The 57054-nt window shown below is 71.4% G+C and carries 48 protein-coding genes and 1 tRNA gene; 27 read left to right on the top strand and 22 right to left on the bottom strand.

Going from position 1 to position 57054, the window contains the following annotated elements; translation table 11 throughout:
* Positions 1-35: 35 nt before the first annotated feature.
* On the bottom strand, positions 36-1241 hold the full coding sequence (locus AC21LY_RS08500; RefSeq protein ID WP_489046438.1) for an IS30 family transposase: 1206 nt from the start codon (positions 1239-1241) through the stop codon (positions 36-38).
* A gap of 428 nt (positions 1242-1669) precedes the next feature.
* Between AC21LY_RS08500 and AC21LY_RS08505 the strand changes: the two genes are divergently transcribed.
* The 3 genes from AC21LY_RS08505 to AC21LY_RS08515 all read left to right on the top strand — a co-directional run bounded on the left by AC21LY_RS08505 (position 1670) and on the right by AC21LY_RS08515 (position 4848).
* The gene (locus AC21LY_RS08505; RefSeq protein WP_489045994.1) at positions 1670-2053 is read left to right on the top strand and encodes a hypothetical protein; all 384 of its coding nucleotides are present in this window, start codon (positions 1670-1672) and stop codon (positions 2051-2053) included.
* A gap of 190 nt (positions 2054-2243) precedes the next feature.
* The gene (locus AC21LY_RS08510; protein ID WP_489045995.1) at positions 2244-4604 is read left to right on the top strand and encodes a sulfatase-like hydrolase/transferase; all 2361 of its coding nucleotides are present in this window, start codon (positions 2244-2246) and stop codon (positions 4602-4604) included.
* 171 nt (positions 4605-4775) lie between these two features.
* Positions 4776-4848: transfer RNA gene (locus tag AC21LY_RS08515), tRNA-Glu, on the top strand.
* Positions 4849-4899: 51 nt separating this feature from the next.
* On the opposite strand, the gene AC21LY_RS08520 is transcribed toward AC21LY_RS08515, so the two are convergent.
* The 3 genes from AC21LY_RS08520 to AC21LY_RS08530 are packed head-to-tail and all read right to left on the bottom strand — an operon-like array spanning position 4900 to position 7800.
* Positions 4900-5322 (bottom strand): phage holin, encoded by a 423-nt coding sequence (locus AC21LY_RS08520; protein ID WP_489045996.1) that lies wholly within the window; start codon positions 5320-5322, stop codon positions 4900-4902.
* A gap of 28 nt (positions 5323-5350) precedes the next feature.
* Positions 5351-7003, bottom strand: a complete 1653-nt coding sequence (locus AC21LY_RS08525; protein ID WP_489045997.1) for an N-acetylmuramoyl-L-alanine amidase — start codon at positions 7001-7003, stop codon at positions 5351-5353.
* Positions 7000-7800, bottom strand: a complete 801-nt coding sequence (locus tag AC21LY_RS08530; RefSeq protein WP_489045998.1) for a hypothetical protein — start codon at positions 7798-7800, stop codon at positions 7000-7002. Before AC21LY_RS08530 ends, AC21LY_RS08525 begins: the two co-directional genes overlap by 4 nt.
* Before the next feature lie 280 nt (positions 7801-8080).
* On the opposite strand from AC21LY_RS08530, the gene AC21LY_RS08535 reads away from it, so the two are divergent.
* A complete protein-coding gene (locus AC21LY_RS08535; RefSeq protein ID WP_489045999.1) occupies positions 8081-10705 on the top strand; it encodes a helix-turn-helix transcriptional regulator in 2625 nt (874 codons plus the stop codon).
* A gap of 45 nt (positions 10706-10750) precedes the next feature.
* The gene (locus tag AC21LY_RS08540; protein WP_489046000.1) at positions 10751-12106 is read left to right on the top strand and encodes a T6SS phospholipase effector Tle1-like catalytic domain-containing protein; all 1356 of its coding nucleotides are present in this window, start codon (positions 10751-10753) and stop codon (positions 12104-12106) included.
* 19 nt (positions 12107-12125) lie between these two features.
* On the opposite strand, the gene AC21LY_RS08545 is transcribed toward AC21LY_RS08540, so the two are convergent.
* On the bottom strand, positions 12126-12848 hold the full coding sequence (locus tag AC21LY_RS08545) for an IclR family transcriptional regulator (RefSeq protein WP_489046001.1): 723 nt from the start codon (positions 12846-12848) through the stop codon (positions 12126-12128).
* Between the two features lie 88 nt (positions 12849-12936).
* Here AC21LY_RS08545 and leuC point away from each other — a divergent pair, with 88 nt between their 5' ends.
* The 3 genes from leuC to AC21LY_RS08560 all read left to right on the top strand — a co-directional run bounded on the left by leuC (position 12937) and on the right by AC21LY_RS08560 (position 15840).
* The gene (gene leuC / locus AC21LY_RS08550; protein ID WP_489046002.1) at positions 12937-14370 is read left to right on the top strand and encodes a 3-isopropylmalate dehydratase large subunit; all 1434 of its coding nucleotides are present in this window, start codon (positions 12937-12939) and stop codon (positions 14368-14370) included.
* A 30-nt stretch (positions 14371-14400) separates the two neighbouring features.
* Entirely contained in the window at positions 14401-14988 is a 588-nt protein-coding gene (gene leuD, locus AC21LY_RS08555) for a 3-isopropylmalate dehydratase small subunit (protein WP_489046003.1), read from the top strand.
* Positions 14989-15156: 168 nt separating this feature from the next.
* Positions 15157-15840, top strand: a complete 684-nt coding sequence (locus AC21LY_RS08560; RefSeq protein WP_489046004.1) for an HU family DNA-binding protein — start codon at positions 15157-15159, stop codon at positions 15838-15840.
* A 36-nt stretch (positions 15841-15876) separates the two neighbouring features.
* On the opposite strand, the gene AC21LY_RS08565 is transcribed toward AC21LY_RS08560, so the two are convergent.
* Entirely contained in the window at positions 15877-16545 is a 669-nt protein-coding gene (locus AC21LY_RS08565; RefSeq protein ID WP_489046005.1) for a hemerythrin domain-containing protein, read from the bottom strand.
* A gap of 142 nt (positions 16546-16687) precedes the next feature.
* Here AC21LY_RS08565 and AC21LY_RS08570 point away from each other — a divergent pair, with 142 nt between their 5' ends.
* Complete coding sequence (locus tag AC21LY_RS08570; protein WP_489046006.1) at positions 16688-19993, top strand: ATP-binding protein; 3306 nt, start codon at positions 16688-16690, stop codon at positions 19991-19993.
* 40 nt (positions 19994-20033) lie between these two features.
* Here AC21LY_RS08570 and AC21LY_RS08575 read toward each other — a convergent pair whose 3' ends face one another.
* The 3 genes from AC21LY_RS08575 to cofC all read right to left on the bottom strand — a co-directional run bounded on the left by AC21LY_RS08575 (position 20034) and on the right by cofC (position 23877).
* Complete coding sequence (locus AC21LY_RS08575; protein ID WP_489046007.1) at positions 20034-20987, bottom strand: NUDIX hydrolase; 954 nt, start codon at positions 20985-20987, stop codon at positions 20034-20036.
* A complete protein-coding gene (locus tag AC21LY_RS08580; protein WP_489046439.1) occupies positions 20984-23104 on the bottom strand; it encodes an RNA degradosome polyphosphate kinase in 2121 nt (706 codons plus the stop codon). Before AC21LY_RS08580 ends, AC21LY_RS08575 begins: the two co-directional genes overlap by 4 nt.
* Positions 23105-23172: 68 nt before the next feature.
* On the bottom strand, positions 23173-23877 hold the full coding sequence (gene cofC / locus AC21LY_RS08585; protein WP_489046008.1) for a 2-phospho-L-lactate guanylyltransferase: 705 nt from the start codon (positions 23875-23877) through the stop codon (positions 23173-23175).
* 110 nt (positions 23878-23987) lie between these two features.
* On the opposite strand from cofC, the gene AC21LY_RS08590 reads away from it, so the two are divergent.
* Together AC21LY_RS08590 and AC21LY_RS08595 are read left to right on the top strand one after the other, a co-directional pair.
* The gene (locus tag AC21LY_RS08590) at positions 23988-25019 is read left to right on the top strand and encodes an NAD(P)H-dependent glycerol-3-phosphate dehydrogenase (RefSeq protein WP_489046009.1); all 1032 of its coding nucleotides are present in this window, start codon (positions 23988-23990) and stop codon (positions 25017-25019) included.
* 42 nt (positions 25020-25061) lie between these two features.
* Positions 25062-26147 (top strand): D-alanine--D-alanine ligase family protein, encoded by a 1086-nt coding sequence (locus tag AC21LY_RS08595; protein WP_489046010.1) that lies wholly within the window; start codon positions 25062-25064, stop codon positions 26145-26147.
* 22 nt (positions 26148-26169) lie between these two features.
* On the opposite strand, the gene AC21LY_RS08600 is transcribed toward AC21LY_RS08595, so the two are convergent.
* Positions 26170-26754: a DUF3515 domain-containing protein gene (locus AC21LY_RS08600; RefSeq protein WP_489046011.1), complete on the bottom strand. Its 585-nt coding sequence runs from the start codon at positions 26752-26754 to the stop codon at positions 26170-26172.
* 19 nt (positions 26755-26773) lie between these two features.
* Between AC21LY_RS08600 and AC21LY_RS08605 the strand changes: the two genes are divergently transcribed.
* Positions 26774-27793: a thiamine-phosphate kinase gene (locus AC21LY_RS08605; protein ID WP_489046012.1), complete on the top strand. Its 1020-nt coding sequence runs from the start codon at positions 26774-26776 to the stop codon at positions 27791-27793.
* Positions 27790-28485, top strand: coding sequence for a uracil-DNA glycosylase (locus AC21LY_RS08610; RefSeq protein ID WP_489046014.1), 696 nt, complete (start codon positions 27790-27792; stop codon positions 28483-28485). Before AC21LY_RS08605 ends, AC21LY_RS08610 begins: the two co-directional genes overlap by 4 nt.
* A gap of 99 nt (positions 28486-28584) precedes the next feature.
* On the opposite strand, the gene rpmB is transcribed toward AC21LY_RS08610, so the two are convergent.
* A complete protein-coding gene (gene rpmB / locus AC21LY_RS08615; protein ID WP_068521417.1) occupies positions 28585-28776 on the bottom strand; it encodes a 50S ribosomal protein L28 in 192 nt (63 codons plus the stop codon).
* Between the two features lie 171 nt (positions 28777-28947).
* Here rpmB and AC21LY_RS08620 point away from each other — a divergent pair, with 171 nt between their 5' ends.
* Together AC21LY_RS08620 and AC21LY_RS08625 are read left to right on the top strand one after the other, a co-directional pair.
* Entirely contained in the window at positions 28948-30618 is a 1671-nt protein-coding gene (locus tag AC21LY_RS08620) for a DAK2 domain-containing protein (RefSeq protein WP_489046015.1), read from the top strand.
* On the top strand, positions 30615-32972 hold the full coding sequence (locus AC21LY_RS08625; RefSeq protein WP_489046016.1) for an ATP-dependent DNA helicase RecG: 2358 nt from the start codon (positions 30615-30617) through the stop codon (positions 32970-32972). The genes AC21LY_RS08620 and AC21LY_RS08625 overlap by 4 nt, the downstream gene beginning before the upstream one ends.
* Positions 32973-32986: 14 nt before the next feature.
* Here AC21LY_RS08625 and AC21LY_RS08630 read toward each other — a convergent pair whose 3' ends face one another.
* From AC21LY_RS08630 to AC21LY_RS08675, 10 genes are all read right to left on the bottom strand, one after another.
* Positions 32987-33601, bottom strand: coding sequence for a TetR/AcrR family transcriptional regulator (locus tag AC21LY_RS08630; protein WP_489046017.1), 615 nt, complete (start codon positions 33599-33601; stop codon positions 32987-32989).
* Positions 33602-33611: 10 nt separating this feature from the next.
* Entirely contained in the window at positions 33612-34397 is a 786-nt protein-coding gene (locus tag AC21LY_RS08635; protein WP_489046018.1) for an enoyl-CoA hydratase family protein, read from the bottom strand.
* Positions 34398-34405: 8 nt separating this feature from the next.
* The gene (locus AC21LY_RS08640) at positions 34406-35581 is read right to left on the bottom strand and encodes an acyl-CoA dehydrogenase family protein (RefSeq protein WP_489046019.1); all 1176 of its coding nucleotides are present in this window, start codon (positions 35579-35581) and stop codon (positions 34406-34408) included.
* A gap of 6 nt (positions 35582-35587) precedes the next feature.
* The gene (locus tag AC21LY_RS08645) at positions 35588-37543 is read right to left on the bottom strand and encodes an acetyl/propionyl/methylcrotonyl-CoA carboxylase subunit alpha (RefSeq protein WP_489046020.1); all 1956 of its coding nucleotides are present in this window, start codon (positions 37541-37543) and stop codon (positions 35588-35590) included.
* 7 nt (positions 37544-37550) lie between these two features.
* Complete coding sequence (locus AC21LY_RS08650) at positions 37551-39140, bottom strand: acyl-CoA carboxylase subunit beta (RefSeq protein WP_489046021.1); 1590 nt, start codon at positions 39138-39140, stop codon at positions 37551-37553.
* Positions 39141-39158: 18 nt separating this feature from the next.
* Complete coding sequence (locus AC21LY_RS08655; RefSeq protein WP_489046022.1) at positions 39159-40331, bottom strand: acyl-CoA dehydrogenase family protein; 1173 nt, start codon at positions 40329-40331, stop codon at positions 39159-39161.
* The gene (locus AC21LY_RS08660) at positions 40328-42070 is read right to left on the bottom strand and encodes an acyclic terpene utilization AtuA family protein (RefSeq protein WP_489046023.1); all 1743 of its coding nucleotides are present in this window, start codon (positions 42068-42070) and stop codon (positions 40328-40330) included. Before AC21LY_RS08660 ends, AC21LY_RS08655 begins: the two co-directional genes overlap by 4 nt.
* Positions 42067-42849 (bottom strand): TIGR03084 family metal-binding protein, encoded by a 783-nt coding sequence (locus AC21LY_RS08665; RefSeq protein ID WP_489046024.1) that lies wholly within the window; start codon positions 42847-42849, stop codon positions 42067-42069. Before AC21LY_RS08665 ends, AC21LY_RS08660 begins: the two co-directional genes overlap by 4 nt.
* Positions 42850-42950: 101 nt before the next feature.
* A complete protein-coding gene (locus AC21LY_RS08670) occupies positions 42951-44411 on the bottom strand; it encodes a hypothetical protein (protein ID WP_489046025.1) in 1461 nt (486 codons plus the stop codon).
* Positions 44404-45144, bottom strand: coding sequence for an HNH endonuclease family protein (locus AC21LY_RS08675; protein WP_489046026.1), 741 nt, complete (start codon positions 45142-45144; stop codon positions 44404-44406). Before AC21LY_RS08675 ends, AC21LY_RS08670 begins: the two co-directional genes overlap by 8 nt.
* A gap of 55 nt (positions 45145-45199) precedes the next feature.
* On the opposite strand from AC21LY_RS08675, the gene AC21LY_RS08680 reads away from it, so the two are divergent.
* From AC21LY_RS08680 to holA, 12 genes are all read left to right on the top strand, one after another.
* Entirely contained in the window at positions 45200-46483 is a 1284-nt protein-coding gene (locus AC21LY_RS08680) for a glutamate-5-semialdehyde dehydrogenase (protein WP_489046027.1), read from the top strand.
* Positions 46484-46529: 46 nt separating this feature from the next.
* Entirely contained in the window at positions 46530-46979 is a 450-nt protein-coding gene (locus tag AC21LY_RS08685; protein WP_489046028.1) for an SRPBCC family protein, read from the top strand.
* Positions 46976-47887, top strand: a complete 912-nt coding sequence (locus tag AC21LY_RS08690) for an AAA family ATPase (RefSeq protein ID WP_489046440.1) — start codon at positions 46976-46978, stop codon at positions 47885-47887. Before AC21LY_RS08685 ends, AC21LY_RS08690 begins: the two co-directional genes overlap by 4 nt.
* Before the next feature lie 2 nt (positions 47888-47889).
* Positions 47890-49380, top strand: a complete 1491-nt coding sequence (locus AC21LY_RS08695) for a vWA domain-containing protein (RefSeq protein WP_489046029.1) — start codon at positions 47890-47892, stop codon at positions 49378-49380.
* Between the two features lie 64 nt (positions 49381-49444).
* A complete protein-coding gene (gene nadD / locus AC21LY_RS08700) occupies positions 49445-50092 on the top strand; it encodes a nicotinate-nucleotide adenylyltransferase (protein ID WP_489046030.1) in 648 nt (215 codons plus the stop codon).
* Positions 50089-50505: a ribosome silencing factor gene (gene rsfS / locus AC21LY_RS08705; protein WP_489046031.1), complete on the top strand. Its 417-nt coding sequence runs from the start codon at positions 50089-50091 to the stop codon at positions 50503-50505. Before nadD ends, rsfS begins: the two co-directional genes overlap by 4 nt.
* Positions 50505-51209, top strand: a complete 705-nt coding sequence (locus AC21LY_RS08710) for a histidine phosphatase family protein (RefSeq protein WP_489046032.1) — start codon at positions 50505-50507, stop codon at positions 51207-51209. Before rsfS ends, AC21LY_RS08710 begins: the two co-directional genes overlap by 1 nt.
* A complete protein-coding gene (gene octT / locus AC21LY_RS08715) occupies positions 51206-51934 on the top strand; it encodes a diglucosylglycerate octanoyltransferase (RefSeq protein WP_489046033.1) in 729 nt (242 codons plus the stop codon). Before AC21LY_RS08710 ends, octT begins: the two co-directional genes overlap by 4 nt.
* On the top strand, positions 51931-52785 hold the full coding sequence (locus AC21LY_RS08720; RefSeq protein WP_489046035.1) for a DegV family protein: 855 nt from the start codon (positions 51931-51933) through the stop codon (positions 52783-52785). The genes octT and AC21LY_RS08720 overlap by 4 nt, the downstream gene beginning before the upstream one ends.
* 127 nt (positions 52786-52912) lie before the next feature.
* A complete protein-coding gene (locus AC21LY_RS08725) occupies positions 52913-53974 on the top strand; it encodes a ComEA family DNA-binding protein (protein ID WP_489046036.1) in 1062 nt (353 codons plus the stop codon).
* A 1-nt stretch (position 53975) separates the two neighbouring features.
* Positions 53976-55589, top strand: a complete 1614-nt coding sequence (locus AC21LY_RS08730; protein WP_489046037.1) for a ComEC/Rec2 family competence protein — start codon at positions 53976-53978, stop codon at positions 55587-55589.
* On the top strand, positions 55504-56445 hold the full coding sequence (gene holA / locus AC21LY_RS08735) for a DNA polymerase III subunit delta (protein ID WP_489046038.1): 942 nt from the start codon (positions 55504-55506) through the stop codon (positions 56443-56445). Before AC21LY_RS08730 ends, holA begins: the two co-directional genes overlap by 86 nt.
* A gap of 135 nt (positions 56446-56580) precedes the next feature.
* Here holA and rpsT read toward each other — a convergent pair whose 3' ends face one another.
* Entirely contained in the window at positions 56581-56841 is a 261-nt protein-coding gene (gene rpsT / locus AC21LY_RS08740) for a 30S ribosomal protein S20 (RefSeq protein ID WP_489046039.1), read from the bottom strand.
* Positions 56842-57054: the final 213 nt, after the last annotated feature.

Here is a 57054-nt window from a genome sequence, read left to right on the forward strand (position 1 = left end):
GGCGGTTTCTAGGGGTCGACGCAACACTGCCTGTTCTACTGGGTGGTGATTAGATCACGCATACGCTCGGCTGGGGTTTCCCAGCCGAGCGTTTTGCGTGGTCGGCTGTTGAGTTGCTGAGCGACGTGCTCGAGATCCGCGGGGCCGTAGACGCTCAGGTCGGTGCCCTTGGGGAAGTACTGCCGGAGCAGCCCGTTGGTGTTCTCGTTGGTGCCGCGCTGCCAGGGGCTGGCTGGGTCGCAGAAATACACCTGCATATCGGTGGCCACGCTGATCTGCGCATGCCGGGCCAACTCTGCGCCTTGGTCCCAGGTCAGCGACCCGCGTAGGTGCGCGGGCAGGTCTTTCATCGCGGTGATGATCGCGTCGCGGACCTGTTCGGCGTCGTGCCCGTCGGGCAGGTGCAGCAGCATCGTGTAGCGGGTGGAGCGTTCGACGAGAGTGCCGATCGCGGTCTTGTTCTGCTCACCGGTGATGAGATCCCCCTCCCAATGGCCGGGAACAGCACGGTCCTCGACTTCGGCCGGGCGGTCGCTGATCATCACCATCGGGTCGATGAACCGCTGATACCGCTCACCTTCTTTCCGCTGCGGTTTGCGTTTGGTTCGTCCGGTCCGGAGTGCTTGCTGCACTTCTCGTTTCATCCCTCCACGGGCTTGGAAGTACAAGGCCTGGTAGATCGTCTCGTGGCTCACCCGCATGCTCTCGTCGTCAGGGTGATCCCGGCGCAGACGGTGCGAGATCTGCTCCGGCGAGAGCTTCCTCGACAAGCCCTCCTCGACCTCTGCCCGCAGGACCGTGTTCACCACCAGTTTGGACTGCTTCGGCCGCGCCCGAGCCGCCACCGCTACCCGATCGGCCTGATACGGCAGATACCGGCCGCCGATGCTGCGTTGACGGACCTCCCGGGAGATGGTGGAGACGTTCTTGCCGATCCGGGCGGCGATGGTCCGCATCGAGTCCTTGAGTACCAGCCCGTCAGCGATTGCGATGCGGTCATCGAGCGAGAGGTAACGGTCACTGATCGCGATCGCGATCGCCGAAGCATCGTCTCGGCTCGAGATGGCACTGGTCACAGCCTGTTTGTAGATCGTCTTGGTTCGATAGTCCACGACTGTGCCGTCCGGGTGGATCCGCCTGCCACTGGTTCGTCGGATTCCCTGGCGCCAGTCCCGGGCGGTGCGTTCGTTCACCTGCACCTCACGGGCCGCGCGCGCTGACGACCACCCCTGATCGAGCAGCGCGAGAAATCGCTTCCTCGCCTCCGGCTTACCCACCGCCTTCAGCTTGTCCGCCGTGACCAGACCGGCATCGACCAAGACCCTGCGAGCGACCGAGAACGCCACATCGCACTCGATCGCAGCCTTGTTGATCGAGCCGGTCCGATCGAACACCGCCACGATCCGCTCCGGATCTGCCGGCCTACCCGGCCCGCGAGGCGGCCCCACCGGGTGGCCAATCGCCCGCAGAATCGCGTAACACCGCCGCCGCGGCACACCCACCGCGACAGCGGCCTCCTTCACCGGAACACCGGAGTCGACCAGCTGCGCCAGCTCGCCGCCGAACCGGGCACAGTCCTCCTGAAACGACATGATCGCCGCAACCTCTCGTTGAGAGTGTTGCGACGATCATGTGAACCCGCCCCACGGAGTCCGGGCCTTCGGCGTTCGTGCAGGGGCTCTGCCCCGGCGGGCGGTACGGCGCAGCCCGCCAACGCGCGTCCTTCGGCGGCAGTACGGACGACTCGGCTCGGGAGGGCTTCCTGTTCTGGAACGGCGCGAAGCTCTACGTCGTCAAACGGCGGAACTTCAAGACCTCGTTCGTCGATCAGCGGCACTTCTTCGACTCGGCCGCGGAATACCCGAATCCCCACATCGTCAATCTGATCGCCGATCCGAAGGAACGCGAGCCCGTCGAATACCCGCATCTGCACACCTGGGTGATCGCGCATATCGCGCGGTTGATCGAGGACTTTCAGGAGAGCGTTTCGCGCGAACCCGTGATCCCGCCGGGCGCCCCGGTCGACTTCGTGCCGACGCGCTCCGCCGGCTGATCGGGCCGTCCGCCGCCCGGCTCCTACCGCATCGGCCCGCCGAATGTGCGCGCCCGCCGGTTTCGTGTGCCCGCCGGTTTCGCGGGGTGGTCGGAGCTAGGGTGGCGGATGCCGGGGTCGGGCGAAACCGACGCCCGGTGAAGAAGTCGACGCGCCCGCGATCAGGGCGCACATATCGGAAGGATCAGCCGTGCTCCACCGAACTCATCTCCCGATCCCCGATCCGCCGCGCACCGGGCTGATCACGTACGACGCCAAGGATCCCGACACGCCACGACCGCCGATCCGGGAGATACGTCCGCCGGACGGTGCCCCCAACATCCTGCTGATCCTCCTCGACGACGTGGGATTCGGTGCGTCGAGCGCGTTCGGAGGGCCGTGCGCGACGCCGGTGGCCGAGCGGCTCGCCGCCGGCGGCCTGAAGTACAACCGGTTCCACACCACCGCGCTGTGCTCGCCCACCCGGCAGGCGCTCCTCACGGGGCGCAATCACCACTCGGCGGGCATGGGCGGGATCACGGAGATCGCCACGGGCCAGCCGGGTTACGACTCGGTGCTGCCGAAGAGCATGTCCCCGATCGCGCAGACGCTGAAGCTCAACGGGTACAGCACCGCGCAGTTCGGTAAGTGCCACGAGGTTCCGGTCTGGGAGACCAGCCCCGTCGGCCCGTTCGACGCCTGGCCCACCGGTGGCGGCGGGTTCGAGTACTTCTACGGCTTCATCGGCGGCGAGGCGAACCAGTGGTATCCGTCGCTGCACGAGGGGACCGTCCCGGTCGAGCCCGATCGCACGCCGGAGGAGGGGTACCACTTCATGGCGGACATGACGGACAAGGCGATCGCGTGGATCGGCCAGCAGAAGGTCCTCGCGCCGGACAAGCCCTTCTTCGCCTACTTCGCCCCGGGTGCCACGCACGCACCGCACCACGCGCCCAAGGAGTGGATCGAGAAGTACCGCGGCCGATTCGACGCGGGCTGGGACGCCCTCCGGGAGGAGACCTTCGCCCGGCAGAAGGAGCTCGGGGTGATCCCGGCGGACGCGGAGCTCACCGCGCGGCCGAAGGAGATCCCGGCCTGGGACGAGATGCCGGAGGAGCTCAAGCCCGTGCTCCGGCGGCAGATGGAGGTGTACGCCGCGTTCCTCGAGTACACCGATCATCACGTGGGCCGGCTCATCGACTCGGTCGAGCGGCTCGGACTACTCGACGACACGCTGATCTACTACATCGTCGGCGACAACGGTGCGTCGGGCGAGGGCACCTTGAACGGCACCTTCAACGAGATGCTGCCGTTCAACGGTATGGCGGCGATCGAGACTCCCGAGTTCATGATGAGCAAGATCGACGAGTTCGGCGGCCCGGACTCCTACAACCACTACGCGGTGGGCTGGGCGCACGCGATGGACACGCCGTACCAGTGGACCAAGCAGGTCGCCTCGCACTGGGGCGGCACGCGCAACGGAACGATCGTGCACTGGCCTCACGGCTTCGAGGCTCGCGGTGAGCAGCGCTGGCAGTTCCACCACGTCATCGACGTGGCGCCGACCCTGCTCGAGGCCGCCGGCCTGCCGGAGCCGCTGTTCGTCAACGGCGTGCAGCAGGCACCGATCGAGGGCACCAGCATGCTGTACTCGTTCGCCGACGGCGACGCCGCCGATCGGCACGAGACCCAATACTTCGAGATGTTCGGCAACCGCGGCATCTACCACAAGGGCTGGACCGCCTCGACCCGGCACAAGACGCCGTGGCTGATGATCGGCGAGGACGTGCCGGCCTTCGACGACGACGTGTGGGAGCTCTACGACACCACGAAGGACTGGACGCAGGCCCGCGATCTGTCCAAGGAGATGCCGGAGAAGCTGCACGAGTTGCAGCGCTTGTGGCTGATCGAGGCCACCCGGTACAACGTGCTGCCGCTCGACGACGATCTGGCGGCGAAGTTCAACCCGGACATCGCGGGCCGGCCGGTGCTGGTGCGGGGCAACACCCAGGTGTTGTTCGGTGGCATGGGCGGACTCGGTGAGAACTGCGTGCTCAACCTCAAGAACAAGTCGCATGCGGTGACGGCGGAGATCGTCGTACCCGAGGGCGGCGCCGAGGGCGTGATCATCGCGCAGGGCGGCAACATCGGCGGCTGGAGCCTGTACTGCCTCGGCGGCAAGCTGAAGTACTGCTACAACCTCGGCGGGATTCACCACTTCTACGCCGAGTCCGCGGAGCCGGTGCCCGCCGGCGAGCACCAGGTGCGAATGGAGTTCGCCTACGACGGTGGCGGGCTCGGCAAGGGCGGCGAGGTCACCCTCTACGTCGACGGTGTCGCCGCTGGCACCGGGAAGGTCGCGGCCACCGCCGCGATGGTCTTCTCCGCCGATGACGGGTGCGACGTGGGCCGGGACTCCGGTTCTGCGGTCAGCCCGGACTACCGGCCGGGCGCGACGAAGTTCACCGGCACGGTCAAGGGCGTACAGCTCGCGATCGATGAGGCCGCCGACGCCGAGGGCCACCGCGTCTCGCCCGCCGACGCGGTGCGGATCGCGCTCGCGCGGCAGTAGGGCACGGTCGATGTGGCGGAGGACCGGTTGCCGCGAACCGGTTCTCCGCCGCGTCACCTCGCGCGGTGCGGTGCCGGCGTCGGGTGGACCTCCAACGATTTGGTGATCGGTTGCCGATCCGGTACTGTTTCCCGAGTCGGAACGCCGCCCTGCGACGGTCCGGAAGTTCTAGCCCCCGTCGTCTAGCGGCCTAGGACGCCGCCCTCTCACGGCGGTAGCGTGGGTTCGAATCCCATCGGGGGTACAGACAAGACGAAGGCCGGGATCCATGATCCGGGTCTTCGTCGTTCCTCCCTCAGGCCGCGGGTACCGCGCGCGACGGTGCTGTGGTGTTCGGGATGGTGCTCTCGGCGGGCTTCGCGTCGTGCAACCCGGACGGTGTGAAGGCCGCGGCGAGGCCGATGCCGAGCAGGGACACCACGATCCCGCTGGTCGCCGCCCAGGTCTCTTCCGAGCCGATGCCGTACCCCTGCAGCACCGCCTGGAGTGCGGCGGTGGTGAGATAGACGGCGTTCCGCCACTGGGACTCGCAGTTGACGACGGCGATGAGCAGCGTGACGCCCGCGACCGCCAGCGAGGACCAGGCCGCGGCCTGTTTCCCCGGGATCATGCCGCTCGCGGACAGCAGGGTCACGACCGGACCCGCGGTGGCGTACATCACGCGCCGGACCGAATCGGGGATCTTCCACGGGAAGATCCTGCGTCGGATGTCTTCCATGATCTTCACCTCTTCCTTCTCGCGTGCCCTATGACGCCGCCGGCGCGGCTGCCGCGCCCGGAACACCGGCCGTACCGGCGCCGTCGTTCGGACCGACCACGGTCGTGCCGTCGGGCGACCAGTACAGGCGCCCGTGCTCGAAGTCCTGCCGTACGCCACCGTCGGCGAGCCTCATCTCGGACGAGATGGGCCAGCCCAGCGGCCCCTTCTCGTAGCCGTCGCGGGCCCAGCGGGCGCCGATCGTTCCCGAGACGAAGAAGCCCTGTGCGGCGTCCCGGCGCCGGTAGAGCACGCCCCGCTCGAAGGCCTGGACCTGGCCATCCGGCAGCTCGGTGTGATCGACGGTCGGGTAGCCGAGGGGCCCGTTCTCCCGCTGGTAGCTCGTGTACGACTCGAGCAGCCGAGTCGGGATGGGGTGCGCGCCGGTGAGGGCGGTCCAGTAGACCGCGCCGCCCTGGAAGGCGGCGAACCACCCCCGTCCGTCGGGGCAGCCCACGGTGACGAGGTCGCGCCGGTCTCCGAGCCAGGCGGACGCCCGGGACGCAGCGGCCGCGATCGCGGACTCCGCGCCCGCCGCCGGACCCACGGGCACCGTCGGCGCGGGACCGACGGGCGGCGCGACGGGGGCGCCGTCGTCCTTCGACGGCGCTGCGGCGAGGACTTTCGCGAGCCCCGCACCGTCGGCGGACGGGCCGGCGAACGTGGCGACGTCGGCGGCGAAGACGTCCCACGGGAAGCCGTCGCCCACGTCGGTGTGGTCGCCGATGCCGAGGGCCCGGGTCACGTAGCGGTGGTCGCTGATGCCGGCCGTCACGCGGTAGGGCGGCGCGATGACGGTGGTGGCGAAGCCGTACTTGCGGGCGTCGGCGACTGCGAGCCACGCGGCGATGGTGAGGTCGCCGCGCCGGGCGAGCCAGTCGGCCCGGGACCAGCCCGCGTGGCTGCCCGCGAAGCACAGGTTGATCGTGTACGGGTTGGCGCTGAGCACGCTCCATGACGCGTAGTCGGTGTCGACGACGTCGCAGACGATGCCGTCGCGCACGGTGTAGTGGTAGCTCGCGTTGTGCGCGGAGTCGTTGCAGTACGCGGCGAGCCGCTCGGCGCTACTGTTGCCCTCCTCGGTGTGCAGGAGGAAGTTCCGGATCACGGCGCCGTTGCGTGAGGAGCGCGAGTCGCCCATCCGGTCGAGTTCGGTGTAGGCGGGGGCGGGGGACATGGCGACTCCGTTCGGGTCGACTCGGGTGGGATCGGGTGCCGCCGCGGCGAGCCGGTCGTAGAGCGCTTGGGCCTCGGTCATGCGCTCGTCGTAGCGGTCGGGGAAGGCGGACCGCTGGACCGCCTGCGCGTACCAGCCGGGGGTGTGGGCGGGCGAGTCGTAGGGGAGGGCCTTCAACGCCGTGTAGAACAGCCGCGAACTGAGGGTGGGATCCATGCGTTCGTGCGCGCTGGACCCCCACCACGGTGCCCGCTGCTGCAGCGGGCCGACGCTGTTGGCGTCGGAACCGACGGCGTCGTGGGGCTCCGTGAGCGAGTCGGGATCCTTGGCGTTGGCGTAGACGGTGAGGTTCGATTCGACGAGGCCGGTCGCGAGGCAGATCACGATCCCGCGTTCCGAGACGCCGGACCGGCGTCCCTCCGCGATGAACGCGGCCGCGACGTCGTCGCGGGTGTACGCGCTCATGCCGGCACCGCCGACATCTTCCAGCTGCAGACGCGGGCCAGCAGGTCGATCCCGGAGACCGGGTGGTTCGTGCTGTCGCGCCACATAGGCAGTGCGTACGCGGTGGTGTGCTGCCCGCTCGCGAAGCCTGCGAGGTCGGACGGCCAGGACCACCAGCCCGGGTTGAGCCAGTTCCCGAGGTTCGACAGATCGGAGACGACATCCTCGATGCCGTGCTCCACCAGTTGTGCCACCAGGCGATTCGGATCGGTGAGGGTGAAGGCCATCACCGGTCCGGCGAAGGCGTGCAGTGGTGAGACAGCGGGGCACGAGGTGATCACGTCCCCGGGGCTCGCGATCTCGAACAGCGGCACCGGCGATCTCTGGTCGTTGGGCACCGTCCCCGTGCCGCCCGTCGCGTAGATGCCGAAGCGGTCCGGCGCGATGGGCAGGCCGTAGGAGACGCCGGCCCGCCGACTGGGATCGGCGATGGTGCCGACCATGCGGCAGCCGGAGGTGTCGGGACTGGTTTTGAGCCACCGGATCACGCCGACGGCGCCGAGCGAGTAGCCCAGGACGATGTACCTGTCGCCGGGGTGGAGCGCGGCGATCCGGGTGCGGAGCCAGGTCACCACCTCCGTCGCGCTGTTGTCGCCCGACGGTGCCAGCGGGTCGTGGGCGGCGCCGTCCAGGCTGATCGACGCGCTGTACTGCACCTGCTCGACGGTGACGCCGTGCACCTGCCGGGTGACGTTGTCCAACATGTTCCCCGAGACCGGTTCCCCGGTTCCGCGGGCACAGAAGATGAAATCTGACATGGAAACGCTCCTTCGAAGCGGGGATCGCCCGGGCGGGGGAGGAATTCCGCTGTTCCATACGGCGATCTGAGAAAGAGTGTCCGCAGTCCTGGCCGCGGGGGCACGAGTAGCGCACTACCCGATTCCCGACGGCCGCCGGCCACGACGGTGCGTGATCATCGGCAGTTGATCTCGAAATTCGAATTTTCGAATATTAGTATCCGAATCAACCTGTCGGGCAGGAAAATCCAGATGATTCGACCGGTGCCGACTGGTCGTACGCGTATTAGAATAAGTGTTCATGCGACAGCGGTTGCGGATCGTCGAGCGGGGGCGCGAATACGACGATGTCCGCACCGCGCTGGACACGGCGTCCGCGGGCTGTGGCGTCATCGTCACGGGGGACGCGGGGGTCGGCAAGACGACGCTCGCGCGGTCGGTCGCGGCGGATTCGAACCTGCGCGTGCAGTGGGTCGCGGGAACGGAGTCCGCCCGCGGCATACCGCTCGGGGTGTTCGCGCACCTCGTCGGCTCGGCCACCTCGACGGACCCGGTCACCTACCTGTCGGCGGCGCGGGAATCGCTCCTGGCGGACGGGCATCTGGTGATCGGCGTCGACGACGCCCACCTACTCGACGAGCTGTCCGCCACGCTGCTGCACCAGCTCGCCATCGACCGCGCCGTTCACCTCATCGCGACGGTGCGCAGCGGCGAGGCGGTACCCGACGCCATCACGAGCCTGTGGAAGGACGGGCACGTCGTCCGGATCACGCTGGCGCCCTTCACCCTGGAGCAGAGTGTCGAGCTGGTCGAGTCGGCGGTCGGCGGACGGCTCGAGGGCCTCTCCGCCCGGCTGATGTGGGAGGCGTCGGGTGGGAACGCGCTCTACCTCAAACACCTCGTGCAGGGCGCGCTGGAATCGGGCGCGCTGCGCGAGGTCGGCGGGGTCTGGCAGATGCGCGGGCGCGCCGCCGTGACCTCCGAGCTGGCCTCCCTCCTCGACCGGCGGGTCGACCACCTCGACGACGACGTCCTGCACGTGCTCAAACTGCTCACGCTCTGCGAGCCGGTCGATCTCGACGTGCTGGCCGATCTCGGCGGTGACGACGCGGTGGAGAAGGCGGAGGCCGAGGGGCTGATCCGGATCGCGCGTGAGGGCCGCGCCCTCTCCGTCCGGTACGCGCACCCGCTCTTCGGCGAGGTGATCCGGGGCCGGATGGGGCTCGCGTCCTCCCGGCGCCTGCGCGGACACCTCGTCGCCGCCCTCGAACAGAGGGAGATCAGCTCTGCGTCGGACCGGATCCGGCTTGCCGGACTCGCGCTCGACAGCGACGCCGATCTCGACCCCGCCCTCCTGCGCGACGCCGCCCGCGACGCCCTGATGCTGGCGAACGTCCCGATGGGGGAGCGTTTCGCCCGTGCCGCGCTGGACGGTGGGGCGGGCCTGCCGGCCGCATGCATGCTGGCGCGCGCGCTCATGTGGCAGGGCGAGGCTGCCGAATCCGACCGGGTGCTAAGGGCTTTCGATCCGGACGATCTCGGCGAGGTCGAGTTGGTGCTCTGGGGCGCGCAGCGGATCGGGAACCTGTTCTGGGCGGTCGGCGACGTCGCCGGTGCGAATCAGGTGCTCGCCCTGCTCTCCGAGCGGGTGGAGACGCCCGTCCTCGCGCTCATCGTGCAGGGGATCGGGGCGGCGTGCGCCGCGTTCACCGACGATCTGCCGCGGGCGCTGGAACTCTCGGATGCAGTGATCGGGTCTCCGGCGGCGACGCCGTGGGCGGTCGAATGGGCGGTCTTCGCGGGAGGTTTCGCGCGGGCGCTCACCGGCCGCGGCGACGAGGTGGCGGCGCTCGCCGCCCGCGGCCGCGAGGCCGAGCGGTACACCGACGGCGTGCTGCGGTTCCCCGCGGGCTACGGGGAGATCCTCGCGCTCACGCTCACCGGTTCCTTCGAGCGTGCTCGCGCGGCGGCGCAGCGCTACGTCGAATTCCGTTCGGCGGGGCAGTTCCTCGCGTGGGCCCTGTCCGGCATCCACGTCAGCGCGGTCGACCTCGTGGAGGGCCGCTTCGTGCGGGTGATCCAGCAGGCCGAGCAGACCCTCGCGACGGTGCGCGACCGCCCCGACGTCTCGTGGGTCTTCCCGGCGCGATTCCAACTGGCGCAGGCGTACGCGGCCCTCGGGGACGCCGCGGCGGCGGGGGCCGCGATACAGGACGCCCGCCGTCACTTCGGGGACAACGTGGCTGTCTTCGGCCACCAGCTGATGCTCGCGCAGGCGTGGCAGGAGGCGGCCACGGGCACGACCTCGATGGCGATCACGACCGCCCGCGGTGCGGCGGATGCGGCGGCCGCGAACGGGCAGAGTGCGATCGAGGCGGAGGCGCTGCACACCGCCGCGAGGCTAGGTGACGCCGATCCCGTGCTCGCGCAGCGTCTCGACGCGCTCGCGCAGCTGCTCGACGGCGTGCTCGTGCCGGTCTACGCGCGGCACGCCCGCGCGCTGGCCGCCCGGGACGGCGCGGCACTCGACGCCTGCGCGGCGGAACTCGAGCGGATCGGCGCGCTGCCCTCGGCGGCGGACGCGGCCGCCGCAGCGGCGAGCGTCCACGCCCAGGAGGACCGGCGGAGCGCGATGCACGCCTCCGCGGCCACCGCGGACCGTCTGGCGGCGGCGTGCGGCGGGCTGCGGACCCCCGCGCTCGTGGAATCCGCTCACCCCCTACCTCTGACGACGCGGGAGCGGGAGATCGCGAACCTCATCGCGGCCGGGTTGACGAACAAGGAGATCGCCGACCGGCTCTTCCTCTCGGTCCGGACCGTCGAGGGGCACATCTACCGGGCCTGCGCGAAGGTCGACGCGACGGACCGCGCAGGCCTCGCCACGGCACTCGCTCGAGGGGGCCGCGATGCCGCCCGAATCAGGTAGTCCGCTACTCGTGAGCGACGGCCGCACGCTTCGTACGGTCGGACCATGAACGCCAAGCGACCTCCCCAAACACTGGTGATCTGCTGCGACGGCACATGGCAGACGCCGGACGCGCAGTACGTCTCGAACGTGGAGAAGATCGCCCGGGCCGTGGCCCCCGTCGGCTGGGCCGGCGAGCCTCAGATCGTCTACTACCAGCGCGGCGTGGGCTCCAGCGGCCCCGCGATGCAGCGCCTCCTCGCCGGCGCCTTCGGCATCGGGCTCGACGACAACCTCCTGGACTGCTACCGCTTCCTGGCGCTCAACTACCAGCCCGGCGACCGGATCTCGGTGTTCGGCTTCAGCCGCGGCGCGTACACCGCTCGCAGCTTCATCGGGATGATCGTCTACATCGGGTTGCTGACCCCCGATGGCCTGGCGCAGAACAAACTGCGGGATGCGAAGGAGCTGTACCGGACGAGGCCGCCCGAGGGGACGAAGGACCCCGTCCATGATGCGAAGCTCGCCGCGCTGAAGCCGTACTGCCACGACGCGAGCACCGTGACGATCGACACCCTGGGCGTCTTCGACACCGTCGGTGCCCTGGGGGTCCCTGGCATAGCCCGCAGGAAGTACCAGTTCCACAACATCGAGCTCAGCCCGAAGGTGAGCCGGGCACGCCAGGCCCTCGCGCTCGCCGAGCGCCGACGGATCTTCGCGCCCTGCCTGTGGGGCGGCCGGCACCGGGACATCCGGCAGGTGTGGTTCGACGGTGTCCACCTCGACGTGGGCGGCGGGGAGTCGAACTCGTACTACTCTGATCGGTCCCTGCGCTGGATGATGGGCGAGGCGGCGCAGCGGGGGCGCCTCCGCGAATCGGTGCGGCCCGACAGCCCGATCCGGCCCGAGGACTACGACGACTACCCGGGCCTGCGCTTCGACTGGTCCATGATCGGGACCGGGCTGTGCCCCGTCCCTCCTCGCGTCGAGCACGACTCGCTGGGATTCGGGTACAAGATTCTGAACGTCATCTTGTCGGTCGGTGCCTCATTGCGCCGGCGCGAGCCCGGTGAGGTGCCGGGCTTCGCCGGTGGATGGCGCACGTTGGCTCCCACTGTCGTGACGAAGAAGAACAACAGGAGGGTGATGACCCGCGCCTACGACGTCCACATCGAGCGCCGCGCGGCGCTGCGCGGGATCAATCCGAACATGGCGCGCTGGGTGGCCGAGGTGCGCGACGCCCTCAGCCTCAAGTCCGACGGCTCGACGGGGCCGACCGATGCGGGCGCCCTGGAGAACCTCTACGTCGACGTCCCCGACTTCGCTGCGCTCAGCGCACCGCGCGAGGACGCGAATGCGGCGCAGAGCCGGCCGGTCACGTCGATATCGCAGACCTGCACCTGCGCGAGGTCCTTGGGCTGATCCGCGGTGCCGGAGCGGCTCAGATCCGCCGCTGCAGCGCCTCGGCCGCCTGCAACAGGTCCGCGGCCCAGCGGGCGCCGGGGCGGCGGCCCATGCGGTCGACGGGGCCGGAGACGGAGATCGCGGCGATCACCTCGCCACGCTGGTTGCGGACCGGTGCCGAGACGCTGGCCACGCCGGACTCGCGTTCACCCGCGCTCTGTGCCCAGCCGCGCCTGCGCACCTCGGCGAGCGCGCGGTCGCTGAAGAAGGAGTCCGTCCGGGGGTCGGCCCATGCGGAGAGGACCTTCGCGCCGGAGCCGGCGGTCATCGGGAGCCGTGAGCCCACCGGTACCGTGTCCCGCAGGCCCGAGGGCGGTTCGGCGGCCGCGACGCACACCCGGTGATCGCCCTCGCGGCGGTAGAGCTGGACCGATTCGCCGGTGATCTCGCGGAGCCGGGGCAGCACCATCGCGGCCGTGTCCACGAGCGCGTCCGCCGTGCTGGCGGCGAGTTCGCGCAGCGCGGCTCCGGGCCGCCACAGCCCGTCACCGTCGCGGGTGAGCAGGCCGTGCAGTTCCAGCCCCACCGCCAGACGGTGCGCCGTGGCCCGCGGCAGCCCCGTCCGGCCGCACAGGTCTGCCAGGCTCGCGGGCTCCTGCGCGGCTGCGCGAAGCACGGCGACGGACTTGTCGAGCACGCCGATGCCACTGACCGGGGTGAGGCTTTCGGGGGCGTCCGTCGGTGCGGTATCCTTTCCCATAGTTCGATACTAGGCTCTCGCATGGTGGGATTCAACGCGCAGCCCGCGCCCGCCCGGCGGAGCGAAGATTATGGAGCAGGTGGGAAGCATGCAGCCGCGCACAATGGCCGAGAAGGTCTGGGACCAGCACGTCGTCGTCAAGGGGGAGGGTGAGGGTGCCTCCCGCGAGCCCGATCTCATCTACATCGACCTGCACCTCGTGCACGAGGTGACCAGTCCGCAGGCCTTCGACGGCCTGCGCCTGGCGGGCCGGCCGGTGCGGCGCCCGGACCTGACCATCGCCACCGAGGACCACAACGTGCCCACGGACACGCTGGTCCAGCCGATCGCGGACGAGGTCTCTCGCACGCAGGTGGAGACGCTGCGCCGCAACTGCGCCGAGTTCGGCGTGCGGCTGCACTCGATGGGCGACGGCGAGCAGGGCATCGTCCACGTCATGGGGCCGCAGCTCGGCCTCACCCAGCCGGGCATGACCGTCGTCTGCGGTGACAGCCACACGTCCACGCACGGTGCCTTCGGTGCCATCGCGATGGGCATCGGCACCTCGGAGGTCGAGCACGTGCTCGCCACCCAGACGCTGCCACTGAAGCCCTTCAAGACCATGGCCATCAACGTCTCGGGGGAGTTGCAGCCGGGGGTCACCGCCAAGGACCTGATCCTCGCCATCATCGCGAAGATCGGTACCGGCGGCGGCCAGGGCTACGTGCTCGAGTACCGCGGCAGCGCCATCGAGAAGCTGTCGATGGAAGCGCGGATGACCATCTGCAACATGTCGATCGAGGCGGGCGCGCGCGCCGGCCTGATCGCGCCCGATCAGATCACCTACGACTACCTCGAGGGGCGCGAGCACGCGCCCAAGGGCGCCGACTGGGACGCCGCGATCGAGGCCTGGAACGCCCTCCGCACCGACGAGGGTGCGGTCTTCGACGCCGAGGTCGACATCGACGGCAGCGCGCTCACGCCGTTCGTCACCTGGGGCACGAACCCGGGCCAGGGCGCTCCGCTGAGCGCCTCGGTCCCAGATCCCGAGTCCTTCGGCTCCGACGGCGAGAAGGAGACCGCTGCGAAGGCGCTGCAGTACATGGGTCTCGAGGCGGGCACGCCGCTGCGGGACATCGCCGTCGACGCGGTCTTCGTCGGCTCGTGCACCAACGGCCGGATCGAGGACCTGCGGGCGGTCGCCGAGATCCTGCGCGGCCGCAAGGTGGCCGACGGTGTCCGGATGCTCGTCGTGCCCGGCTCGATGCGCGTGCGCGCCCAGGCGGAGGAGGAGGGTCTGGGGCAGATCTTCCTGGACGCCGGAGCGGAGTGGCGGCAGGCCGGTTGCTCGATGTGCCTCGGGATGAACCCGGACCAACTCGCCGCCGGGGAGCGCTCGGCGTCCACCTCCAACCGCAACTTCGAGGGGCGGCAGGGCAAGGGCAGCCGCACGCATCTGGTCTCGCCGGCGGTCGCCGCCGCCACGGCCGTGCGCGGCACGCTCTCGGCCCCGGCCGATCTGGACCCCGTCGCCGGCGCGTAGCCGCCTTTTCCATTCCAAGGAGAGAAGAAGATGGAAGCCATCGTCACTCACACCGGCATCGGCGTGCCGTTGCGCCGCACCAACGTCGATACCGACCAGATCATCCCCGCCGTCTACCTCAAGCGCGTGACCCGCACGGGTTTCGAGGACGGGCTCTTCTCGGCCTGGCGCGGCGACCCGAACTTCATCCTCAACACGCCGCCGTACGACCGGGGCACCGTGCTCGTCGCCGGGCCGGACTTCGGGACCGGCAGTTCGCGCGAGCACGCGGTGTGGGCGCTCATGGACTACGGCTTCCGGGTCGTCATCTCGTCGCGCTTCGCGGACATCTTCCGGGGCAACGCGGGCAAGGCCGGGCTCGTCGCCGCGCTCGTCGAGCAGGAGAACGTCGAACTGCTGTGGAAGGCCCTCGAGAACGACCCCGGGCTGGAGGTCACCGTCGACCTCGAGGACCGCACGGTGACCGCCGGGGACCTGGTAGTGCCGTTCACGATCGACGACCCGGTCCGGCACCGCCTGATGGCCGGCCTGGACGACATCGGCATCACCCTGCAGCAGGCGGACGCGATCGCCGACTTCGAAAGCCGTAGGCCCGCATACAAACCCGTTACGCAGTAGCACGAACAATCGTCAGTGGCGGCGCCGGATCGAACCGGTGCCGCCACTTGTCATTCCGACACACCCTCGATCAAATCTGGCGTGGCTCTTGGATTCCATGCAATTGTGCGTTTACGGTGTCCCTAGTTGGCTCAGCGGTGAGCCTGAAGACCACAGAGGAAGTCGTTCATGAACAAGGCAGAACTGATCGAGGCGCTCACCGAGAAGCTGGGCACCGACCGCCGCACCGCCGGCGCCGCCGTGGAGGCGATCGTGGACACGATCGTCCGTGCCGTGCACGCCGGGGAGTCCGTCACCATCACGGGCTTCGGTGTCTTCGAGCAGCGCAAGCGCGCCGCTCGTGTCGCCCGCAATCCCCGTACCGGCGAGACCGTGAAGGTCAAGCCCACGTCCGTGCCCGCGTTCCGTCCCGGTGCGCAGTTCAAGGCTGTGATCTCCGGTTCGGCCAAGCTGCCGGCCTCGGGCCCGGCCGTGCGTCGCAGCTCGGCCTCCGCCGCTCCGGCGAAGAAGACCGCGGCGAAGAAGGCTCCGGCGAAGGCCGCCAAGGCGACCGCCGCCAAGGCTGCCGCGAAGAAGGCCCCGGCGAAGGCGACCAAGGCCGCTCCCGCGAAGACGACCGCCGCCAAGAAGACCGCGACCAAGGCCACCACGCCCGCGAAGAAGACCGCGACCAAGGCTCCCGCCAAGAAGGCCGCGACCAAGACGACCACGCCCGCGAAGAAGGCCGCGACCAAGGCTCCCGCGAAGAAGGCGCCGGCGAAGGCCACGCCCGCGAAGAAGGCCGCGACCAAGGCTCCTGCCAAGAAGGCCCCGGCGAAGAAGGCCCCGGCCAAGAAGGCCGCGAAGAAGTAACCCGCACGCCCCGTCGACGGCGCCGCCCCGCAGTGTTCACCACTGGGGGACGGCGCCGTAGATCGTCCGGTAGGCGCGCGCGAAATCCCTTCTACCGACGAGGCGCCACAGGATGCGCGCAGGCACGGGCAACTGCGCCATGAGCAGCGTCCGCTGGTCCGGAGTCGCGGTGTACAGCATGAATCCGAGGAAGACGAGGCGTCGTTCCTTCGGGATCGATGCGTTACCCCGGTCGGCCAGTGCTCGCCATTCCTCGACGCTCATCACCTCGCGGGCGAGGGGCAGAACGTGTCGCTCCTCGTCGGAGAGGTGCTCGGCGAGCGAGTCGTTCAGGTCGCGCAGCGTGGTGGCGAGGGAACTACCGTCCTCGCGCGCGCCGGAGCCCGCGAACGCGGTGCACTTGCGCTGACAGGCGGAGACCAGGTCGGCGATGCGGCTGTGCTGCTCCTCCATTCTCAGCACCAGGGCCCGGTCCTGTGGGGCCCGGCTGACCAGCAGCGGCCACATCAACTCGTCCTCACCGACGTGGTGGTGGTGCAAGCCGGTGAGGAGTTCGGTGAGCCATCCGGCGAGCTCGGACGCCCGGGACCGATCACCCTCCGGCACCGCCGAGATGAGGTCCGGCAAGGCCGCGAGGTGGGTGCGGAAGACGGTGTGGACGATGACCATCTCCTCGGTCTGCGGACGATTCGCCGTCGTGGTCATGACAACTCCTTCTGTTCTGGTTCGGTCGGACCCGCATCGACGATCGCTCCGACGGCTTGGAACGCACTAAAGTCCGACGGCTTGGAGCGCACTAAAAGTCGGCACCCCGATGGGTGCCGCGGGACCTACACTGAGCATCGATATGGTGCAGATCCAGGTGCTGGGCTCGTTGGAGGCCACGGACGTGCGGGGCGAGATCGCGATCGGCGGGCCCAAACAGCGCGCCGTGCTCGCGATCCTGCTGATCGCCCGCGGCCGAGTGGTTTCCGTCGATCGACTCATCGAGGACCTGTGGCACGGGGAACCGCCGCGGCGCGCGCTCGCGGCGCTGCAGGCCTACGTCTCCAATCTCCGGCGAGCGCTCGAGCCCGACCGCGCCCCGCGCGCACAGGCGGAGCTCATCGTCAGCCGCGCCCCCGGGTACGCGGTGCGGCTCGACCCCGCGCACGTGGACGCATGGCGGTTCGAAACCCTGCTCGAGGAAGCCGGTTCACTCGACGACCCCGGTGCGGTACGACGACTCCTCGGTGATGCCCTCGCGATGTGGAAGGGGCCCGCGTACGCCGAATTCGCGACGGCCGCCTGGGCCACCGTCGAGATCGGGCGACTCGAGGAACTGCACACCGTCGCGCGGGCCCGGCAGGCCGAAGCGACGCTGCGGTGCGGCGACGCAACGGGTGCGATCCTTCTGGCCGATGCGCTCAGGCGCGACCACCCGCTCCGGGAGGAGGCGTGGCGGATCCTCGCCCATGCGCTCTACGTGGCCGGGCGACAGGGCGAATCACTCGCCGCGCTGCGGCAGGCGCGGGCGGTGCTGGCGGACGAACTCGGCCTGGATCCCGGCCCGGCACTCGCCGCCTTGGAGGCGGACATTCTTGCCCAACGGATTCCGGTCGAACGGGTTCGGGGGGCCACCGTCTCCACCGGTGCGGGCACGGCGCAGGACGGCGCTCCGGTGACGGTGACGGGCTCCGGGCCCGACGGCCTGCTGGGCCGCGACGGGGAGCTCGTCGCCATCGTCGATGCGGCCGATGCCGTTCGGACGACGGGCGAGCCCCGGCTGTGCCTGATCACGGGCGAGGCGGGGGACGGCAAGTCCGCGCTCCTGGGGCATGTCGCGGACGACCTCGCCCGCCGCGGGTGGACCGTGGTGACGGGGCGCTGCCCCGAAGCCGAGGGCGCTCCTCCGGCATGGGCGTGGAGTCAGGTGCTCCGCGCGCTCGGGGAACACGGTGAGGCGGGCCGGTGCCGCGCCCTCGTGGATCGGCTCGCCGCGGGTGCGCCCGCGGACCGTGGCCGCTCCGCCGAGATGTCGCGGTTCCTGCTCCACGGTGAGGTCGTCGAGGTGCTCCGCGAGGCCGTGGCGGCGGGCCCGCTCGCGATCCTCCTCGACGACCTGCACCGGGCGGAGTCGGAGACGCTCCACCTCCTGATCGAGGTGGCGGACGCGGTCCCCGCCCTGGTGATCGGCGCCTACCGGCCCGACGAGGTCGGCCGTCACCTCGAGGTCGCACTCGGCTCCCTCGCCGCCCACCACCCCCTGCGGCTACGACTGCAGGGACTCGGGCTCGGCGACGCCACCACGCTCGTGTCCGGGGTCGCGCGCACCGCACCGTCGGAGGAGACGATGCGGAGGCTTCTCGAGCGCACGGGCGGGAATCCGTTCCATCTCAAGGAGAGCGCGCGTCTGCTGCGCAGTGAGGGCGAACTCGTGGCGCTCTCGGCGGTTCCGGACGGGGTGCGGGACGTGCTGCGCCGCCGCCTGTTGCGCCTGCCGGACGTGGCCGTCTCCGTCCTCCGTCTCGCCGCGCTCGTCGGCCGCACGGCCGACCTCGACGTCCTCGTGCGTGCGGCGGAGGTGGACGAAGAGGCCGTCTTCGACGGCCTCGATGCGGGCCAGCTCGCCGGTCTCCTCGAGGTCGACGCCGACACGGTCACCTTCACCCACGTCCTGGTGCGCGACACGCTCATCGGGGATCTGCCGCGTCTGCGCAGGGTGCGCTGGCACCGTCGGATCGCCCGGGCGTTGGAGGCCGTCACACCCGGCGAAGTGGCGGCGATCGCCCACCACTACGACGCCGCGCTCAGCGCCGACAACGCCACCGAGGCGCTCCGGTACGCCCTCGCCGCCGCCGATCTCGCCGATGCGCGGTTCGCGTACGACGTGGCCGCGGAGAACCTGCGCGCTGCCGATCGCGCCGGCGCTCGCGTCGCGGGTCTCGCCGCGCGGGACCGGGTCGCGGTCCTGTGCCGGCTGAGCCGGACCCTGCTCGCCGACGGCCGCCTCGACGAGGCCCGGGAGACCCGGTCGCGCGCGGTGCGGTTCGCGCAGCTCGCCGGTGGCGACGACGACCTGATCGACTCAGCGATCACGGCGTGGGATCTCCCGACGCCGTTGATCACCCGGCGGTACGGCTCCGTCGACACCGAGATCGTCGACGCCGTGCGCACGCGCCTTCAGCGCCCCGGACTGCCGCCGGCCCTCCGGTGCCGGCTGCTCGTGGTCCTGATCGAGGAGGTGTACGGCGAGCGTGACACCCTCGCCGCGGACGCGGCGCGGGAGGCGTTGGAACTGTCTGCGGCCGTGGGCGACCCGATCGTGCGCGGGCTGACGCTCGTGGCGTACCTCACCCTGCCGCGTCCGGCCACGCCGCCCGCCGAGCGTGCGGAACTGGCGGACGAGTTGATCGCTCTCGGTGCCTCGGCGAACCAGGAGGTCTTCGCGCTCATCGGCCACTTCACCCACGTCCAGTCGGCGGGCGCCGCCGGGGCGCTGGACGTGGCCCGCCGGCACCTCGGCGAGATGGACCGCCTGGTGGGCATGTTCCGGTGGGGACAGGCGATCGCCTCCAACCTGCTGATCCACGCGATGCTCGCGCACGCGGGCGGGCGCTTCGATGAGGCGATGGCGCGCTACCGCGAGGCAGGCGAGGTCTTCGCCCGCCAGCGGATCGCGGACGGCGCCGGGATGATCGCTCTCGCGCAGTTCAGCGTCCAGCTCTCGCTGGGTACGGTGGCGGAGTTCGCCGACGTGCTCGGCGCGATCGAGTCCGCCGCGAACGACGTGCTGTGCGACCCCATCGCGCTGGCGCTGCTCGCGGCGGGCCGGCGTTCCGAGGCGGAGCGGGCGCGCCGGACCGTCCGCCCGGTGCGCCGGGACTTCTTCCACTCGTTGCTCCTGACGACCCGCGGCATGGCCGTCGCCGCACTCGGCAGCGACGAGGAGGCCGCCGCCGTGTACCACGAACTGCTCCGCTACCGCGGCGAGCTCGGCGGCGGCGACACCGGCTGCTACGTGGTGGGCCCCGTCGACACGGTCCTCGGTGACCTCGCGGTCCGGCTCGGGCGACCGGAGGAGGCCGCGGACCTCTACCGCGCAGCGGTGCGGCTGGCGCAGCGCTGCGGAAACGCCGTCTGGGAGCGGTCCGCTCGGGATCGTCTCGACTGATCGGCCCGGGCGGACGTGCGTCGTGCCGCTCGGCCTGCCCCTACGTCTTCGTGCGCAGCGGCAGCGGGCTGTCGATGTGGTCCATGGTCAGCAGGCGACCGCCGGCAGTGGTGAGCACCCAGACACTGGCCTTACGGTTGCGGGCCGGGGGGAGGCGCACGCTGTCGGCTCCGGCCCACCACGCGGTGAGGTCGGGGATCACCCCGCCCTGACTGCAGAGCACCGGGATCGTGCCCGATTCCTCGCCGCTGCGCGCGATCTCGCGGATCCGACGCCGCGCCGCGGCGGGATCGCGGGCGTACGCCGTCTCCGACATCGTCGGCTCCAGCGCGAGAGACAGTCCCGTCTCCGCCGCGAGCGGCTCCAGGGTCTGGGTGCACCGCACCGGCGGCGCCGATAGGAGCAGCCCGGGCTCGAAGACGCTCAGCAGATCCACGAGGGATTCGGCCTGCGCCCGGCCGTTGCGGTCCAGCGGCCGCGCCAGGTCGTCGCCCTGATAGCCCTGTTTCCGGCCGGCCTTCGCGTGCCGGACGATCAGCATCGTCGCCGTGGACCGTGGCTGCTTGCCGAAGGCCCGCAGGATCCGCCGGTCGATCGGATAGGTCAGGATCTTCACGGCGGCGGCCACGGGCAGCCACCGGAGCTCGTCGGTCTCCTCGTTCGGTGCGAAGGCCCCGGATCCGGCGAGCGCGGACCAGTAGCCGACGCGCTTGCGCACCGTCGCTCCGCCGTCGCCGTGGCGCTTGCGGCGCGGGACGTCGTAGGCCACCTGCCCGACGAACCGGACGAACCGGGCCGAGAAGCCCGTCTCCTCGACCACCTCGCGTAGGCCGGCGACGACGGGGTTCTCGTCCGGCTCGACGTGGCCCTTCGGCAGCGACCAGTCGTCGTAGCGCGGTCGGTGCACCACAGCGACTTCGGGACCGTCCGTGCCGGGACGCCACAGCACGCCGCCGGAGGCGCGGACGACCGCGCCCTCGCCTCCGCCGCTCACCGCTGGCTCGCGCGGTGCGCGCGCATGAGTTCCCGCTGGTGGTCCCGGACGGTCTCGCCGGAGACGGGGGAGGCGTTCCAGTTGCCGTCGGCGTCGAGCACCCAGCACCGGGTCGCGGGATCGAGGGCGGAGTCGAACATCTCACTCAGCTGGCGCGTCAGCCGCGGATCCTTCACCTGCGCCATCACCTCGACGCGACGGTCCAGATTGCGGTGCATCATGTCGGCACTGCCGATCCAGAACTCGTCCGCGCCGCGGAAGTGCAGGATCCGGGAGTGTTCCAGGAACTGGCCGAGAATCGAACGGACGGTGATGTTCTCGCTCACGCCCGGAACGCCGGGCCGCAGGGCGCAGATGCCGCGCACCACGACCTCGACCGGCACACCGGCCTGGCTCGCGCGGTACAGCGCGTCGATGATCTGCTCGTCGACCACCGCGTTCGCCTTGAGCTGCACGCCCGCGGGCTTCCCGGCGCGGTGCAGTTCGATCTCGCGGTCGATGCGTTCGATGATGCCCGACCGGATGCCGTGCGGCGCGACCATCAGGTTGCGGTACTCCTCCTTGCGGGAGTAGCCCGTGAGCCGGTTGAACAGATCGGTCAGGTCGGCACCCAGATCGGGATCCGCGGTGAACAGGCCGACGTCCTCGTACAGGCGCGCGGTCTTCGGGTTGTAGTTGCCCGTGCCGATGTGGCAGTAGCGGCGGATCGTCGAACCCTCGCGCCGCACCACCAGGCAGGTCTTGCAGTGTGTCTTCAGGCCGACCAGTCCGTAGACCACGTGCACGCCGGCCTGCTCCAGCTTGCGGGCCCATTTGATGTTCGCCTGCTCGTCGAACCGCGCCTTGATCTCGACCAGCGCCACGACCTGCTTGCCGGCCTCGGCGGCGTCGATCAACGCGTCCACGATCGGCGAATCGCCCGAGGTGCGGTACAGCGTCTGCTTGATCGCCAGAACATGCGGATCCGCGGCGGCCTGCTCGATGAACCGCTGCACGCTGGTCGAGAAGGAGTCGTACGGGTGGTGCACGAGCACGTCGCCCTCGCGCAGGGTGGAGAAGACGCTCTTCGGCGTCTCCCGCTCACCGAACGCGGGATGCGTGACCGGAACGAAGGGCTTGTCCTTCAGGTCCGGCCGGTCCAGGCCGTACAGCTCGAACATGCAGTTCAGGTCCAGCAGGCCGGGGACTGTGATGACGTCCGCCGGGTCCACGTCCATCTCGCGCAGCAGCAGTTCGAGCATGTGCTCGGACATGTCCTCGGCCACTTCGAGACGGACGGGGGAGCCGAAGCGGCGCCGCGCGAGCTCGCGCTCGAGGGCCTGCAGCAGATCCTCGTCGCGATCCTCCTCGACCTCGAAATCCGCGTTGCGCGTGATGCGGAAGACGTGGTGCTCGGAGACCGTCATGCCGGGGAAGAGCACGTCGAGATGCGCCGAGATGAGGTCCTCGAGGGGCAGTACGGCGTGATCCATGCGCTCCCGGCGGACCGAGACCATGCGGGCCACGTTGTCCGGCACCTTGACGCGAGCGAAATGCTCACCGCCCGTGGTGCTGTCGATGACGGCCACGGCGAGATTGAGGGAGAGTCCGGAGATGTACGGGAACGGATGCGCCGGATCGACCGCGAGCGGGGTGAGCACGGGGAAGACCTGGTTGTGGAAGTACGCGGTGAGGCTCTCCTGCTCCGCCGGGGTGAGGTCGGCCCAGCTGAGCACCGAGATGCCCTGCGCTGCGAGCTCCGGACGGACCGCGTCGCTGAACACCCGGGCGTGCTTGTGCGAGAGTTCCTGCGTCCGCTGGGAGATGAGACCCAGCTGCTCGCGGGGTGAGAGGCCGTCCGAGGAGCGGACCGACAGGCCCATCTGGTCGCGCCGCTTGAGCCCGGCGACCCGGACCATGAAGAACTCGTCCAGGTTCGAGGCGAAGATCGCCAGGAACTTCGCGCGCTCCAACAACGGGAGCGAGGCGTCCTCGGCCATCGCCAGCACCCGGGCGTTGAAGTCGAGCCAGCTCAGTTCGCGATTGAGGTACCGGTCCGCGGGGAGGTCACTGGCGTCCTCGGCCGACGCGGCGGGCGGGGCGGTCGGAATCGCGGTGGACCTGCTCGAGGGCGGGATGACGGCATCGGCGACCGCGGTACTCGGGGCGGCGCTCGGTTCGGCGGAGGGGGCGTCAGGCTCGGTCGTCACCGCTCCATTCTGGCGTATCGAGCGCGAGGTTTCGCCGTGACGGCCCGATCCGCGGCGGCGCGCGTCGCGGCCGCGGTGTGCGGGCCCAGCCGGCCGGCCGCCGCGAGATCCCGCGGGGTGTCCACGTCGGTGCGCAGCCCGGGCCACGGCCCGGCGTGCCGGACGGCGCCGCCGGACCGGTGCGCCGCCGCGGAATCCGGCCCGAAGGCGGCGCGCAGGTCGGTCCCCGGGGGCGCGTAGAGCGCCGCGGTCCCGGTCCCGGCGTGGTCCGGCACGAAGCCCCGGCGGCCCGCCGTCGCCGAGAGGAAGGCTCCGAGCTCGCCCGGGGTGACCCCGGGCAGGTCCGCCTGCAGGGCCAGCACCGCGACCGCGGGTCCGTGCGCGGCCCGCGCGGCCCGCGCACCCGTCTCGAGCGCGGCGTTCAGGCCGCCCGGCACCGGCTCGTCGACGGTGCGCGCCCCGGCCGCCTCGGCGGCGGCGCGGACGGCGGGATCCGGTGAGACGACGTGGACGCCGACCACCCCGGGCGTCGCCGAGGCCGCGTCGAGGGTGTCGAGCAGCATGGCGAGCACGAGTCCCGGGACCGCCTCCCGGCGTCCGTCGCCGGGGGCGGCGAACCGCGACTTGGCGGCGTCGAGCGACTTCACAGCTGTCACCACCACGACGGCGGGGGAGACTGCGTCCCCGTGCGGTGAGCTCATGCGCACCAATCTAGGCGTGTCGAACCGGCCCTGCCGCCTCCGGGCGGGCGATAGGCTCGCTGCGGCGCCCGCGATCGAGGTGGGTGAGTGCGATACGAGGAGGAGACCGGATGGTCGACGTTGCGGTGATGGGAGCGGGGTCCTTCGGTACCGCGATGGCGAAGGTCTTCGCGGAGGCGACCCGTCCGGAGCCGCACCGGGTCCGGATGTGGTGCCGCCGCCAGGAGATCGCCGACCAGATCAACGAGACCCGGATCAACGCGCAGTACCTGCCGGAGGGCGTGCTCCCGGAGAACCTCTCCGCGACGCACGACCCGGAGGAGGCGATGCGCGGCGCCGGCCTCGTGGTGCTGGCGGTCCCGTCGCAGTCCCTGCGCGCGAACCTGCGTGACTGGGGGCACCTGATTCCGCCGGACATCACCGTCGTGAACCTGGCCAAAGGGATCGAGATCGGCACCCTGGACCGGATGAGCGAGGTCGTGGTCGACGCGGCCGGGATCGACCGGGACCGGCTCGCGGTGCTCACGGGCCCGAACTTCGCGAAGGAGATCGCCAAGCAGCAGCCCACGCTGGCCGTGGTCGCCTCGGACAACGCCGAGCGCGCCTCGCGCACCCAGTACCTCGCGCGGACCGACTACTTCCGGCCCTACACCAGTGACGACGTGGTCGGCTGCGAGATCGGCGGCGCCACCAAGAACGTCATCGCCCTGGTCTGCGGCATCGCCTCCGGCATCAACCTCGGTGAGAACTCGCGGGCCGCGATCATCACGCGCGGCCTCGCCGAGACCCTGCGGTTGGGCACGGCGCTCGGCGCCCAGCCGCTGACGCTGGCGGGGCTCGCGGGCGTGGGCGATCTGGTGGCCACCTGCAGCTCGCCCCAGTCCCGCAACTTCAGCTTCGGGGCGCGGCTGGGCCAGGGCATGACCGTCGAACAGGCGCAGGCCGCCGCCCACGGCCAGGTCGCCGAGGGCGCGAAGTCGTGCATCTCCATCGCCGACCTGGCGCGCCGGGTGGGTGTCGAGATGCCACTCACGGAGGCGGTGCGGGCGGTCTGTTACGACGGGGTGCCCGTCTCGCGCGCCATGGACGACCTGCTCAACCGCGACGTCGGCGGCGAGTGGCGGCCCAAGGACGCCGAATAGCGGCGTGACCGACCGCACGGCGGCCACGTAAGGTGGGCGACCGTGACGGAGCGAATCAGGGTGGCAGTGGTCTTCGGCGGGCGCAGCAGCGAGCACGCGGTCTCGTGCGTATCGGCGGGCAGCATCCTCGCCCACCTCGACCCGGAGCGCTACCAGGTCATCCCCGTCGGGATCACGCGGTCCGGCGCGTGGGTCCTGTCCGACGGTGATGCGAACACCCTGCGTTTCGCGGACCGGAGCCTGCCGAGCGTCCCCGAGGGGCCGACGGACCTCGCCCTGCTCCCGGGCGCCGAGCTGGTCTCCGTCGGCGCGGACGCGGCCGGGTCGGTGCTCGGGGGCGTCGACGTGGTCTTCCCCGTGCTGCACGGCCCGTACGGCGAGGACGGCACCCTGCAGGGGCTCCTGGAGATGGTCGGCGTGCCCTACGTCGGCGCCGGCGTGCTCGCCTCCGCGGCCGGCATGGACAAGGAGTTCGCCAAGAAGATGCTCGCCGCCGACGGCCTGCCCGTGGGCGATTTCCACGTGCTCCGCCAGCGCGACACCGAGGTCCCGCCGGAGGTGCTGCACCGCCTGGGCCTGCCGCTGTTCGTCAAGCCCGCCCGCGGCGGCTCGTCGATCGGCATCACCCGGGTGACGGACCTCACTGCGCTGCCGGCCGCGATCGCCGAGGCGCGCCGGTGGGACCCGAAGGTCATCATCGAGGCCGCGATCATCGGCCGCGAGGTCGAGATCGGCGTGCTCGAGCGGCCGGACGGCACCGTCGCCGCCTCCGCGATCGCCGAGATCGAGATGGCCGCCGACGCCGAGCACTCGTTCTACGACTTCGAGACCAAGTACCTCGACGACCGCGCGCGGTACACGGTCCCGGCCGATCTCACCGAGGAGCAGTCCGCCGCGATCCGCGACCTCGCGGTGCGCGCCTTCCACGCCTTCGACGGCCAGGGCCTGGCCCGCGTCGACTTCTTCCAGACCGCCGACGGCCCGGTGATCAACGAGGTCAACACCATGCCGGGCTTCACCTCGACATCGATGTACCCCAGGATGTGGGCCGAGTCGGGTGTCGACTACGCGGAGCTGCTCACGGTGCTCATCGAGACCGCGCTCGCCCGGGGCACGGGGCTCCGCTAGCAGTACCGGCCGCCGGGCCGCACTACCGGCCCAGGTCGAGCGAGGCGGGCTGCAGGTGCCCGCGGACCGCGTCGGAGGTGGCCTGCACGGCGGCGGTGCCGGCACCGTCGGGCACCCACAGGGTGACGTACGGCCGGTGGTCGACCACCGTCCAGTAGCTCCCGCCCTCGGACGAGGGCGCGCCGGCGGGCGCCGCCTGGAGCCACTGCACACCGTTGATGATCTGCAGTTTCGCGGTCGCGGTCAGCTCGGCCGGGCGGGCGGTACCGCAGCGCACCTCGACCGCGCCCGCCTTCTCGCTGCCCCAGCGGGCGAAGCCGCGGGGCTCGGTGTCGCCGGTGCGGCGGTACGGGCCGAGATCGGCGGGGAGGGCGTCGAGCAGGGCCGTGCACGCGGCGTCGCCCGACGACGGTGCCGCGATCGACTTCAGGTGCCCCGCCTGCGCGGCATCGCGCGCGTCGCCCTGTTTCTGCTGCACCAGCACCAGGAAGGCCACGAAGCAGGCCACCACCGCCACCGGCAGGGCCACCGCCGTCGCGAGGAAGGCGGGGCTGCGGCGCTCCTTCGCGCCGGAGGCTGCGGTGGTCGTCTCGTCTGCATCGCTCACGTCCGATACGGTAGCCGCGATGAGATCATCAGAGCCCGAGAGCCCCGCGCGGCCCCGCGCGCGCACCGTGGCGGACCTGGGGGAGGACGGCGTGATCGCGCTGGCCACCGGCGGTGTGCGTCCCGATCCGCGGGTGCCCGTCGGCCCGGGCGATGACGCCGCGGTCGTCTCCACGCCCGACGGCCGCACCGTCGTCTCCTCCGACGCGCTGGTGGAGGGCCGGCACTTCCGGTTCGAGCTGACCACACCCGAACACGTGGGGCGTCGCGCGATGGCGCAGAACGCCGCCGACATCGCGGCGATGGGCGCCGTGTGCACCGCCTTCACGGTGACGCTCGGCTGTCCGCCGGAGACCGGCGCGGACGTGATCGCCGGGATCGCCCGCGGGACCACCCGCGGCGCCGCCGAGGCGGGCGGCGCCGTCGCGGGGGGTGACGTGGTACGGACCGAGCAGGTGCTGCTCGCGGTCACCGTGCTCGGCGATCTGCAGGGCCGCGAGCCGGTTCTGCTCTCCGGCGCGCGCCCGGGCGACGTGGTGGCGGTCTGCGGAACCCTGGGGCACTCCGCGGCGGGCCTCGACGTGCTGCTGGCGGGTATCGAGGGCTTCGAGGCACTGGTCGAGATCCACCGGTGCCCGGCGCCGCCGCTCGCCGAGGGGCCGCGGGCGGCCGACGCCGGCGCGACCGCCCTCACCGACGTCTCCGACGGCCTGCTCCGCGACGCGCGGGCGCTGGCCAAGGCCTCCGGCGTCCGGATCGAGCTCGACGGTGCCCGTCTCGCGCCCGATGCGGACCTGGTGGCGTGCGCGGCCGCGCTCGGGGCGGATGCCGAGCGCTGGGTCCGCACGGGCGGCGAGGACCACGCGCTGCTCGCCACCTTCCCCGACGGTGCCGCGCTCCCGGCGGGATGGCGCCCCATCGGGGTGGCGCTGGCTCCCGACGAACGACCAGCGGGCACCGTCACCGTCGACGGGGACGCCGGACCGCCGGAGGGCGGTTGGAGCACTTTCACCGAGCACACCGAGGAGGCGGACCGATGACGGCGAGACCGCTGGCCGACACCGTCGAGGCGGGTTGGGCGGAGGCCCTCGCCCCGGTCGCGGGCGAGATCGCGGCGCTCGGCGAGTTCCTCCGGGCCGAGAACGCCTCGGGCCGGGGCTACCTGCCCGCCGGGGCGAACGTGCTGCGGGCCTTCCAGCAGCCGTTCGCGGACGTGCGCGTGCTCATCGTCGGGCAGGACCCGTACCCCACGCCCGGGCACGCCGTAGGACTGTCCTTCTCCGTGGACCCGTCGGTGCGGCCGATCCCCCGGAGCCTGCAGAACATCTACCGCGAGTACTGCGAGGACCTCGGGCTGCCCGCGCCCGCGAACGGCGATCTCTCGCCGTGGTCGCGGCAGGGCGTGCTCCTGCTCAACCGTGTACTGACGGTGTCCCCCGGGAAGCCCGCCTCGCACCGCGGGAAGGGCTGGGAGCGGGTCACCGAGTGCGCGATCGACGCGCTGGTCGCCAGGGATGCGCCGCTGGTGGCCGTGCTCTGGGGCCGAGACGCCGCGTCGCTGGGCCCGCGACTGGGCGCGACGCCGCGGATCGAATCCGTGCACCCCTCGCCGCTGTCCGCCTCGCGGGGCTTCTTCGGCTCGCGGCCCTTCTCGCGCGTCAACGCGGCACTGGCGGAGCTCGGTGCGGAACCGGTCGATTGGCGCCTGCCGCATCTGGCCCCGGCGCTCTGACCGTCCCGGCGGTACGGGCCGCACAGGCCCTGGACATGCTTCAAGGCCCGTGACCTCGGGGAGGTCACGGGCCTTGAAAGGCAGAGCTTCTCGCGCGAGTCAGCCGCGAACGACCTTGCCGGCCTTGATGCACGAGGTGCACACGTTCAGCCGACGGGTCTGACCGGGCGCGACCTGGGCGCGCACGGTCTGGATGTTCGGGTTCCACCGGCGGTTGGTACGCCGGTGCGAGTGCGAGACCGACTTACCGAAGCCGGGGCCCTTGTCGCAGACGTCGCAGACGGCAGCCATAGTCGTGTACTCCTCGTATCGTTGAAAACCTGTGCTTCGCCCCGCCGGTCGAGACCTGTCCGATGACACGCCCGGACGCGAGGCAACCCTGCAAGCATAGCCGAGCCCGCCGATGGAGCCAAACCGCTCCGGCGCCCTACCCGGGCCCGCCCGCCCACTAGGCTGGCAGGCGTGACGGGACCGAATGCGGAGGACGGCCGCGTGGTGGTGGCCTGGCTGCGGCGGGCAGTGCTCGGCCTCGAGCGCGCCGTCGACGAGATCAACACCCTCAACGTCTTCCCCGTGGCCGATGCCGACACCGGCACGAACATGCTGGTCACGCTGCGCGCCGCGGCCCGCGCCGCCGAGGAGGCGGACCGTGCGCAGGGCTCCTCCGCGGTGGCCCGCGCGACCGTCGCGGGAGCGGTGGCCGGTGCGCGGGGCAACTCGGGCGTCATCGTCTCCCAGATCATGCGGGGGATCGCCGGCCGGCTCGGGCCCGATGCCGACCTCTCCGCCGAGGGCCTCGCGACCGGCCTGCGGGCGGCGACCGAGCTGGTCACGACCGCCGTCGCCGATCCCATCGAGGGGACCATCCTCTCCGTCCTGCGGGCCTCGGCCGACGGTGCGGCTACCGCCTACGACGGTGGCGGCGACCTCGCCGACTGCGCGCGCGCCTGCGCCGCCGCCGCCTTCGACGCGCTGCTGCGCACCCGGGACCAGTTGGCCGACAACGCCGCGGCGGGAGTCGTCGACGCCGGCGGCCGCGGCCTCCTGGTGCTGCTCGACGCGCTCGTCGAGGTGACCTCCGGCGCCGCCCCCGAGCGCCCGCGGTTCGGGCGGCAGATCGCACCCCACGTCCACGTGCAGGTCGAGGACGGGCACGCGCACACCCACGACCACGGCGCGCACTCCGACCCGCCGCGCGGCCCGCACGTCGAGTACGAGGTCATGTACCTCCTCCCCGCCGCCACCGAGGCCACGGCGAACCGCCTGCGGGCCGAGCTGCGGGCCTTCGGCGATTCGGTCGTGGTGGTCGCGGCCGCCGATCCCGACCCGGTCGCGACGTGGTCTGTCCACACCCACACCACCGAGCCCGGCGCCGCGATCCAGGCGGGCCTGCGACACGGCAAGCTGCGCAGCATCGCCGTCAACGTGCTGCAGGAGACCGGCCACACCGAGACCCCGCTGCAGGCGCTGCTGGACGCGCCGCGCGCGATCGTCGCGCTGGTCTCCGGCGACGGTGCCGCGGAACTGTTCACCGGGGCCGGGGCGGAGGTGGTCCGCTGTGACGGCGGGCTCACCCACGCCGAGCTGCTGGCCGCGCTGCACCGCTTCGAGGGTCGCGAGGTGCTGCTCATGCCGAACGGGGCGCTGCCCACGCCGGAGCTGCTCGCGGTGGCGGCGCGGTCCCGCGAATCCGGTGTCCTGGTGACCCTGCTGCCCACCTCGTCGATGGTGCAGGCGATCGCCGCGCTCGCCGTGCACGAGCCCTCGGGTCACACCGCCGACGACACCTACTCGATGGCGGAGGCGGCTGCGGGCGCACGCTGCGGGTCCGTGATCGCGGTGACGGAGGACGCGCTGACCATCCTCGGTCCGTGCGGGCCCGGGGACTACCTCGGCATGGTCGGCGGCGAGGTAGTCGTCCTCGAGGAGGACCAGTACTCGGCGGGCGAGGCCCTGGCGGAGCTGCTCCTCGCGACCGGCGGCGACATGGTGACCGTGCTGTTGGGGGAGGCGGGTGACACCGACTTCCCCGACCGGGTGCGGGCGGCGCTTCGGCCGGACCGGCCCGAGGTCGAGGTGGTCGGCTACCACGGCGGGCAGACCGCGAGCGTGATGGAGATCGGCGTCGAATGACTCCCGCGCGCACTCTGACGCTGCAGACCCCGCTGACCGAGGCGCTCGATCCCGAGATCGCCGAGACGGTCTCCGCGGAACTGGGGCTGGTCACCGTCGGGGACCTGCTGCGACACTTCCCCTTCCGGTACGAGGGCGGGGCGGTCGAGGACGACGGCACGCGACGCTCCGAGCCCCGCGTCGGCGACGACGTGGTGGTGATCGGCACCGTCACGGCGATCACCCCGCCGCGGGCGCACCACCGCGGCAAGAAGATGTTCAAGGTGCAGGTGGTCAACAAGGTCCGCGCCTACGACGTGACCTTCTTCAACTACCTGCCCAAACCGATCCAGCCCGACCGCCAGCTGCTGCTCATCGGGCGGCTGGGCGAGTTCAACGGCAAGCTGCAGCTCACCCACCCGGAGTGGCTCGTCCTGCCGGACACCACGATCACCTCGGCGGAGGCACTCGCGGCCAACGAGGCAGGGTCGACCAAGGCGGGGTCGAAGCGGCTCAAGTTCGCCGACCTGAGTCTTCTGATGCAGCCGACGGTGCCGATCTATCACGGCACCAAGAACATGCCGACGTGGCTGATCCTCTCGCTGGTCGACAGCGTGCTGAAAAGGCTCGCACCGGTGCCGGAATCGCTGCCGCATGAGTTCCTGGTGTTCAACGCACTGATGAGCCTCGACGAGGCCGTGCGGGCCGCGCACAAGCCCGACGGGCGGGCGCAGGTCACGCAGGCCAAGCGGCGGCTCGCCTTCGACGAGGCCGTCGCGATCGAGACCGCCCTGGCGCGCCGGGCGCACGACGTGGGCACCGTCGCCGCGCCGCCCCTGCACGCCCCCGACGGTCCGCTGCAGGCCGGCCTGCGCGAACGGCTTCCGTTCACGCTCACCGTCGGCCAGGAGGCGGTGCTCTTCGAGATCCTCGAGGACCTGGCGAAGCCGCACCCGATGACGCGGCTGCTGCAGGGCGAGGTCGGCTCCGGCAAGACCCTCGTCGCGCTGCTCGCGATGCTCGCCGCGGTCGACGCCGGCCACCAGGCGGTGCTACTCGCCCCCACGGAGGTGCTGGCGACGCAGCACCTGCTCTCGATCACCGCGATGCTCGGCGACCTCGCGGAGGCCGGGCAGTTGGGCGCCGCGGAGGCGGCCACCACAGTGACGCTGCTGACGGGGTCGATGACGGTCAAGCAGCGGCGGGCGGCGCTGCTGCGGATCGTGACCGGCGAGGCCGGGATCGTGATCGGTACGCACGCGCTGCTGGAGGACACCGTCGAGTTCTTCCGGCTCGGCCTCGTCGTGGTGGACGAGCAGCACCGCTTCGGCGTCGAGCAGCGGGACCGGCTGCGACGCAAGGGCACCGGAACGTCCGACGGTGATACCCCCGACGAATCGATGCCGCACCTGCTGGTCATGACGGCGACGCCGATCCCGCGCACCGTCGCCCTCGCGCAGTTCGGCGACATGGCGACGTCCGTCCTGCGGGAGCTGCCGCGCGGGCGGCAGCCGATCCAGACCTCCGTGGTGCCCGAGGAGAAGGAGGCGTGGGTCGCGCGGGCGTGGGCGCGCGTCGACGAGGAGGTCCGCGCGGGCCGCCAGGTGTACGTGGTGTGCGCCCGCATCGGCGACGACGCCACGGGAGAGCAGGCGAAGGCGGGCTTCACCGACGAGGACTACGACTTCGACACGGTCGCCGCGCCCCCGAAGGCTGTGGGGCGCAGCGCCTCCCGCGACGCGCCCGAGGCGGAGGAGGAGAAGCCGAAGACGGTCTCGGCCATCGAGATGTACGACGAGCTCGCCGCCGGACCGCTCGGCGAGCACCGGATCGCGCTGCTGCACGGCCGGCTCCCCGCCGAGGAGAAGTCGGAGATCATGGCGGCCTTCGCCGCCGGTGACATCGACATCCTCGTGGCGACCACCGTGATCGAGGTCGGCGTCGACGTCGCGAACGCGACCACCATGGTGGTGCGCGACGCGGACCGGTTCGGCATCAGTCAGCTGCACCAGCTGCGCGGCCGCGTAGGTCGTGGCGGGCTGCCCGGACTGTGCCTGCTGATCACCGCGAGCGGATCCGACCGCACCCTGGGCCGGCTGCACGCGGTGGCGGACACCGCCGACGGTTTCGCGCTCGCCCAGCTCGACCTCGAATACCGGGGTTTCGGCGACATCCTCGGCGTGGACCAGTCCGGTCTCGCCCGGCGCCTGAGCTTCTTGGATCTCGCTCGCGACGGTGACGTGCTCCAGGCCGCCCGGGACCTCGCCTACGAGATCGTCGGTGCGGACCCGGGACTGGAGCGCCATCCCGCCCTCCGGGCGATGAACGAGGTCGTCCTCGGCGGCGACCGCGGCGACTACCTCGACAAGGCCTGACGGTCTGCCGCGGGTCAGTCGCGGGTGACCACTGCTGCGAGCTGCCGGCCCCAGAATTCGACGACCTGCTCGCGGCGGACGGCGTCGTCGGAGAGCAGATCGGCGAGGCCGAGCCCGCGGGCCAGGTCCAGCGTGGCCTGGACGGCGCGGCGGGCCTCCTCGTCGTCCCGGTCGACCCCGAGGAGCCGCATGGCGAGGGCGAAGACCTCGCGCGAGTGCTTGTTCTCGAAGGGCAGCATGCGTTCCCGCAGTGCGTCGTCGCTCGCCGCAGCGGTCCACACGTGCAGCGCCGCTTTGAAGAGATCGTCGGTGTAGTACTCGACGATCAGGCGCGCCACCGCGTACGGACGGTCCGGTCCCTCGGGCACCGCGGCCCCCGCCTGCGCCACCTGCGCGAGCCGCTGCTCGCCCATGTACTCCAGCGCCGCGCTGATCAGGTCCTCCCGGGTCGGGAAGTGGTGCTGCGCCGCGCCGCGCGAGACCCCCGCCTGCCGCGCCACGCTGCCGACGGTGGTGGCGGTCCACCCGCGCGCCGCGAGTGAGGCGATGGTGGTCTCGAGCAGGCGCTGCCGGGTCTCCCGGCTGCGGGACTGCTGCGGTGCGCGGATGGGCTGGCGGAGGGGAGTCATCGTGGACAGCCTATTCCGCCGGCACCGGTTCGGCCCAGCTCGGCGCGCGCTTCTGCAGGAACGCCGTGATCCCCTCGACGGACTCGGCGGAGCCGAAGAGCCGCGCGGACTGCTCCCCGAGGGCGTCGGCCCGCTCGTCGAAGGATCGCAGGACGTCGTGCCACAGAATCTGTTTCGTCTCCCGCAGGCCCTGCGGACTGCACAGCTGCAGCTCGGCCAGCTGCTCCGCGACCGCGGCCGCGGGGTCCTCGACCGCCGCGGTGACGAGGCCGTGGCCGGCGGCCTCGGCACCGTCGAACTTCCGCCCCGTGAGGAGCAGCGTCGAGGCGACCCGTGAGGGCAGGTGCGGCAGCAGCACCAGCGAGACCATCGCCGGCGCGACCCCGATCCGGGTCTCCGTGACCGCGAACGACGCGGCGGGACCGGCGAAGACGAAGTCGCAGGCACCGATCAGGCCGAAGCCGCCGGCCCGGACGTGGCCGTCGACCTGGGCGATCACGGGCTTGGGGCACTCGATGATCCCGCGCATCGCGCCGATCATCGCCAGGGTGCGCGACTTCGGGTCCGAACCCGCGCCGTTCGCCGCTGCCTCCTTGAGATCCGCACCGGCGCAGAACGTCGTGCCGGTGTGGGTGAGCACCACCGCGCGGGCCGCGTCGTCCGCGGCGGCCTGCTCCAGGCCGGCGCTCAGGTCGGCGAGCAGTCGCTGCGAGATGGCGTTCCGGTTGTGCGGACTGTCGATCGTGAGATACGCGGCACCGCCGCGCGTCTCGTATCCGACCAGAGACTTGGTCATCCTGGCTCCTAGTAGCTCTTGGGCAGGCCGAGCGTGTGCTCGGAGATGAAGTTGAGCACCATCTCCCGGCTCACCGGCGCGATGCGGAACAGCCGTGAAGCGACCAGCATCTGGGCCAGGCCGTACTCGGTGGTCAGGCCGTTGCCGCCGAGCGAGTGGATCGCCCGGTCGACGGCCTTCGCGCCCGCCTCGCCGCCCGCGAACTTCGCCATGTTCGCGGCCTCGGCGGCGGCGAACTCCTGGCCGGCGTCGTAGAGCGTCGCGGCCTTCTGCAGCATCAGCTTCGCGAGCTCGGTCTCCACCTTCAGCTCGGCGAGCGGGTGCGCGATCGCCTGGTGCGCGCCGATCGGAACCTTGAAGACGGTGCGCTGCTTGGCGTAGTCGACGGCGCGGTCGATCGCGTAGCGGGCCGAGCCGACGGAACCGGCGGCGGCCATGATGCGCTCGGGGTTCAGGCCGGCGAAGAGCTGGGCGATGGCGGCGTCGGGCTCACCGACGAGCGCCTCGGCCGGCAGTCGGACGTCGTCGAAGAACAGCGTCCACTGCGACTCGGGGAGGCCGACCTCCATCGGGATCTTCGTCTTCTGCAGCCCGGGGGAGTCGGTGGGCATGAGGAACAGGGCGGGGCGCAGCTTGCCGGTCTTGGCGTCCTCGCTGCGCGAGACCACCAGGATCACGTCGGCCAACTCGACGCCGGAGATGAAGGTCTTCTGGCCCGAGATGATCCAGTCGTCGCCGTCGCCGTCGCGGCGCGCGGTGGTGGTGATCCGGTGGCTGTTGCTACCGGCGTCGGGCTCGGTGATCGCGAAGGCGGCGATCGTCTCCCCGGAGGCGATACCGGGAAGCCAGCGCTGCTTCTGCTCCTCCGTGCCGAACTTGGAGATGATCGTGCCGTTGATCGCGGGGGAGACCACGAGCATCAGCAGCGACGAGCCGGCCGCGGCCAACTCCTCGCCCACGATGCCGAGCTCGTACATGCCGGCACCGCCGCCGCCGTACTGCTCGGCGATGTTCACGCCGATCAGGCCCAGATCGCCCGCCGCCTTCCACAGCTCGGTGGGGCCCTCGCCCGCCGCGATCTTCTCCCGCATGTACTCGGGGCCGAACTTGCGCCCCAGCTCCGAGACCGTCGCGCGGAGCGCCTGGCGCTCCTCGGACTCGATGACGTCCAGTGAGATGCTCATGTATTCCTACTCCGTATCTTCCAGCACGGCGACCACGGCGCCGGCATCGATGTTCTGGCCCACCGTGACCGCGATCTCGGTGATGACGCCGTCGGCGGGGGCGGAGATGGCGTGCTCCATCTTCATCGCCTCCATCCACAGCACGGGCTGTCCGGCGGTGACGGAATCGCCCACCTGGGCACCGATCCGGGTGATCACGCCGGGCATCGGCGCGAGCAGGGAGCCCGCCGCGGCGGCGGCGTCCGCCGACGGCAGCGGGTTCACCAGGGTCAGCGTCGCGGCGCCGCGCGCGGTCTCCACCTCCACCACGGTCTGATCGCCCGGATAGGCGGTCACGGTGACGGTGCGGCGCAGGCCGTCCCGCTCGACCGCGACGCTGGCGCGGTCACCGTCGTCCGAGACGGCGGCGACCTGCCCGCCGTCGGCGCGGAACTCCCGCTCGTCGGCGGTGCGAAACTCGGGCACGAGGGTGCGTGCGCCGATGTTGCGCCACCCCGGCGCGACGTGCGGCAGCGGGCTCGCGGCGGCGCGCCGTCGGTCCAGGACGGCGCCGGCGGCGCTGGCGGCCTGAGCCAGCTCCGCATCGTCCAGCAGCGGAGCGGCGAGGCGCTCGAGCCGTTCCCCGGTGAGGAAATCGGTCGCGAAGTCGCCCGCCTTGAAATCCGCGTCGGCGAGGATCCGGACCAGCAGGTCCCGGTTGGTGGTGAGGCCGTGGATCGTCGCCTTCCGCAACGCGGCCTCGGTGATCGCGAGGGCCTGCGCGCGGGTCGGGGCGTAGCCGATGACCTTCGCCAGCATCGGATCGTAGAAGACCTCGACGACGCTGTCGCGGGGCGCGAGTGCGCTGTCGAGCCGGATGCCGGTGCGGTCCGGGCCGGAGAACTCGCTGACCACGCCGGGCACCTCGAAGCGGTGCACGGTGCCCGCGGCGGGGCGCCAGTCGTTGGCGGGATCCTCGGCGTAGAGGCGCGCCTCGATCGCCCAGCCGCGGGTGGCGGGCGGCTCGGCCGACGGGAGGGGGAGCCCCGCGGCGACGTCGAACTGCAGGCCCACGAGATCGAGGCCGGTGGTGGCCTCGGTGACGGGGTGCTCCACCTGCAGACGCGTGTTCACCTCGAGGAAGAAGAACTCGCCGGCGTCGGTGGCGAGGAATTCGACGGTGCCGGCGCCGGTGTAGCCGATGGCCTTGGCGGCGTTGGCGGCCGCCTCGTAGAGGGCGGTGCGCATCGCCGGGTGGCGCTCGACGAGCGGGGACGGGGCCTCCTCGAGCACCTTCTGGTGGCGGCGCTGGATCGAGCACTCGCGCTCGCCCACGGCCCAGACGGTGCCGTGCGCATCGGCCATGACCTGGACCTCGATGTGCCGGCCGCGCTCGAGGTAGCGCTCGCAGAAGACGGTGCCGTCGCCGAAGGCGGACTTCGCTTCGCGCTCCGCGGCTTCGAGGTTCTCGGTGAGTTCGGCGCGGGTGCGCACCACGCGCATGCCGCGGCCGCCACCACCGGCGGAGGCCTTGACCAGCACGGGGAAGTCGCTGTCGGAGACCTGGTCCGGGGTGAGGTTCGTGAGCATCGGCACGCCGGCCTCGGCGAGACGGGCCTTGGCCGCGACCTTGGAGCCCATCGCGGTGATCGCCTCGGGCGACGGACCGATCCAGACGAGGCCCGCGTTCTGCACTGCGGCCGCGAACTCCGCGTTCTCGGAGAGGAAGCCGTAGCCGGGGTGGATCGCCTGCGCGCCGGTCGCCTGCGCCGCCGCGATGATCTTCTCGCCCTGCAGGTAGGTGTCGGCGGGGGACTCGCCGGGCAGGCGTACGGCCTCGTCGGCCTCGGCGACATGGGGCGCGTTCGCGTCCGGATCGGAGTAGACGGCCACGGCGCGGAGGCCGCGCGCGTGGGCCGCGGCGATGACGCGGCGGGCGATCTCGCCGCGATTGGCGACGAGGACGGAATCGAATGTCGTCATGCTTTCCTCACATCCGGAAGACGCCGAAGGCGTCGGTGCCGTGGACGGGGCCGTTGTGGATGGCCGAGAGGGCCATGCCGAGCACCGTGCGGGTGTCGCGGGGGTCGATGATGCCGTCGTCGTAGAGCATCCCGGACATGAAGGCCGGCAGCGACTCCTTGTCGATCTGCGTCTCGATGGCGGTGCGCATGCCGTCGACGAACGCCGGGTCCATGGCCTGCCCGCGGGAGGCGGCCGACGCCGCCGCGACCTCGGTGACCACGTCGGCGAGCTGCTTGGCGCCCATGACCGCCGAGCGGGCGCTGGGCCACGAGAACAGGAACCGCGGGTTGAAGGCGCGACCCGCCATGCCGTAGTGGCCGGCGCCGTAGGAGGCGCCCGCGATGAGCGAGAGGTGCGGCACCTCCGAGTTGGAGACGGCGTTGATCATCATCGAGCCGTGCTTGATCATGCCGCCGCGCTCGTACTCCGCGCCCACCATGTAGCCGGTGGTGTTGTGGATGAACAGCAGTGGCGTGTCGTAGCGGTTCGCCAGCTGGATGAACTGGGTGGCTTTCTGCGCCTCCTCGGAGAACAGGACGCCGCGGGCGTTGGCGAGGATGCCGATGGGGTAGCCGTGCAGATTCGCCCAGCCGGTGGTGAGCGAGCCGCCGTAGAGCGGCTTGAACTCGTCGTAGTCGGAGTCGTCGACGATGTGGGCGATGATCTCTCGCGGATCGAAAGGGATCTTCAGATCGTCCGGCACGATGTCGAGCAACCCCTCGGCGTCGTAGCGCGGGGGCTTGACCAGGCTCGACGGTGCCGGTCCCTGCTTGCGCCAGTTGAGCCGCTTGACGATCGACCGCGCGATCCGTGCCGCGTCGAGCTCGTCGTTCGCCATGTAGTCGCCGAGACCGGAGGTGCGCGAGTGCATCTCGGCGCCGCCGAGCGTCTCGTCGTCGGAGATCTCGCCGGTCGCGGCCTTCACCAGCGGCGGGCCGGCCAGGAAGACCTTGGAACGCTCCTTGATCATCACGACGTGATCGCTCATGCCGGGGATGTACGCGCCGCCGGCGGTGGAATTGCCGTAGACCACTGAGATGGTGGGGATCCCGGCCTTGGACAGCTGGGTGAGGTTGCGGAACATCGCGCCGCCGGGGACGAAGACCTCCTTCTGCGTGGGCAGGTCGGCGCCGCCGGACTCGACCAGCGAGAGCACCGGAAGCCGGTTCTCCTTGGCGATGTCGTTGAGGCGCAGTGACTTGCGCAGCGTCCACGGATTGGAGGTGCCGCCCTTGACCGTGGGGTCGTTGGCGACGACCATCACCTCGACGCCCTCGACCACGCCGATGCCGCCGACGAGGGAGGCGCCGACCTGGAAGTCGCTGCCCCACGCGGCGAGCGGCATGAGCTCGAGGAAGGGCGAGGCGGGGTCGAGCACGCTGTCGATGCGCTCGCGGGCGGTGAGCTTGCCTCGCTTGCGGTGCCGCTCGACGTACTTCTCGCCGCCCCCGGCGAGGGCCTTGTCGAACTCGGCGGTGAGGTCGGCGAGCTTGCCGAGCATGGTCTCGCGGTACTTACCGGAGTCGGGCGCCGGTGTGCTGCGGAGCACCGTCATGGGAGGAGTCCTTCCGGTCTACTTGTAACCCAGGCGGTTCGCCGCCAGGGTGGTGAGGATCTGGGTGGTACCGCCGCCGATGCCGAGGATGCGGACATCGCGGTAGTGCCGCGAGACCTCGTACTCGGACATGTAGCCGTGGCCGCCGAAGAGCTGCACCGCCTCGTTCGCTACCCATTCGCCGCACTCGACTGCCGTGTTCTTCGCGAAGCAGGCCTGGGGCACGTACTCGGCCGCCGCGGCGGGCTCGCCGGACTCCAGCGCTGCGGAGTACAGATCGGCGACGTGCCGGCTGTAGACACGGGCCACCTCGATCCTGCGGCGCATCTCGGTGACCGTGTTCTGCACGGCCTGTCGCTTGATCAGCGGCTGCCCGAAGGTCTCGCGGTTGCGCACCCAGTCGAGCGTGAGATCGAGGCAGCGCTGGGCGTGCGAGTACGCCTGCACGGCCAGCCCGAGCCGCTCGGTGACGAAGGCGGCGCCGATCAGCAGGAAGCCGCTGCCCTCGGCGCCGATGAGGTTCTCGGCGGGGACGCGGACGTCGGTGAAGGACAGCTCGGCGGTGTCGGAGGCGTGCCAGCCCATCTTCTTCAGCGGGGCGCTCACCTCGAAACCGTCGAGGCCCTTGGGGATCACCAGCAGGCTGATGCCGCTCGCGCCTTCGCCGCCGGTGCGCACGGCCGTGACCACCCAGTCGGCGCGGATGCCCGAGGTGATGAAGGTCTTGGCGCCGTTGACGATGTAGTGGTCGCCGTCCTTGCGCGCCGTCGTGGTGAGGTGGCTGAGATCGGAGCCGCCGCCGGGCTCGGTGAGGCCGAGCGAACTGATCTTCTCGCCCGCGAGGACGGGCGCCACCCACTTCGCCTTCTGCTCCTCGGTGCCCGCGAGGATGATGTGCGGCACGGATATCCCGCAGGTGAACAGCGATGCGAACAGGCCGCCGGAGCCGCCCGCCTCGTGCATCGCCTCGCAGACGATGAGCGCGTCGCGCGGGTCGCCCCCGCCGCCGCCCACCGATTCCGGGAAGGAGACGCCGAGGAGGCCGAGGTCGCCGGCCTTCTTGTGCAGCTCGCGGGGCAGCAGGCCGCCGGCCTCCCACTCATCGAGGTGCGGCAGGATCTCGCGTTCGGTGAACGCGGTCACCGTCTTCCGCAGCGCGAGTCGTTCCTCGGACTCCCACAGGCCGGTCATGCGATCTCCTTCGTGGTGTGGTCGGCGGGCAGCAGGCGGGCGGGCAGGTCGACGTAGCGGCCGCGGAGCCACTCGCCGACCCCCTTGGCCTGAGGGTCGAACCGATAGCCGTGTGCGACGCCCTTGCCGAGCAGGTCCTCGATGACGAAGTTGAGGGCCTTGAGGTTGGGCAGCTCGTAACGACGGACGGGAAGCTCCGCCGCCTCCGGAAGGAGCTCGCGCAGAGTCTCTTCGGTCAGGTTACTGCGGAGCCACTCGTACGCCTCGTCGGACTCCGCCCAGACGCCGACGTTCGCGCTGCCGCCCTTGTCGCCGCTCCGCGCGCCGAAGACGGTGCCGAGCGGGACGCGGACCGTCGGGCCGACGGGACGCGGGGCGTCGTCGCCCGGCTGGGACGGATCGGGGGTGAGCTCCTGCACGACCTCGGGCGGCGCGATGTCGACGACGGTGCCGTCGGGTCGGTGGGCGCGGTGCGGGACATCGCCGTTGGGGACGTACACCGCCTGGTATACGCCGTAGGGACCGCCGCTCGACGGCGGGGCCATCGGGGAGGCACCGGGATAGGTGGCGAGGGCGAGTTCGACCGCCGCGGAACTGAACGCGCGGCCCACCCGGTTCGGGTCGGGGTCCCAGGCCACGGCCGTCAGCGTGGCCGAGGCCGCCGCCTCGGTCGAGGCGTCCGCGTGGTCGGTGCGCGCCAGGCGGAACTGCAGGTCCGACGGTGCGCCGCCGCTCCGGTCGAGGGCATCGCGGAGCTGCGCCTCCAGCAGCGCGGCCTTGCGCTCGACGTCGATGCCGGTGAGCAGGAAGGCGATCTCGTTGCGGAAGCCGCCGAGCGTGGTGGTCGCGACCTTGGTCGTGGTCGACGGTGCCTCGCCGCGGACGCGGCTCACGGTGACCCGGTCCGGGCCGTCCTGGGCGAGGATCATGGAATCGAGCCGCAGCGTGACGTCGGGGTTCGCGTACCGCTGGCCGGTGACCTCGTAGAGCAGCTGCGCGGTGACGGTGCCGACCTCGACGACGCCGCCCGTGCCGGGCTGCTTGGTGATGGCGAAGGAACCGTCGGCGGCGATCTCGGCGATGGGGAAGCCGGGGTGCAGGAGCTGCTCGATCGGGTGGCGGTCGAAGAAGGCGTAGTTGCCGCCGGTGGCCTGGGTGCCGCACTCGATGATGTGGCCTGCAGCGACGGCGCCCGCGAGGGCGTCGAAGTCCGTGCGCTGCCAGCCGAATTCGGCGATGGCGGGCCCGAGGATCACGGAGGCGTCGGTGACCCGGCCGGTGATCACGATGTCGGCGCCGGCGGTCAGGCAGTCGGCGATGCCGAAGGCGCCGAGATAAGCGTTGGCGGTCACCGCGTTCGGCACGCCGAGCTCGGCGGACCGGGCGATCAGGTCGTCACCGTCGACCCACCCGACCCGCAGGTCCGTGCCGGACTCGGCGATCGCCTTCTCCACGGCGGCGGCCAGTCCGCCGGGGTTGAGCCCGCCGGCGTTGACGACGACCTTGGTGCCGCGCTCGGCGAGCGTCGTCAGATGGGGAGTGAGGTGGCGCAGGAAAGTCTTGGCGTAGCCCAGATCCGCGTCCTTGAGCCGGTCGCGGCCGAGGATGAGCATGGTGAGTTCGGCGAGGTAGTCGCCGGTGATGTAGTCGACGCGGGGTCCGGCGAGCATCTCGCCGAGGGCCGCCGCGCGATCGCCGTAGAAGCCGGAGATGTTGGCGATGCGAATGGTGCGGGTCATTGACGTCCCTTCTGCGGGGCGCGGCCGGTGCCGGGCGCGCCGGCGAAACACTGTGCGATGGTCAGCCAGTGGGCGGCGTCCGCACCCGTGGCGACGAGATCGGTGTCCGCGACGTTGACGCGCTGCGTCGCGAGGCGGCAGAAGTCGTCGAGCGAGCCGGTCACGCGCTGCGCGGCGCCCCCCGGTCCGAAGGCGATCTCCGTGCCGTCGGCCGCGACGAGGACCACGTCGAAGGGCTCGCCCGGCGGCGTCTCGCCGTTCACCGTGTAGGCGAAGTCGCGGGTCTTGTAGGCGATCTTGGCGACGTGAGGGAGGGCCTCGGGGGTCGTCAGTTCGACGCCTGCGGCATCGGCGATGTCGAGCCCGTGCGCCCAGGTCTCCATGAGCCGGGCGTTCGCCATGGTGGCCGGGCGCATCGGCGGGCCGAACCAGGGGAGCTGGGTGCCCGGGTCGGCCGCGCGGAGGGCCGCCGCGAGTGCCGCGCGGGCACCGTCCCACCGGGTGCGCAGGTTCGGGTCCGCTGCCAGCTCGGCGGCACCGGCGTCGACGAAGCCCATCGGGTCCTTCATCGCGTCCTGCAGGATCGCGGCGAAGCCGTCGGAATCGGTGGCGGCCACGAGGGAGACCTCGTCGGTCCAGGCGAGGTGGGCGACCTGGTGGGCGACGGTCCAGCCCTCGGCGGGCGTGGGGATCGACCAGTCGGGGAGGGAATCGGCGATCGCGGCGACGGCGGCCGAGGTGGACTCGAGCGCGTCGAACACGGGGACTGAGGTGGGCACGCCCACACTCTGTCAGCCGGAGACGGAAAAAACAAGCAGCAATGCTTGTTTGTCGGGATGTGGGTCGCCCGCCCGCTCGGGTGCAGACGACCCTGAGCCCGTCAGAACGTGAACGTGAGCTCGGATACCTGTCGAGCGACCGCCCTGGCGGCATCCGATTCCACGGACCTCAGCCAATGGAGGGCCGGGTCGTGCGGATCGAGTTCGCGATTCGCGGCGCACACTGCATTGGTCCCGACGCGGCCGGGGGAGGTGAGTAGTGCGAGCGCGAACCTGTTCACGAATCGTGTCGTGGACCGAATCGACTCGTAGCAGAGTGTGGCCGGGTCGCAGACGACGTGTGACGTCTCGTGCGCCGGCGAGAAGGCGCGGATCACTGATTCCTGTCGTCTGATGCTGAAACGAGATGCAAAATCAGTGGGAAAGTCGTGATCGCTATGTGAAGCGGCTGCTACGGCAAGGCCCCAAGAGGAGCCCGCCCACTCGGGCGCCCCGAACGCGCGATTGGCTGCGAACGAATCCGCGGAATGGATCGAAACGACTTCCGGTGCCGCGCCGTGAATAGTGTTTCTCAACGTGGCGATGTACGCGATGTCGGCGCGTGCCGCAGTGAGAGCTTCGACTTCCTTCGCACCGAAGAAGTCGCGGACATTGTGGTTGTACCAGGGTCGATCGTGCGGCTTATTCATTCCGCTGGCGTTCTCGATGTTCGCGTGGACATGGAGCGCGGCAAGCGCGTCGAGAGTCCCGGTGAGGTTGATCAGGACGCCATCGATCGCGGACTCGGCTCGTGCGGTGTCGCCCGACCTATCGAGTACGGCTTGCATCGGGGAGATCCTGTCGGGTGGTGAGGACAGGGCGGCCAGCACTGCATCGAATCCCGCCAATGCCCTCCCTAGTCGGATCTGCAGTGTGGCCGCGAGTCGCACGAGCGTCGGGTCGCCGGATGCGGCGGACATCGATTGACAGACTCCGAGGAGTCGAGCCTGTTGGGGCAGAACCACCGGCGCGTAGTACATGGGGTAGAAGTGGTGGAGCGGGACGGTCTTATCCGCCCGACTCGTACTCGGAAAACACACGGTGTTCGTGCGCATTCGACCGTAGTGGGCGAGGATGGGGAGAAGCTCGCTCGGGCGGACGAACGCGCAGTACGGATCGAGGGTCGCCGCGCCGTCGTCGCCCGCCGCGCGGACCACGACCGATGCGCCGAGTTGTGCGGCGAGCAGCAGTGGCCCCAGGGCTGCGAGTTCGCGCTTGGACGGTGTGGTCGGTTGGACAAGCCGCCTGGCGGCTTCGCCGGGAACTCGGATCGCCGAATCTGTCGAGTGCGCCGAGATCGGGACGGTCCGCCACGTGGTCCTGCGGCCCGAACCGTCGATGTGATAGCGGCGGATCCGGGCGTTGACGAGCTCGGCGAGCTCCATGACGTGATCGGTTTGTGATTGCGTGAGAGTCCCGTCCTCGATCAGGAGAATCGGACTGCGATTGCATGCGGGACCGAAGAGGTTCTCGCCGGCGAGCGGGGACGATCGGAGATAGGTACGGAAGACGGTTTCATCCATCCGGTTGACAGGTCTTGACGGCCCGGTCGATGACGGCGGCGGAGGAGCGGTCGACGGACAGGCCGTACTCGCGGGCGACGAAGGCGAACTGGCGGGCGTACTGGCAGTGGAAGCGCTCGTTGGCGGGCATCCAGCGGCCCGGGGGCGAGTCGCGCTTGTTCTCGTTCGCCGGCCCGTCGACCGCGACCAGATTGCGCGGATCGTTGGCGAAGGCGGTGCGCTTCGCGTCGTCCCAGGACCACGCGCCCATGTCCCAGGCGTAGGCCAGCGCGATCACGTGATCGATCTGCACCCTGGCCGAGGTCTTCGCGCCGCGCTCGAATCGGATGGTCGCGCCGCCGTACGGATCGACGAGGGTGCCCGTCGCCACTGCGTTCGGGCAGCCGGAGGTGCGGACGTAGGACTTGTCCTTGAGGTCGCGGTCGAGCACGTCGTTGCGGGTGTCGCAGCCGTTGTGCCCGAGCGGCGCCGACTGGTCGTCGGTCCACGCCTGGCCGAACGCCGCCCGCCGGTAGGTCTGCGGAGCGCGTTCGCGGGCCGCCACGACCCGGACGCCGGCGAGCGGCGCACCGTCGGACACCGTCCCGGACGGGGCGGCGGGACCGGGGGAGGGCTCCGCGAAGGACCGGTCGCGAAGGACACCGACGGCCACGAAGACCGTGGTCGCGACGACCAGGACCAGCGAGACCCACGCCTGCCTGGACAGGCTGCGGGCGGTTCTCCGGCGGGACACGGGCGCAACGTAACACCGCGCACTGACAATCCGGCGCGGCACGTATTCTCGGACCATGAGCACGCCCACCGTCTCCGCCGCCACCGACGCCGACCTGCAGGCCGCAACCACCGCGGTCGAGGAGGCGGCCCGCGCCGCCCGCGCCGCGTCGAAGCACCTGATCACGCTCACCACGGAGCAGAAGAACGCCGCGCTGCACGCCGCCGCCGACGCGCTGCTGGCGAACAAGGACCACATCCTCGCGGCGAACGCGGAGGACGTCGAGCGTGCCCGCGCGGCCGGCACCGAGGAGTCGCTCATCGACCGGCTCGCCCTCACCGCGGCCCGCGTCGACGGCATCGCCTCCGGCCTGCGCCAGGTTGCCGGCCTGCCGGACCCCGTCGGCACCGTCCTACGTGGCTCCACCCTGCCCAACGGCCTCGAGCTGCGGCAGGTGGCCGTGCCGCTCGGGGTGGTCGGCATCGTCTACGAGGCGCGGCCGAACGTCACCGTCGACGCCTTCGGGCTCACCCTCAAGTCCGGCAACGCGGTGCTGCTGCGCGGCTCCAGCTCGGCGGCATCGTCGAACGCCGCCCTGGTCGAGATCCTGCGCGAGTCGCTGGCATCGTCGGGCATCACCCCGGACGCCGTCGCGCTGCTCTCGGCCGACTCCCGCGCCAGCGTCACCGCGCTGATCCGCGCCCGCGGCCTCGTCGACGTGGTCATCCCGCGTGGCGGCGCCGGGTTGATCGCGGCCGTGGTGCGCGACGCGACCGTCCCCACCATCGAGACCGGCACGGGCAACTGCCACGTCTACGTGCACGCCGCGGCGGACCTCGACATGGCGGAGCGGATCGTGATCAACGCCAAGACCCGCCGGCCGAGCGTGTGCAACACCGCGGAGACCGTGCTCGTGGACCGCGCGCTGGCCGATACCTTCCTCCCGCGGCTGCTGGGCACCTTCCAGGCCGAGGGCGTGGTCGTGCACGGCGACGAGGCCGGGATGGTTCCCGCCACGGAGACCGACTGGGCCGACGAGTACCTCAGCCTCGACGTCGCGGTGAAGATCGTGAACGGGATGGACGAGGCGATCGCGCACATCGACCACTACGGCACCGGACACACCGAGGCCATCGTGACCGGTGATCTCGCCGCGGCCCGGGAGTTCACCACGCGGGTGGACGCCGCCGCCGTCATGGTCAACGCGTCCACGGCCTTCACCGACGGTGAGCAGTTCGGCTTCGGCGCCGAGATCGGCATCTCCACCCAGAAGCTGCACGCCCGGGGCCCGATGGGCCTGCCGGAGCTCACCTCCACCAAGTGGATCGCCTGGGGCGATGGGCACGTGCGGCCCCGGTAGCGGACGGCGCGGTGAGCGGCGCCACGGTCGGGGGTAGGTTGTCGCCATGGCAATCAACGAGTCCCTCGAATTCGACATCGACGCCCCGGTCGCGCTGGTCCTCGACACCCTCGCCGATGTCGATGCGCTGCCGGACTGGTCCTCGGCACACAGCAACGTCAAGATCGTCGAGCGCGACGCGAACGGCCGGCCCAGCGTGGTCGAGGCCTCCGTCGGCCTGATGATGTTCACCGACAACCTGATCTTCGACTACGTCTTCACCGACGTCACCTGCAAGTGGGACACCCGCAACGAGGGCACCGCCGTGCGCAGCCAGGGCGGCATCTACGAGCTCTCGCCGAAGGGTGACGACCAGACGCACGTCAAGGTCACCATGTACCTCGATCCGAAGGTCAAGGCGCCCGGCTTCGTGGTGAAGAAGGGCATCAAGGTCGCCATGGACATCATCAAGAACGGCCTGACCAAAGAGGTCATGAAGCGGAAGGCAGCACGCTGAGTACGCTCGCCGCCACCCCGGCGCCCACGGCCCTGTTCAGCAGCGTCGACGATGTCGCCGCCGCGCTCCGCGAGACGGGGTACATCCCGTCCGTGGCCACGGCCACCGCCGTCTTCCTCGCCGACCGGCTCGGCAAGCCCCTCCTCGTCGAGGGCCCGGCGGGCGTCGGCAAGACCGAGCTGGCGCGGGCCTGTTCCCAGGCCCGCGCGGCGCGGTTCGTGCGCCTGCAGTGCTACGAGGGCATCGACGAGGCCCGTGCGCTGTACGAGTGGAACCACGCCAAGCAGATACTGCGGATCCAGTCCGCCGGGTCCGCGGGCGCGAGCGGCGACTGGGACGAGACCAAGGAGGACGTCTTCTCCGAGGAGTTCCTCCTGCCGCGCCCGCTCCTGCAGGCAGTGCGGGAGAGCGGACCGTCGGTCCTGCTGATCGACGAGGCGGACAAGGCCGACCTCGAGTTCGAGGGCCTGCTGCTGGAGGTGCTCTCCGACTACGCGGTGACGGTGCCCGAACTGGGGACCATCACCGCGGAGCGCAAGCCGCTGGTCTTCCTCACCTCCAACGCCACCCGCGAGCTGTCGGAGGCGCTCAAACGTCGCTGCCTCTACCTGCACATCGACTTCCCGGACACCGAGCTGGAACTGTCGATCATCCGCAGCCGCGTCCCCGACCTGCCGACCGAGGTCGCCCAGCAGTTGCTGCGCGTGATCTCCACGCTGCGCGGGCTCGACCTGAAGAAGAAGCCCTCCGTCTCGGAGACGCTGGACTGGTGCCGCACGCTGCTCGCGCTCGGCGTCACCGGCAGCGCGAGCGGGTCCATCGACAAGGACGCGCTGCGCTCCACCCTGGGCGTGGTGCTCAAGCACCAGGTCGACATCGAGACCGCCGCCGCGGCGTTGGGCCTGTAGCGATGACGACCGCCGGGACCCCGCTCGATCAGCATCTGCACGCCTTCGTGCGGACGTTGCGCGAGCGGGGCATGGCCATCGGCCCGGGAGAGGCGATCACCGCCGCCGAGGTGCTGACGGTGCTCGACCTCACCGACCGCGGTCAGCTGCGCGAGGGGCTCGCGGCCGTTCTTCTGCGCGAGCAGATGCACCGCAAGACCTTCGACGTGATCTTCGACCTGTACTTCCCCGTCCGGGGCGGTTTCGGGGCCGACGGTGCCGCCGGAGGCTCGGGCCAGGGCGGGCCGGGCGGATGCCAGGGCGTGCCGGGAGAGGCGCCCGACCAGGTCGACCCGCTGAAGATGCCCGCCGCCGACACCCCGCCTGACCCGGAGGCGGTGCGTGAGGCGCTGCGGGCCGAGGCCGTCGCCGCCCTGGTGGCGGGCGGCGACCACGACGGCATCGCCAGCCAGATCGTCGAGCAGCTGGGGCAGTACCAATCGGCCACCGGCGGCGCGTACTCCTCCTACCAGGCGCTCAAGGCGCTCAACCCGCAGACGCTCATCGCCGCCATCGCGAACGGCCTGCTCGCGGCCGCGGGCGAGGACGGTGCCGCGCCCGGCAGCTTCGAGTACGAGTCGGCCCGCCGCGTGGCCCGCGCCCGCGTCGCCGGGCTCACCGAACGGGTGCAGGAGCTGACCTCCGTCGCCATGGCCGCCCGACGGGGCCCCGAGGCCGTCGCGCAGTACGCCGCGCCGCAGCTGCCCGAGAACGTCGCCTTCTTCGCCGCTACCCGCACCGAGCTGCATCGTATGGAACAGACCGTGCGGCCGCTGGCCCGCCAGCTGTCGACGCGGCTGCTGGTGCGTCGTCGCCGCGCCCGCCGCGGCCCGATCGATCTGCGGCGCACGCTCCGCAAGTCGATGTCGACCGGCGGCGTGCCGATCGATCTGGCGCACCGTCGACCCCGGGCGACGAAGCCCGAGCTCGTGCTGCTGTGCGACCTGTCCGGCTCGGTCGCGGGCTTCTCGAACTTCACGCTGCTGCTCACGCACGCCCTGCGCGCCGAGTTCTCCAAGATCCGGGTGTTCGGCTTCGTCGACTCGGTGGACGAGATCACCGACTACATCGACCCGTCGCGCACGCTCACCGTCGACACCGTGGTCGACATGTTCGACCGGGTGATCCGGGAGACCAACGTCGCGCGGTTCGGCGGCTCCGACTACGGCAACGTGCTACGCACGTTCGTCCGCGACTTCCCCGACGCCGTGACGCACCGGGGCACCTTGCTGATCCTCGGCGACGCGCGCTCGAACCACACCGACCCCGCGCTCGCGGAACTCGACGAACTCGTCGAGACGGCGCGGCACGCCTTCTGGCTCAACCCCGAGCGGAAGGCTTCGTGGGGGACGGGCGACTCGGTCGCGGACAAGTACGGGCGGCTGATCGACATGTACGAGTGCCGCACCGCGGGGCAGCTCGCCGAGGTCATCGGGCGTCTGCTGCCCGTGTGAGATGCGTGGCCGCCGCCGGTCTCGATGCGGGGGACCGCGGCGCCCGCGCATAGGATGGACCGCTATGCGTGAGTCGAGCACCGCCGGACGCCGTCGCGTCGGCGTCATGGGCGGGACCTTCGACCCGATCCACCACGGCCACCTCGTGGCCGCCAGCGAGGTGGCGGACCGGTTCGACCTCGACGAGGTGATCTTCGTTCCCACCGGGCGCCCGTGGCAGAAGAGCGAGGTCACCCCCGCCGAGGACCGCTACCTGATGACGGTGATCGCGACCGCGTCGAACCCGCGCTTCTCCGTCAGCCGCGTCGACATCGACCGCGGCGGCGACACCTACACCGTGGACACGCTCCGCGATCTGCACCGGCAGAACCCCGACATCGACCTGTACTTCATCACCGGCGCCGACGCGCTCGCGTCGATCCTGACCTGGCAGGACTGGGAGGAGCTGTTCTCCCTCGCGACCTTCGTCGGCGTCTCCCGGCCTGGCTACCACTTGGCCGCGGATCATCTGTCGAACGTGCCGAAGGATAGATTGTTCCTCGTGGAGGTGCCCGCGCTGGCCATCTCGTCGACCGAATGTCGCGCGCGCGCCGACGCCGGACGGCCCGTCTGGTACCTCGTGCCCGACGGCGTGGTGCAGTACATCGCCAAGCGCGCTCTGTACCAGAGCCCGCCCGGCACCGGACAACACGTGAACCCAGGAGGATCATGACCGCATCCGAACAGGCCCGTACCCTCGCCGCCGTCGCGGCCCGCGCGGCCGACGACAAGCTCGCGACCGACGTCGTCGTCCTCGACGTCTCGGAGCAGCTCGTGCTGACCGAGGCCTTCGTCATCGCCTCGGCGAGCAACGAGCGGCAGGTGAACGCCATCGTCGAGGAGGTCGAGGACCAGCTCCGCGAGGCGGGCGTCAAGCCCACGCGCCGCGAGGGCGCCCGGGAGGGCCGCTGGGCCCTGCTGGACTACCTCGACATCGTGGTGCACGTCTTCCACGAGGAGGAGCGCGAGTACTACGCCCTCGAGAAGCTGTGGAAGGACTGCCCGCGCATCGAGGTCGAGGGCCTGGGCGAGCACGCGAGCACGGAGGGCTCGGAGGGCGCCGACGGGGCCCGCGAGGGCGCCTGATGCACGTGGAGGACGGTCTGGACTCGTCGGTCGAGCGCCTGACCCCGACGGTGCGCCGGTTGGTGCTGCTCCGGCACGGCCAGACCGCGTCGAACGCCGAGGGGCGTATGCAGGGCCAACTCGACACCGACCTCACCGACCTGGGCCGGCGGCAGGCAGCTGCCGCCGCCGAGGCGCTCGGCGACCGCGACCCCCTGGTCATCGTCAGCTCGGACCTGCGTCGTGCCCGGGACACCGCGGACGCGCTCGCCGCGGTCACCGGCGGCACCGTCGAGACCGATGTCCGGCTGCGGGAGACCATGCTGGGCGACTGGCAGGGGATGACCCACGGCGAGGTCGACGAGTACATGCCCGGCGCGCGGCTGCGGTGGCGCGACGCGCCCGAGTGGGCGCCGCCCGGCGGCGAGGCAAGGGTGGACGTGGCGGCCCGCTCGTATCCGCTCGTCGAGGAGCTGATCGAGCGGCTGCCGGCGTGGGGCTCGACCGAGCGGCCGGTGGTGCTGGTGGCGCACGGCGGTCTCGTCGCCGCGCTCACCGCCCGGCTGCTGGACCTGCCCGTCGACCACTGGCCGATCCTCGGCGGCCTCGGCAACTGCAGCTGGGTGCAGCTCTCCGGTCACGGCGACGTGCCACGCTGGCGGCTCGACGTGTGGAACGCCTCGTCGGACGTCGACACCTTCCGGCCCGCTCCCGAGGTCCAGTGAGCGATCGGTCGGCCGGCGCCCTTCTGGTGCTCAGCGACTCCCTGGGCTTCTACGGCCCCGAGGGCGCCCTACCGGCGTCCGATCCGCGGATCTGGCCCAACCTGGTCGCGGCCGAGCTGGGCCTGCGCTGCGAGCTCTTCGCCCGTGTCGGCTGGACCACCCGCGACGGCTGGTGGTGCGTGACGCAGGACCCGCGGGTCTGGGCCGTCGTCCCGGACGTCGAGGCCGCGGTGCTCGCGCTCGGCGGCATGGACTCGCTGCCCTCGCCGGTGCCGACCGCGATCCGCGAGCAGATCCGCTACCTGCGGCCCGCGTCGCTCCGCGCCCGGGCCCGGGACGGCTACGCCGTGGTCCAGAAGGTCTTCTCGCCGCTCGGCTGGCCGATGGCCCTGCCGCCGAAGGTCACCGTCGACTACCTGAGCCGGACGTACGACTCGATCCACTCCCTGCGCCCCGAGGCGCCCGTCGCGGTCCTCGCGCCGCCCACGCACCGGGCGCTCGCGTACTCCTTCGCGCACCCCGGGTGGGCCCGGACGGAGGCCGCCATGCGGGCCTGGTCCGACGGGGCCGGGGTCCCGATGGTTCCCCTGCGTGACCTGTGCGAGTGGTCCTTCGACCTGGGGATCAATAACATCGACGGGATCCATTGGTCGTTCGAGATGCACGAGCGGGTGGCGCAGCGCGTGCTGTGCGCCCTGCGCGGCGCGGAAGGGGGTGCGCGATGACGGTCGTCGTGGTGACCGATGCGTCGGCCGCGATCGCTCCGGACCGGGTCGCCGAACTGGGGATCCGGATGCTGCCGCTGCACGTCCTGTCCGGCGAGGGCGAGTACGTCGACCGCGGGACGGGCTACCAGCCCGAGCGGTTCGTCAAGGAGGGCGTGACCACCTCCGGCCCGTCCGTCGGCGAGGTGCGCGAGGTGCTGGGCGCCGCGGTCGCCGAGGCCGACGGTGACGGGGTCGTCGTGATCACGATGAGCTCGCACCTGAGCTCCACGTACTCCACCGCGGTCGCGCAGGCCGCGCTGATGGACGCCGGCATCAGGGTCATCGATTCGCGCAGCATCGACATGGCGATGGGCTTCGGCGTGCTGGAGGCCGCGCGGCTGGCTCGCGCGGGGGCGTCCGCCGACGAGGTCGCCGAGGCGGCGCGCCAGGTCCTTGACGGTGCCGAGGGCTTCTTCTGCGTCGCGACCCTCGATCACCTGCGGGCCGGCGGGCGGGTGAGCGCTCTTGCCGCGCTGCTCGGCGGTGCGCTGCAGATCGTGCCGGTGCTGCGGCTGCAGGACGGCCGGATCGTCTCGGAGCGCAAGACCCGTACCGTCTCGCGGGCGCGGGACCAGCTCGCGGCGCTGGCGTCCGAGCACCTCGGTAACCGGCCCGCGCGCGTCGCCGTGCACCACGTCGGTGCCCCCGAGGCCGCTGAGCACGTGGCCGAGCTCGCGAAGAAGGAGTTTCCGCAGCTCACGGAGCTGGTGATCGGGCCCTTCGGCGGGACCATCGCCGCGCACCTCGGTGCGGGCGCGGTGGGCGTCGCGGTCGCTCCGGCGCTGGTCACGGACGCGGACGAGGCCTAGCACACAGCGCCGACGAGAAGCTCGTCGCCGACCCCTCCATCCACAGGTTCGGGGTTATCCACAGGCGGGTCCGTTTCGGGCGTTCCGGGACGGGTTCCGACGGTGCCCCCGTCCTACGGTGCCTTCCATGAGCGGCGAACGAGAGGCGACGACCGGCAGCGGCGTCGCAGACGAGCAGATCTTCGCGCGGCCGGCATGGCTGGAGGACTTCGCGGCCGAGCAACCGGACCGGGCTGTACGGCCTCACCGGGTTGTGCGGCCCGGCGGGGCCGGGCGGCGCGGCGGCGGTGAGGATCGCAGTGGGGACGGACCGTGGATCGGCGAGGACGACAAGGGAATGGGGCCGTCGCGGCGCGTCCGGATGGAGGACGACGACTTCTGGGACGACCCGGAGCCGACGGGGTGGAGGGCGACCGTGGACCGGGTCCGTACCACCCCGCGCGCCGCGGTCGCGCTGATCGTGGTCGGGCTGATCGCGGCCGTGATCGCCGCGGTGGTGGTTCTCGGACCGTCGCGCGCGGGCGGGGCCGGGGAGTACCCGGTGGTGCATTTCGCGGGGGCGTCGGCGTCGGTGGCGTCGACGGGGAGTGGGCCGTCGGCGGCGAGCGGGGTGCCGGGGAGTGGGTCTGCTGCGAACGGCGCGCCCAGTGCCGTGGCGCCGAGTGCCGTCGCGCCGCCGAGCGCGGCACCGTCGGAGCTGGTGGTGGCGGTCGTCGGGCTCGTGCGGACGCCGGGGCTGCACCGGCTCCGGCCCGGCGCTCGGGTCGCCGACGCGTTGGCCGCCGCCCGCGGCGCACTCGGCGGTGCGGATACCGCGAGCTTGAACCTCGCGCAGCCGCTGCGGGACGGGGATCAGGTGGTGGTCGGGGCGGTGGATCCGAAAGCGGGTGTCACGCTGCGGAGTTCGGTGAAGTCGACGTCCGGCGGGGCGGCAGCGGGCGGTGCGACGCCGGCGGGGGTTCCCGGGAACGGTGCTTCCGGTGCGGCCGGAGCCGGGGGCCCGGTGAACATCAACACGGCGGGCGCCTCCGAACTGGACCGGTTACCCGGCGTCGGCGCGGCGACGGCCGCAGCGATCATCGCGTACCGCGACCGGAACGGTCCCTTCCGGTCGGTGGACGATCTCGCGAAGGTGAGCGGGATCGGCGAGGCCAAGCTCGCGAAGATCAAGCCGATGGCCACGGTGTGAGATGGGTGAGCGGCTCGACCTGAGACTCCTGCCGGCGGCGATGGTGTGCTGGGCCGCCGCCGCGGTCGCACTGGTCTCCGCCCGGGCGGCCTGGTGGGTGACGGGTGCTCTCGCGGCGGTGGCGGTATCGGCCACGATCCTCCGCCGGCGGCACGCTGCCCCGGCCGTGCAGGCGGTGTGCCTCGCGGTGGTCGCGGCGACGGGTCTGGGGGCGGGCGTCGCGGCGTCGGTCGCCGTGCGGGTGCACGACCGGGAGCGCGCCGCCATCGCCGCCTTCGACGGCGCGGGCGCGGTGGAGGTGCTGGTGGAGGTCGACGAGTGGCCGCGGCAGCGGTCCGGTGATCCGGGCGGGCACCTCGATGCCTCGCAGGTGCTGGTGGTGGCCACGGCATTGGCGGTCCGCGCGGATCAGGTCGTCCGGGTGCACGGCGGGGTGCTGTTGCTCGGTGCGACGCACGACTTCGGCGGCCTGGTTCCGGGCGAGCGGGTGGTGGTCCGGTCGAGGGTGCTGCGGGGCATCCGCCCGGGTCTGGTGGCGGCGGTCCTGATCGGCTCGGGGGAGCCGCGGGTGGTCGGTCGCGCGCCGCCGTACTTCCGGGCCGCCGCCGCGGTCCGGCGTGCGCTGGCCGCCGTCGCCGCGGAGTCGCTGCCCGTCGACGCGGCCGGACTCCTGCCGGCGCTGGTACTGGGTGACGAGTCGTCGACCCTGCCGACGGTGCGCGGCGACTTCCAGGACTCCGGGCTCACCCACCTGACGGCGGTAAGCGGCGCTAACTTCGCGATCATCGCGCTGTGCGTGCTGGGACTGTGTGCCGCGGCGGGGCTGCCGCTGACGGTGCGTGCCGCCGTGACGACGGTGGCGATCATCGCCTTCGTCGGTCTGGTGGGGCCGACCGGCTCGGTGGTCCGCGCGGCGGTGATGGGGCTGGTCGGGGTGGCGGCGCTCGCGCTGCGCCGCGGGCGGCAGCCGCTGGTCGCGCTGTTCGCCGCCGTCGTGCTGCTCATGCTGATCCGGCCAGCCCTGGCGCGCGACATCGGCTTCGCGCTGTCCGTGGTGGCGACGGCCGGACTGGTGCTCTGGTCGCCGGTGCTGCGCGACCGCTTGGTGACGGCCCGGGTCCCGGACACGCTGGCGAGCCTGATCGCCGTGACCGCGGTGGCGCAGGTGGTGACGCTGCCGCTGGTCGTGGCTTTCTCGGGCCGCGTGCCGGTCGGCGGGATCGTCGCGAATCTTCTTGCAGGGCCGGTGATCCCGGTGATCACCGTGGTCGGCACCCTCGCCGCGGTCGCCGCGCCCGTGGCGGCGCCCCTGGCCGGCCTCGCGGTGCGGGCGACCGGGCCGGAGCTGTGGTGGGTGATCACGGTCGCGCGGTGGTGTGCAGGGCTCGGCGTCGTCGACGCGCCCGGCGGCGTGGGCACGGGTATCGCGCTCGTCGTGGCGTGCGTCGTTGTCGGTGGGGTCTGGAAGTATGGGAGGCGTGGTGGACAGCGCGCGCGTACACGTGGTCGTCGGGACCGAGGGGCTCCTGGTGGAGCGGGCGGTCGGGTCGATCGTCGAGGCGGCGCGCGCGGCCGCGGGCGACGGCGGTATGGGGTTGCCGGGCGGCGCGGGTGACGCGGTGCCGGTCACCCGGATCCGCGCGGGTGACGTCGATCAGTCCGAACTCGTCGAGTTGCTGAGCCCGTCGCTGTTCGCCGAGGAGCGCATCGTCGTCCTCGAGTCGGCGGCCGAGGCAGGCAAGGCGCCCGTCGATCTCATCGTGGATGCGGCGAAGAACCCGCCGGACGGCATCACACTGGTGATCGAGCACAGCGGTGGTGGCCGCGCGAAATCGATGGTCGCGGCGCTGAAGAAGGCGGGGGCCGACATCGTCGAGGTGCCCACCATCACCTCTGCGCGGGACCGGGCGGACTTCGCCAAGTCGGAGTTCCGGGCGCAGAAGGTCCGCGTCTCGGACGAACTGGTGGATCTGCTGGTGGACTCGGTCGGCAAGGATCTGCGCGAGCTCGCGGCGGCCATCGCCCAACTCGTCGCCGACACGGGCGGCCGGGTCGATCTCGCCGCCGTGCACCGGTACTACGCGGGCCGCGCCGAGGTCACCGGCTTCGAGATCGCGGACAAGGCGGTCGCCGGGCAGGTGGCGGCGGCGCTCGAGGCCCTGCGCTGGGCGCAGCACCGCGGCACGCCGCACGTGCTCATCGCCGACGCCCTGGCCGACGCCGTGCACTCCGTCGCGCGCATTCGCGGGCTCGGGCGTACTCCCGATCAGTACCGGGACGCGGGCGAACTGGGCATGGCGCCGTGGAAGGTCAAGAAGATGACGCAGGTCGCGCGGCGCTGGCGGGCGGAGAACGTCGCCGGCGCGCTGCAAGCCGTGGCTGCGGCGAACGCCGACGTCAAGGGCCAAGCGGCCGATCCGGACTACGCGCTGGAGATCGCCGTCCGCAAGGTCGCGAACCTCGCCGGCTGAGCGTCGGTCGCCGGCGACGGTGTGGGCGCGCACCGTCGAACCGGGTACGGGTACGCGAAAACCGCGCCGTACCAGGTTCGGCCCGCGTGGTGCCGACGGTGGTGCGGCGCGGTGATACGCGCGTCTAGCGGAAGATCAGAGCTTGTTCAGTGCCCGCGACAGAGCCGACTTCTTGTTGGCGGCCTGGTTGGCGTGGATGACGCCCTTGCTGGCGGCCTTGTCGAGCTGGCGGCTGGTGCTGACGAGCAGCTCGCCGGCCTTGCCCTTGTCCCCGGCCTCGACGGCCTCGCGGAAGTGGCGGATGGCGGTACGCAGCGACGACTTCGCCGACTGGTTGCGCAGACGGTTGCGCTCGTTGGTCTTGATCCGCTTGATCTGGGACTTGATGTTGGCCACGCGTTCAAACTCTCTTGTCTCGAAAGGGGCAGCCGGTACTGACTGCCGACGGACCAGGTTACCAGCGGCCGGGGCACAACCCAAATCGCGGCGCGGCCACGGGAACAACGCTCGACGGACAGCTTGCCACCACGTGAACGAGTCCGCTGCCGAATCCGCGCCAGTGCGGCACGATGTGCGGGTGACCCCGCAGAAACAGGCCAAGCCCGGCGC

The sequence above is a fragment of the Tsukamurella sp. II2bb genome (genome assembly GCF_057815145.1).

Excerpts from the sequence above, each read along its gene's own strand:
- AC21LY_RS08520 (WP_489045996.1), bottom strand. The coding sequence starts at position 5,322 with ATGGAAGACATCCGACGCAGGATCTTCCCGTGGAAGATCCCCGATTCG.
- AC21LY_RS08525 (WP_489045997.1), bottom strand. The coding sequence starts at position 7,003 with ATGAGCGCGTACACCCGCGACGACGTCGCGGCCGCGTTCATCGCGGAG.
- AC21LY_RS08530 (WP_489045998.1), bottom strand. The coding sequence starts at position 7,800 with ATGTCAGATTTCATCTTCTGTGCCCGCGGAACCGGGGAACCGGTCTCG.
- AC21LY_RS08535 (WP_489045999.1), top strand. The coding sequence starts at position 8,081 with ATGCGACAGCGGTTGCGGATCGTCGAGCGGGGGCGCGAATACGACGAT.
- AC21LY_RS08540 (WP_489046000.1), top strand. The coding sequence starts at position 10,751 with ATGAACGCCAAGCGACCTCCCCAAACACTGGTGATCTGCTGCGACGGC.
- AC21LY_RS08545 (WP_489046001.1), bottom strand. The coding sequence starts at position 12,848 with ATGGGAAAGGATACCGCACCGACGGACGCCCCCGAAAGCCTCACCCCG.
- leuC (WP_489046002.1), top strand. The coding sequence starts at position 12,937 with ATGCAGCCGCGCACAATGGCCGAGAAGGTCTGGGACCAGCACGTCGTC.
- leuD (WP_489046003.1), top strand. The coding sequence starts at position 14,401 with ATGGAAGCCATCGTCACTCACACCGGCATCGGCGTGCCGTTGCGCCGC.
- AC21LY_RS08560 (WP_489046004.1), top strand. The coding sequence starts at position 15,157 with ATGAACAAGGCAGAACTGATCGAGGCGCTCACCGAGAAGCTGGGCACC.
- AC21LY_RS08565 (WP_489046005.1), bottom strand. The coding sequence starts at position 16,545 with ATGACCACGACGGCGAATCGTCCGCAGACCGAGGAGATGGTCATCGTC.
- AC21LY_RS08570 (WP_489046006.1), top strand. The coding sequence starts at position 16,688 with ATGGTGCAGATCCAGGTGCTGGGCTCGTTGGAGGCCACGGACGTGCGG.
- cofC (WP_489046008.1), bottom strand. The coding sequence starts at position 23,877 with ATGAGCTCACCGCACGGGGACGCAGTCTCCCCCGCCGTCGTGGTGGTG.
- AC21LY_RS08590 (WP_489046009.1), top strand. The coding sequence starts at position 23,988 with ATGGTCGACGTTGCGGTGATGGGAGCGGGGTCCTTCGGTACCGCGATG.
- AC21LY_RS08605 (WP_489046012.1), top strand. The coding sequence starts at position 26,774 with ATGAGATCATCAGAGCCCGAGAGCCCCGCGCGGCCCCGCGCGCGCACC.
- AC21LY_RS08610 (WP_489046014.1), top strand. The coding sequence starts at position 27,790 with ATGACGGCGAGACCGCTGGCCGACACCGTCGAGGCGGGTTGGGCGGAG.
- rpmB (WP_068521417.1), bottom strand. The coding sequence starts at position 28,776 with ATGGCTGCCGTCTGCGACGTCTGCGACAAGGGCCCCGGCTTCGGTAAG.
- AC21LY_RS08625 (WP_489046016.1), top strand. The coding sequence starts at position 30,615 with ATGACTCCCGCGCGCACTCTGACGCTGCAGACCCCGCTGACCGAGGCG.
- AC21LY_RS08630 (WP_489046017.1), bottom strand. The coding sequence starts at position 33,601 with ATGACTCCCCTCCGCCAGCCCATCCGCGCACCGCAGCAGTCCCGCAGC.
- AC21LY_RS08635 (WP_489046018.1), bottom strand. The coding sequence starts at position 34,397 with ATGACCAAGTCTCTGGTCGGATACGAGACGCGCGGCGGTGCCGCGTAT.
- AC21LY_RS08640 (WP_489046019.1), bottom strand. The coding sequence starts at position 35,581 with ATGAGCATCTCACTGGACGTCATCGAGTCCGAGGAGCGCCAGGCGCTC.
- AC21LY_RS08645 (WP_489046020.1), bottom strand. The coding sequence starts at position 37,543 with ATGACGACATTCGATTCCGTCCTCGTCGCCAATCGCGGCGAGATCGCC.
- AC21LY_RS08650 (WP_489046021.1), bottom strand. The coding sequence starts at position 39,140 with ATGACGGTGCTCCGCAGCACACCGGCGCCCGACTCCGGTAAGTACCGC.
- AC21LY_RS08655 (WP_489046022.1), bottom strand. The coding sequence starts at position 40,331 with ATGACCGGCCTGTGGGAGTCCGAGGAACGACTCGCGCTGCGGAAGACG.
- AC21LY_RS08660 (WP_489046023.1), bottom strand. The coding sequence starts at position 42,070 with ATGACCCGCACCATTCGCATCGCCAACATCTCCGGCTTCTACGGCGAT.
- AC21LY_RS08670 (WP_489046025.1), bottom strand. The coding sequence starts at position 44,411 with ATGGATGAAACCGTCTTCCGTACCTATCTCCGATCGTCCCCGCTCGCC.
- AC21LY_RS08680 (WP_489046027.1), top strand. The coding sequence starts at position 45,200 with ATGAGCACGCCCACCGTCTCCGCCGCCACCGACGCCGACCTGCAGGCC.
- AC21LY_RS08685 (WP_489046028.1), top strand. The coding sequence starts at position 46,530 with ATGGCAATCAACGAGTCCCTCGAATTCGACATCGACGCCCCGGTCGCG.
- AC21LY_RS08695 (WP_489046029.1), top strand. The coding sequence starts at position 47,890 with ATGACGACCGCCGGGACCCCGCTCGATCAGCATCTGCACGCCTTCGTG.
- nadD (WP_489046030.1), top strand. The coding sequence starts at position 49,445 with ATGCGTGAGTCGAGCACCGCCGGACGCCGTCGCGTCGGCGTCATGGGC.
- rsfS (WP_489046031.1), top strand. The coding sequence starts at position 50,089 with ATGACCGCATCCGAACAGGCCCGTACCCTCGCCGCCGTCGCGGCCCGC.
- AC21LY_RS08710 (WP_489046032.1), top strand. The coding sequence starts at position 50,505 with ATGCACGTGGAGGACGGTCTGGACTCGTCGGTCGAGCGCCTGACCCCG.
- AC21LY_RS08720 (WP_489046035.1), top strand. The coding sequence starts at position 51,931 with ATGACGGTCGTCGTGGTGACCGATGCGTCGGCCGCGATCGCTCCGGAC.
- AC21LY_RS08725 (WP_489046036.1), top strand. The coding sequence starts at position 52,913 with ATGAGCGGCGAACGAGAGGCGACGACCGGCAGCGGCGTCGCAGACGAG.
- AC21LY_RS08730 (WP_489046037.1), top strand. The coding sequence starts at position 53,976 with ATGGGTGAGCGGCTCGACCTGAGACTCCTGCCGGCGGCGATGGTGTGC.